The following is a 54,964-nucleotide window of genomic DNA, read 5'->3' on the forward strand; positions in this document are numbered from 1 at the left end:
ATTGCTCGACATTGCTGGCGATTGCTCGCACCGGCACATCCAGGAACCCCGATCAGCCCACATCACGCCAACCCCCGCGTTCGCGGCACACGGGACTCCACTCTCCACGTGTCGGGCCGGGCGAGAACGCGCCACATGTGCAGGTGAACGCGGGGCACGAGCGACGGGGGCAGCCGAACCGGGCGGGGCCTCGACGCGCCCTGACGCGCGTCGGTCCACGGCTGCCCCCGTCGCCTCAGGTGGCCGGGTCAGCCGGTCGGGTGGGGGACGGCCGGGACCCGCAGGGGGCCGTTGATCAGGAAGGACGGGATCCGGTCCGGCTCCCGGCCCTCCTCGACGAGGGCGAGCTCGGGCAGGGCCGTGAACAGCTCCTCCAGGGCCACCCGGGCCTCCATCCGCCCCAGGTGCGCTCCCACGCAGAAGTGCGCGCCATGGCCGAAGGCCAGGTGCTCCTTCGACGCCCGGTCCGGGTCGAAGGCCTCCGGTCGGTCCGGGTTCAGGTCCGGGTCCCGTCCGGGCGCTCCGAAGGCGACCAGGATGGGCTCCCCCTTGCGGATCAGCACCCCTTCGAGATCGATGTCCTCGACCGCGTAGCGCAGCGGGACGTACTTGGCGGGCGGGTCCAGACGCAGCGACTCCTCCACCACCTCCTCGGCCGCCAGCGACCCCGCGACCAGGCGGTCGCGGTACTCGGGGTGGGCGAGCAGCGCGTGCACCGCGTTGGCGATGAGGTTGACGGTCGTCTCGTACCCCGCGCCGATCATGAGGAGGAGCGTACCGATGAGGTCCGCGTGGGGCAGCGGCTCACCGTCGCTCGGGAGGAGCAGGTCGCCGGTGAGGTCCTCGGCGGGGTGGGCGCGTTTGTGCTCCGCGAGCAGCTCCAGGCAGGTCAGCAGCTCCATCTGCTGGGCCAGGACCTCCTCCGGTTCGACGGTGGTGTCGACCACCGCGTCCATCACCGTGCCGAGCCGCTCCCGCAGGTCCTCGGGGACCCCGAAGAGTTCGCAGATCACCCACATGGTGAGCGGGCGGGCCAGGGCCGCCCGGAGGTCCACCTCCCGGCCGGGTGCGGCGGCGGCGATGTCCGCGACGAGCGCGCGGGCCCGTTCGCGGACGGTGTCCTCCATCCGGCGGATGCGACCGGGGGTGAAGGCGGGGGTGACCTTGCGTCGCAGCCTCCGGTGCTCCTCCCCGTAGCGGTTGAGGAAGCTCTCCAGGAAGACCAGGGCGGACAGCGGCCAGTCGTGCCCGACCCGGTCGTGGTCGGGCCAGTGCGCGCGGAAGTCCCGGGAGACCCTCGGGTCGCCCAGCAGTTCGCGGAGGAGTTCGTGTCGGGTGATCGCCCAGGCGACCAGGTTCCCGGGGAGTTCCACACGGACGGCGGGTTCACGCTGGCGCAGGTCCGCGACCTCCTCGTGGAAGGTGGTCCCGTCGGTGCGCAGCCGGTACGGACAGCCGGAGTCGGGGGGTGTGATGACGGCCTCCTGCGGGGAAGGGGCGACCCGGCCGCCGGATGCGGCCGGTCGCCCCTTCGTTCTACGTCGCGGGGGTCGCTCTGGCAATGGTCGCCGGTTCCCAGTCCCGTGCCACCACGCGGACCAGTCCCCGGTCGGTGATCTTCACGCTCGGGGACACCGCCAGGGTGAGGGTGGACAGGCTCATGAACGCGTTGCGGTTGTCCCAGCCCCAGGCGGCGAGCTCGGCGCGGAGCCGCCGGGAGGCCTCGGCCACCTCGTCGGCGGGCCGCTCGGACATGACCCCGCCGATGGGCAGGGGCAGCCCGGCTCCGGCCCGGTCCTCGCGGACCAGCCGCATGCCGCCTCCCCAGGCCACCACGTCGGCGGCTGCGGTGAGCAGGGCCTCCTCGGTCGTGGCGACGACGGTGAGGTTGTGGCTGTCGTGGGCGTAGGTGGTGGCGAAGGCACCCGTCCCGAGGTCCTGGCCGACGACCGGCGCGAAGGTCACCCCGCCCCTGCCGGTGTGGCGCTCGAAGACCGCCACCACGGCGGTCCTCCCCTGCCAGTCCACCACCCCGTCGCGGACCGGGAGCACCACCTCGTCCGCTTCGGTGTAGGTGTCCACGCCGTTGACCCTCATGGCGCGGAAGGCGTGCTCGCCGTCGGGCAGGTCCACCCGCCAGCGCGCGGTCGCGGCCTCGGGGGCACTGATCCGGACGGTCTCGCCGAACGGGTGCTCGGGGGCGGAGCCGGGGCCCTCGACCGGGGCGCCGTCGCGGCCGACCACGTCACCGCCCGCGAGGGTCACGACGGGGGTGAGTTCGGTGAGCGAGCGCAGCAGCACCAGGTCGGCGCGCTTGCCGGGCGTGACGGTCCCCCGGTCGTCCAGGCCGAGCCTGCGGGCGGGCTGGAGGGTGAGGGCGCGGAGCACCGCGAGCGGGGGCAGCCCGCGCTCCAGCGCCACCGCGCCCACCCGGTCCAGGTGGCCGGTGGTCACGATGGCGTCCACCACGATGTCGTCGGTGACCAGGCAGAAGTCGGGCAGGTGCGGCAGGTCGAGGAGCGCCCGGACGACCTCCGGGGTCAGGCACTTCTCCTGGAGCATGAGGAGCATGCCCAGGCTGGCCTTCTCCACGGCGACCTCGGCGGTGTTCTTGCAGTGGTCGGAGTCGATCCCGGCCCACAGGTACTCGCCCAGTTCGGCCCCGGAGAGGTTGGGGCAGTGCCCGTCCAGGCGCACGCCCCGGCGCCGGGCCGCGTCGATGATGGCGTGCATGCGGGGGTCGCCGTCGACCACCGCCCGGTAGTCCATGACCTCACCGAGGGTGGTGACGCCCTCCCACTCCAGCATCTCCGCGATGTCGGTGTCGTCGAGCCGTGCTCCCGCCGTCTCGAACCCGTCCAGCGCGGGGACGCAGGAGGGCACCGCCCAGCGCATGGACTGCGCGGTGTCCCGTCCCTGCTCGATCATCCAGGCCTGCCCGTCGCGTCCGGCGACGTTGACGATCTCGTGGGCGTCAGCGAGCACGGTGGTGGTGCCGCGCGCCAGCGTGACCCGGGCGAACTCGGCCGGTGCCAGCAGCGAGCTCTCGATGTGCATGTGCGCGTCCACGTAGCCGGGCGCGATCACGAGCCCGGTGGCGTCGAGGGTCCGGGCGGCCTCCACCGGGGTCCCCGGGGGCAGCACCGCGCGGACGCGGTCACCGGTCACGGCGACGTCGGCCCGCCACACCTGGCCGGTGTGCACGGAGACGACCTCCCCGCCTCGGATGAGCAGGTCGGCGCTGAGCTGGGCGTGGGACATCGGTGTCGGGTTCCCTTCGAGTGGGCGGGTGCGGGTGCCTGGTTCAAGGGGCGGGCTGCCTGCCGGGTCCGGGGGCGGGGTGTCGGCCCCCTCGGGCGACGGGGCCCGCCGGGTTCAGGCGGTGAGGTGCGCGTGGCGGGCGATGCCCTCGGTGAGGAGGGCGGAGAACGCGTCGGCGTCGACGGTACGTCCCACGCGTACGTGACGCGTGCGGTCGGGTGTGCGCAGGTCCGCGACGAGGGCGCCCCGGGTGAGTTCGCCGGAGCACTCCACGGACGCGGTGCCCTCCTCCCAGCCGACGAGGTCGGGGTGGCTGACGGCGGCCACCGCCAGGGCGTCGTGCACGGGGACGGCGGGGACGCCGAACCGGTCGAGGTAGCGCTGGGCGTAGGCGCGCAGGAGGTCCCCGGCGATCCCGGCGGTGCCGGGCAGGGTGGCCAGGTACTCGGCCTCGGTGAGCGGGTACAGCGCGGCGCGGGTGACGTCCAGGCCCACGATCCGCACCGGGAGGCCGGACTCCAGCACGTAGCGGGCGGCCTCGGGATCGGCGTGGAAGTTGAACTCCGCCGCCGGGGTGACGTTGCCCTGGGCGAAGGCGGCCCCGCCCATGACGACGATCTCCCGGAGCGCGGGTCCGGCCTCGGGGTGGCGGGCGAGCATGGCGGCGACGTTGGACAGCGGGCCGATCGCCACGAGGGTGAGTTCGCCCGGGGACTCCAGGGCCCGTTCGGCCAGCCAGTCCACTGCGTGGCCGGGGGTCAGGGGCCGGGGCGGGGAGTCCGGCACCAGTCCGCCCAGGCCCCCGGCGCCGTGCATGGGTTCGTCCCGGATGCGGGAGGTGCGGGCGATCGGCCCCGCGAGTCCGGAGACCAGCGGGAGGTCGGCGGGCGCCCCGGCCAGGTCCAGCACGTGGGCGGCGTTGCGGTTCACGTCGGTGAGTGAGACGTTGCCCGCGACCGTGGTCACCCCGCGCACGTCCAGGTCCGGTGAGGCCAGGGCGAGCAGCAGGGCGACGGCGTCGTCGACGCCGGGGTCGCAGTCGATCACGACGGGTGTGGGCAACGGTCCTCCTCCGTTGACGGGGTGGCCGCTCACCTGGCCACCTCCTCGGTGAAGCGGTCGAGCCAGGCCGACCGCTCGTTCGCGAGCAGTGCGAGGTCACCCTGGTGGTACCCGTTGGCGACGGGGTCCGTGGCCGCCTCCCGGGAGACCTGCTCCATGAGCGGGGTGGGTTCGGCTCCCAGCGCCACGGGCTTGTCGTAGAGGGCCTCGGCCATGCCCTCCTGGATCTCGGGGCGCAGCAGGAAGTCGGTGAAGGCCAGCGCACCGGCCGGGTTGGGGGCTCCCTCCACCACCTGCACGGTGTTGGCGGTCATCACCCTTCCCTCGTCGGGCACGGCGAAGCCGACGGGCTGGTCGGCCTCCACCGAGCCCATGGCGAAGTTGTCCAGACCGGGTGCCATGGCGATCTCGCCGCGTTCCAAGAGGCTGGTGAGCTCGGTGGAGCCGGTGTAGAACTGGAGCGCGTCGGGGCCGATCTCCGCCAGCGCCTCGAACCCGGCGTCGGCGTCGGAGGGGCCGGACCCGAAGTGCTCCCCGGCGGCGAGGACGAACATCGGGCCCGCCGACACGGAGATGTCGGGGAGCGCGTAGCCGCCCTCGGGCTCCGCCCAGAGGTCGTCCCAGGACTCGGGAGCCTCGTCCACCAGGTCGGTCCGGTACATCAGGCCGAGGAGCTGGAAGGTGTAGGCGGGGCCGTAGCCGTCGGGATCCACGGCCCAGGGCTGGATGGCGTCGAGGTTGGGCACGTCGTCGGCGCTGACGGGGGCGAACAGCCCCATGTCCTTGCCGATCTGCGCGTAGTAGTCGGAGATCAGCACGACGTCGGTGTCGGGTCGCTCGGAGTTGATCCTCAGCTTGGTGAGGCGCCCGGCGTTGTTCCCGGTGTCCAGGACCACCCGGATACCGGTCTCGGCCTCGAAGGGCTCCGCGACGACCTGGGTGAACTCCTCGGTGGCGAACGCGAAGGTGCTCACCACCAGGGTGTCGGGGTCGTCCTCGCGGACGGGCGCGCAGGAGGCCGTGACGGTGGCCAGGGCCAGGACCCCGGCGAGGGCGGCGGTGCGCCGCGCTCCGCGTGCGGGACGGTTCATCCGGTCGTCACCTCGTCGGCGGGCAGGTCCACCAGGTGGCGGTGGGGCAGGGCGATACGGACGGGGTCACCGGGGCGCAGGTCGTCGCCGGGGTGCAGGACCCGCAGGACCGACCCCGGACCCTCGACCCCGTCGATGGCCGTTTCGACCAGGCAGTTGCTGCCCTGGAAGGTGACCGCCGCGACGGTGCCGTCGAGGCCGGTCTCCCCGGCGTCCTCGCGGGCGTCGCCGGAGAGCAGCCGCACGTGTTCGGGCCGGACGGTGACCGGTCCGTGCCCGGGTACCTCCGGGAAGTTGTCGTAGCCCAGGAACTCGGCCACGAAACGGTTGGCGGGACGGGGGAAGACGTCCCGGGGCGACCCCTGCTGCTCCAGGCGCCCGTTGTTGAGGATCACCATCGTGTCGGACAGCTCCAGTGCCTCGTCCTGGTCGTGGGTGACCAGAACGGCGGTCAGACCGGTCTCGCGCTGGACCCGCAGGAGCTCGCGACGCATCTGCACCCGGAGCTGGGCGTCCAGGTTGGACAGCGGCTCGTCCAGGAGCAGCACCGAGGGACGGATGGCCACGGCGCGGGCCAGGGCCACGCGCTGCTGCTGGCCGCCGGAGAGCTCGGCCGGCTTGCGGTCGGCCAGGTGGACGAGGCCGACCAGGTCGAGTGCCTCCTCCGCGCGCCGCTTCGCCTCGGCGGAGGCCACCTTGCGGGTGCGCAGGCCGTAGCCGACGTTGTCGCGCAGGGTCATGTGCGGGAAGAGCGCGTAGGACTGGAAGACCATGCCGATGTTGCGCTTCTCCGGCGGGGTACGGGTGGCGTCCACGCCTTCCAGGAGGATCCGCCCGGAGGTGGGCTGGAGGAACCCGGCGATCATCCGCAGAGTGGTGGTCTTGCCGCAGCCGCTGGGCCCGAGCAGGGTGGTGAACTCCCCCGGGCGCACGGTGAGGTCCAGGTCGGCGACGGCGGTGGTGCCGCCCTTTCCGCCCCGCGCCCCGAAGAGGTGGCTGACGCGGTCGAGTTCGACGACGGGTGTCATCTGGGTGTCTCCTTCTTCCCGGAGGGCGGGCTTCCCGGTCATCGGCCGAAGACCTTCGTGAAACCGACCAGGCGTTCGGTGGTGAACGCGACCACGACGCTGAGCGCCAGGAGCAGCACGCTGACCGCCGCGACCACCGGGTCGAACGAGGACTGGACGTAGTTGAGCATCTCCACCGGCAGGGTGGCCACGCCCGGGCCGGTCAGCAGGAGGGACAGCGGAACGTTGTTGAGGGAGGTGATGAAGGCGAGGATGGTGGCCGAGAGGATGCCCGGCGCCATCACCGGCAGGGTCACCGTGAGGAAGGTGCGGACCGGACCCGCGCCCAGCCCGCGAGCGGCCTCCTCCAGGCGCGCGTCGGCCAGCGCCAGCGAGGCCCCGACCACCCGCACGGTGTACGGGAGCAGCAGGACGGTGTGGCCGATGATCAACGCGCCGAGCGCGGTCACCCGCATGCCGACCATGAGCTGCTGGAACAGGGCCAGGCCCAGGACCAGCTCGGGGACCACGATCGGCGCGAAGAACAGGTTCTCCATGATCCGGCGTCCGCGCGGGTTGCCCCGGTGCAGCGCCAGGGTCGCGGGGACTCCCAGGGCCAGCGCGATCACGGTCGAGACCGCGGCGACGACCATGCTGGTACCGAAGGAGTCGACGAAGGGGCCGTACTCCAGCGCGGCGGAGAACCAGCGCAGGGAGAGGCCCTCCGGCGGGAAGGCGAGGGTGCTTCCGGCCGTGAAGGCGACCCCGACCAGGATCACCACGGGGCCGAGCATCAGCACGAAGGCGGCGGCCGCGAGCAGGGAGAGGAACGGGCGTCTCAGGATCATGAGGTGGTGCTCCCGATCTTGCCGAGCCGACCGGACAGCGCACCGACCACCAGCACCAGGGCGGTCATCACCAGGGCGATGGCACTCGCGGAGGGCCAGTCGAGGCTGACGTTGACGCGGCTGTAGAGCAGGGTGGACAGGAGCCGCTCGCGGGGTCCGCCGAGCAGCTGGGGAGTGGTGAAGGCGGTCACCGCGCCCGCGAAGACCAGGGTGCACCCGACCAGTGCCCCGGGCAGGGCCAGGGGGAAGACCACGTCGCGGAAGGCACGGCCGGGTGAGGCGCCCAGGCCTCGGGCGGCCTCCTCCAGCCGGTGGTCCTGCTGGGAGAGGCTGGAGTAGGCGGACAGGATCATCAGGGGCAGGAACAACTGGACCAGACCGAGCACGATCGCGGTCTCGGTGTAGAGGAGCTGGACCCGGCCCAGGCCCACGGCCTCGCTGACCTTGCTGATCAGGCCGTTGCCGCCGAGGACCACGATCCAGCCGTAGGTCCGTACCACGGTGTTGAGCAGGAGCGGGAAGATCGCCAGGGCGAGGAGCCGACCGGGCCAGGGGCCGGGTGCCCGTGAGATGAGGTAGGCCACCGGGAAGCCCATGAGCAGGCAGAGCGCGGTGGTCAGGACGGCGACTCGGACGGTGCGGGCGATCACCGGGAGCAGGTAGGGGTCGGTGAGCAGGCTCCCGGTCTCGCGCGCGACCGTGGCGGGGTCGCCGTCCGGCGGCCAGGCCAGGGTGGCGACCACGGGATAGCAGAAGGCGAAGAGCATCAGGGCCAGCCCGGGGACGAGCAGGACCGTGACGGGAGGGCGTGGGAGGAGACGGCGGCGCGAAGCGACTCGGGCGGCCTCTGCGGTGGGTGACGGGCGGGACAATTCCACTCCCGGTCGCTGTCGGCGGGTGTTTCGGGGTTTGTTGTGGTGTCTCATCTGCGACGACACCTGCAAGCGCTTCTGCAAGCGCTTGCAACACCGTAACCTTTGTCTGGGCACCGAGCCAAGCCCACGGCCACGATTGTGACCGGGGGCACCGTGACCTGCGAGGAGTCGGAATGGCGAGCTTGGACGACGTGGCCAGGGAGGCGGGCGTCTCCGCGTCCACGGTGTCGCGGGCGATGTCGCGGCCGTCCATGGTCGCCGCGTCCACCCTGGTGCGGGTGCGGGCCGCCGCCGATCGCCTGGGGTTCCGCGCCAACCCGGCCGCCCGGGCGCTCACCACCGGCCGCAGCGGCTTCTTCGCCATGCTCGTCCCCGACCTGGACAACCCCTTCTACTCGACCACCGCCACGGCCGCCCAGGACCTCGCCGCCGAGAGCGGACGCCGGGTGATCATCGCCGTCACCGGCGGGGACCCGACCCGCGAGGCGGAGGCCCTGCACGAGTTGGAGGGCCAGGTGGACGGGTTCGCCGTGCAGTCCCCCGTGAGCTCGGCCGCCGATCTGAAGGAGGCGCACGAACGCAAGCCGATGGTGGCGATCAACCGCCGCGTTCCCGGGCTGACCTCCTTCACGGTCGACACCCCCGGCGGCCTGGGCGCGGTCTACGACCGCCTGGTGGAGCTCGGGCACCGCGAGGTCGCCTACCTCGCGGGGCCGCCGAGTTCGTGGATGGACCGGCACCGGCGCGCGGAACTGGTCGAACACGCGGCCCGGTCCGGCCTCCGGGTGCGGGTGCACGGTCCGGTCCGCCCGGCGTTCGCCGAGGGGGTCGCCGCCGCGCGGGGGATCATCGACTCCGGCTGCACGGCGGTGCTGGTCTACAACAGCCTGCTCCTGCTGGGCGTGATGTTCGAGTTCGGCCGCCTCGGTGTGCGGGTGCCGGAGGACATCAGTGTCGCGGCGGCCGACGACATCGCCCTGGCCGACCTGCCGGGACCGCCGATCACCGCCGTTCGCACCCCCGCCGACGAGCTGGGCCGCGCGGCGGTGAACGCGCTGACCGCGATGGTGGACGGGGGCCGCGACGACCGGCCGAGGGGGCGACGGCTGCCGACGACCGTCCTGCTCACGGACTCGCTGGCACCGCCCCGTTCGACGTGACCGTTCCCCTCTCACCGACCGGACCGAAACCCGGGATCGAACGGAACTCCCTCCCACCCCTTTGCGGAGAATTCCCGACATTCCTCCCCCAGAATGGCCTCACCCCCTGACGAGTTCGGGGAATGCGCTTGCTCTTTCGATTTCCCGTACCGCACTCTGTTGGGTACCCCGAACCGGGATGGCGACCCCGAAGCCACCGCTTCCACCAGCAATGATGCCCTGAAGACCGACAACGGAAAGGGCCGTGAATTCCGCGCCCGACCGGGGCAACCTCGCTACTCCGACGCGAAAGGCATTCCATGGGAACGAGCAGATCCCCCTTCGGACCAGCCGACCGCACCGCCCCCTCCTGAGAACGCCCCGGCTCCCGCGACCTCGCGCCAGGCCGGGAGCCGGGGTCGGGCGGCGGCGATAGGGTTGCTTGCCGTGCGCCCCGTGGGCGCACGGGGGTCGGCGCGCACCGCCGGCACCGCGACCCCGCCGTCTCCCCCGCCCGAGAGGAAGTGTCGTGCCGAGGCCGCTGCTCGCCGACGAGATCGCCCAGTCGCTCCTGGACCGCATCGTCGACGGCGCCCCGCCCTCCGGGGGCAGGCTGCCCTCCGAGAACGAGCTGGGCCAGGAGTTCGACGTCAGCCGCCTGACCGTGCGTGAGGCGATCCGGACGCTCCAGGCCCAGAACGTGGTCGAGGTGGTGCGGGGACGAGGCACGCTGGTGCGTCCCGTGGAGGAGTGGACCGGGCTGGAGGCGGTGCTGCGCGCCACGGTGCGCGGGGGCGACGACCTCACCGCCTCGCTCCAGCTCATCCAGGTGCGTCGGATGATCGAGACCGGTGCGGCCGCGCTGGCCGCCGAGCACCGGGACGAGGCCGACCTCGCCGCACTGGAGGAGGCCCTCCGGGGTATGCGCGACGCCCACGCGCGGGGTGACCTCGCGGGGTTCGTGGAGCACGACATCCGCTTCCACGACGTGATCCTGTCAGCGACCGGGAACGTGTTCGTGGCCGTGCTGTTCGAGCCGTTGTCGCGGGTGATGCGCGAGAAGCGCCGCCAGACCTCGTCCATCCCGGCCATCCAGATCCACGCGATCGAGGAGCACGGCAGGGTACTGGAGGCGATCCGGTCCGGGAACCCCGAGAGCGCCCGGCTCGCGATGGAGAGTCACATGGCGCAGACCTCCCGCGATCTGCGCGAGCACGTCTTCGGCCTGACCGACTGAGGCACTGAGGCACTGAGCGAGACCGGCGCGCACACCGGTCACACCACGGCCCGAACGGCCCCGCACACCGCCACTCACCGCTGACCAGCCCGAGCGATCTCTCCGCGCTCGGGCTCCTTGCCACCCCCACCTGGTAACTCCTGTGACATCACGGTTGACGACCACGCCGTTTAACATAAGATGTCTGATGTCTTACAAGGGAGTTTCCATGGTCGATCCCCACGCAGTCCTCACCTCCGCCGGGGCACCGAGCCCCGTCTCCGCGTCCGCCGTGGCGCGGGAGGCCACCGCCGCCGGTTCCGTCATCGTCGTCCTCGACGACGACCCGACCGGCACGCAGTCGGTGCACGGCCTGCCCGTGCTCACCCGCTGGTCCGTCGACGACCTGCGGTGGGCCTTCGCGCAGGACACGCTCGCCGTCTACGTCCTCACCAACACCCGCAGCCTGGACCCGGCCGAGGCCGGGGCCCGCAACGCCGAGGTGGTACGCAACGCCCGCGCCGCCGCCGGGGACCGACCGCTGGTCTTCGCCAGCCGAGGCGACTCCACCCTGCGCGGCCACTACCCGCTCGAACCCCGGGTCATCGACACCACCCTCCAGGAGCTGGGCGACCCCGGCGTCGACGGGGTCGTCATCGTCCCGGCCTTCCCCGACGCCGGGCGCGTCACGGTCGGCGGTGTCCACTACACGCGCTCCGACACCGGGTTCACCCCCGTCGCGGAGACCGAGTTCGCCCGCGACGCCACGTTCGGCTACCGCAACTCCGACCTCCGGGCCTGGGTCGAGGAGAAGACCGAGGGCGCCGTCCCCGCCAGCGAGGTCACCGTCATCGACCTCGCCCTGCTGCGCGGCGGCGACACCGACGCCGTCACCGCCCGCCTCCTCGAACAGCACGACGCCGCGCCGGTCGTGGTGGACGCCGAGTCGGAGGAGGACCTGCGCGTCCTCGCCCTGGCCCTGATCGCCGCCGAACGCCGGGGCCACAGGTTCGTCTACCGGGTCGGCCCGCCGTTCGTGCGCGCCCGCATCGGTCTGGAGGCCCGCGCGCCCCTGGGCGAGGACGAGATCCGGACCAGCACGGACGCCCCCGGCGGGCTCGTGGTGGTCGGCTCCCACGTCGCGCTCACCACCCGCCAGCTCGGCGTGCTGGTGGACCGGCACCCCGGGGCCCGGGTGATCGAGCTCGCCGTGGACGAGGTCCTCGACCCGGCCGCCCGCGAGGCCGCCGTGGCCCGCACCGTCGACGCGATCGTCGCTGGTCTGGCCGACCACGACGTCATCCTGCACACCTCGCGACTGCTGCGCCTGAGCGACGACCCGGCCACCAGCCTGGCCATCGCCCGGGACGTCTCGGCGGCCCTCGTGCGCTGCGTGTCCGAGACCCTCGCCCGCCGCGCACCGCGCTTCGTGGTCGCCAAGGGCGGGATCACCTCCAGCGACGTCGCCTCGCTCGGACTGGGCATCCACCGCGCCCTGGTGCGCGGCCCGATGCTGCCCGGCCTGGTCTCCCTGTGGGAGCCGGTCGGCGGTCCGGCCACCGGCATTCCCTACGTCGTCTTCGCCGGCAACGTCGGCGCCGACGACTCGCTCTCCGAGGTCGTCGACCGCCTCAGCACCCTGTCCACCCGCCCCGGTGACGGCTCCCCCGTCACCGAAGCCCCGAACACCGGAGTCCGTCCATGACCACCAGCCCCGTCTCGAGCGTCGCCGTCATCGGACTCGGCGCCATGGGTCTCCCGATGGCCACCCGCCTGGCCGGGACGATGACCGTCCACGGCTGTGACATCGCCGCCGCCCGCCGCGACCTGGCCGCCGAGGCCGGGGTGGTGCCCTTCGAGCGCGCCGCCGACGCCGTCGCCGGGGTCGACTCCGTGGTGCTGGTGGTGCGCGACGGTGCCCAGCTGCGCGACGTGCTCTTCGGTGAACACGGCATCGTCGAGGCCCTCACTCCCGGCACCGTGCTGGTCCTGACCAGTACCGTCGGGGTGGACACGGTCACCGCGACCGCCGAGGAACTGGACCCGCGCGGCCTGCTCCTGGTGGACGCCCCGCTCAGTGGGGGCCCGGTCCGCGCCGGGGAGGGCGACCTGCTGATCGTGGTCGGTGCCACCCCCGAGGCGCGGGAGGCCGCCGACCCGGTGCTGCGGCGCCTGGCCTCCACCCTGAGCGTGATCGGTGACCGTCCCGGAGACGGCCAGGCGTTCAAGACCGTCAACCAGCTGCTGTGCGGCGTGCACATCGCGGCCGCCGCCGAGGCGCTGGCCCTCGCCCGGTCGCTGGGGCTGGATCCGGAGACCACGCTGGAGACGCTGGGCGCGGGCGCGGCCGGATCGTTCATGCTGGGCAACCGCGGTCCCCGCATGCTCCAGGCCTACGAGGAGGAGGGCGCCGAGGTGCTCAGCCGACTCGACATCTTCGTCAAGGACATGGGCATCGTGACCTCGGCGAGCCGTTCCGTCGGACTGGCGACACCGTTGGCGGCCACCGCCGAGCAGCTGTACCTGCTGGGGCAGGGACAGGGGCTGGGCTCCGCCGACGACTCCGCCGTGATCCGCGTCGTGGCACCCGAACCCACCGACAAGGAGTAGCGACACATGGGCGCCCTCACCCTTCTGGGCATCGCGGCGGGCGGCATCGCCCTGCTGCTGGTCCTGATCATCCGTTTCAAGGTCCACGCGTTCGTGGCCCTGCTCCTGGTGAGCATCCTCGTCGGCCTGGTCTCGGGCATGCCCCTGGTCACCGTCCCCGCCACCGGCGACACACCCGAACAGCTCGGCATCATCGCCACCATCACCGCCGGTATGGGCGGGACCCTGGGCTCGGTGGCGCTGCTGGTGGCCCTGGGCGCGATGCTCGGTCGCATGATCGAGGTCTCCGGCGGGGCCGAGAGCCTGGCCGGGCGCTTCACCGGCTGGCTGGGGCCCAAGCGGGTCGCGGCCGCCCTCACCGGAGCCGCGCTGATCCTCGCCGTCCCGGTGTTCTTCGACGTCGGCTTCATCATCCTCGTGCCGATCATCTACGGGTTCGCGAAGGCGGCCGGGGTGGACCCGGTCAAGTTCGGCCTGCCGGTCGCCGGGATCATGCTCGCGGTGCACGTCTCCGTACCGCCGCATCCGGGCATCGTCGGCGGCGCCGCGCTGCTTGAGGGCGACATCGGCTGGATCCTGATCCTGGGCCTGATCGTCTGCGCGCCGCTGGCCGTGATCGCGCACTTCGTGTCGAAGTGGCTCAACCGCCGCGAGATCCCCATGCTGGCGGCGACCCGCGCGCAGTTCGAGGCGTTCGGCGGCGGGGACGAGGGCGACGCGGAGCAGGCGGGTTTTGGCGGCTCCGCCACGACGCTCGCCCGCACCGAGACCCCGCCCAGTGTGTGGACCATCCTCGGACTGATCCTCACACCGCTGGCGTTCATCATGGTCGGCACCACCTCGGCCACGGTCCTGCCCGAGGACCACCCGCTGCTGCCCGTGCTCTCGTTCGTGGGCGCTCCGGTCTTCGCGCTGCTGGTGGCCCTGGTCCTCGCGTACTTCCTGCTCGGGGTGCGGCGCGGGTGGTCGACCGCCCACATCGGTGAGGTCATGGAGGCCGCGCTGCCCCCGGTGGCCATCGTCGTCCTGGTGACCGGCGCGGGCGGCGTGTTCGCCAACGTGCTCACCGAGAGCGGCGTGGGCGAGGCGCTGGCCGACACCCTCGCCGGGACCGGCCTGCCGATCCTTCTGCTCGGGTTCGTCCTCTCGCTGGCGCTGCGCGCCTCGCAGGGGTCGGCGACCGTCGCGATCCTCACCTCCTCGGGGCTGCTCGCCGACATGGCGCTGACCGGCGACTACTCCTCGATCCAGGTGGCGCTCATCGCGCTCGCCATCGCCTTCGGGGCGCTCGGCCTGTCGCACGTCAACGACTCCGGTTTCTGGGTGGTGACCCGCTACCTGGGACTGTCGGTCTCCGACGGCCTGCGGACGTGGACCGTGCTCACCACGGTGCTGGGCGTGTCGGGCTTCCTGCTCGTCAGCCTTCTGTGGCTGGTTCTCGGCTGATCCCGACGACACACCCCGGACGGGGCGGACCAGGTCCGCCCCGTCCTTCTACTGTGTTCGCATGCGCATCGATCTGTCCGGCACCACCGCACTGGTCACCGGTTCGACCCAGGGGATCGGCATGGCCGTCGCGGCCGTGCTCGCGGACGCGGGCGCCCGGGTCGCGGTGAACGGACGCCGCCCGGAGCGGGTGGCGGAGGCGATCGACACCCTGCGGGGCCGCGCCCCGGGCCGCGACCTGGTCGCCGCCCCCGGCGACGTCACCACCGATCGGGGCACCGACGACGTGCTCTCCGCCGTGCCCGAGGTGGACGTCCTGGTCAACAGCCTGGGCGTGTTCGGGAGCGCTCCGGCGCTGGAGATCAGCGACGACGAGTGGCGGCGCTACTTCGAGACCAACGTGCTCTCCGCCGTTCGACTGATCCGCGCCACCCTGCCCGGGATGACGGAACGCGGCTGGGGGCGCGTGCTCAACATCGCCAGTGACTCGGCGCTCGCGATCCCCGCGGAGATGATCCACTACGGGACCTCGAAGACCGCCCTGCTCGCGGTCACCCGGGGCTTCGCCAAGCAGGCGGCGGGCACCGGGGTGACCGTCAACTCGGTGATCGCCGGGCCCACCCACACCGGAGGGGTGGAGGAGTTCGTGTACGAGCTGGTCGACCGTGACCTGCCGTGGGAGGAGGCCCAGCGCGAGTTCATGGTCCGGCACCGGCCGATGTCCCTGCTCCAGCGGCTGATCGAGCCCGAGGAGATCGCCAACATGGTGGCCTACCTGAGCTCCCCGTTGGCCTCCGCGACGACCGGCGCCGCCGTCCGGGTGGACGGCGGCTACGTCGACTCGATCGTTCCCTGAGCGGGCCCGTCCGGCGGCCCCGCGCGGCTCACTCCCCGGTGAAGACGGGCGCGGTGCGGTCGAGGGAGGCGGTGACCCCGATCTCGTTGTCCCTGGTGTCGAACAGCCGGGTCTGCTCGATGATCTCCCGTTCCAGGGCGGAGGGCAGCGCGGCGAGCAGGTCCGCGCGCAGGGTGGACTTCATCGAACGCACCGCGAGCGGCGCGGACCGGGCGATGCGGTGTGCCTGGCTCACCGCCTCCTCACGCACGTGCTCCTCGTCCACGAGGACGTCGGCCAGGCCGATGGCGTGGGCCTCGGTGCCGGTGATCCGGCGGGCCGTGTAGAACATGTCGGCGGCCTTCTGCACACCCACGATGCGGGGCAGGCTGACGCTCAGGCCGAACCCCTGGTGGAGTCCCAGCAGACCGAAGTTGGCGTGGAACCGGGAGGAGGCGGCGGCCACCCGGAAGTCGGCGGCGCACGCCAGGCCGAGCCCGCCGCCCACGGCGGCTCCCTGAACGGCGGCGATCACGGGGATCGGCAGCGAGTACAGGCGCGACCCCTGACCGTAGATGGCGCTGAGCGTCCGGACCGGCGAGTCCCCGACCCCGCCGGAGGCGAAGTCCACCCCCGCGCAGAAGTTCCGGCCCTCCGAGCAGAGGACGAGGGCCCGGCAGTCACCGGCCGCCAGCTCCTCGGCGGCGTCCGCGACCGCCGTGAGGACGTCGAGGTCGAAGTGGTTGTTCGGCGGACGGCGGATCTCCAGGACACCGACGTGACCGTCGACGCGTACGGACAGCTCCTCGCTCATGGAGTGCCTTCCAGGTAGTGCGGGCCCCGGGGGCTGCGGGCCCGTTGTTCGGGTGCGACCGGCGACGAGGGTATCGGGCGCGGCCGTGACCGGCCGTCACCGGGCGCGCGTTGTTCACGGTCAGCGGTGCCTCCGGTGGTTAGCGTGACGACATGAGCAACGAGATCGACCCGACCACGCCGCCCAGCGGCACCGGCTGCCAGGAGTGCCTCACCGGGGACGGGTGGTGGGTGCACCTGCGCCGATGCGCGGCCTGCGGGCACGTGGGGTGCTGCGACAGTTCCCCGTCCCAGCACGGCAGCCGCCACTTCGAGGCCACCGGCCACCCGATCGTCCAGAGCTTCGAGCCCGGCGAGGAGTGGTTCTACGACTTCCGCACCCAGCAGATGGGCGAGGGGCCGGAGCTGGCCGCACCGACCTCGCACCCCCTGAACCAGCCGGTTCCCGCCCCGGCCGAGCGGGTGCCGTCCGACTGGCAGCGGCTCCTCAACTAGCCGACACCGCCGCCGGCTGGCCGGGGACCGCTCCGCGCTGGAACACGTGCCCGCGGGCCGGGCGGCACACGCGACGGCGGCGCGGGGACCATGGAGGTGCTGGCCCGGCGCTGACCGGGCGTGCTCGTCCGGGTCCGGTCAGCCGGGCCCGGCGGCCGGTCCGCCCTCGGCGCCCCGGCCCGGGGCCCGGTCGGCTCGGCGGCGTTCGAGGATGGCCAGAGTGCTGGCTCCCCAGCGCAGGTTCTCCTGCTCGTGGGAGCGGCCGCGCTGGAGGGTGAGGTAGGGGCCGACCCGTTCGGCCTCGCGGAGGTAGCGTTCCTCGTCCCGACCGTCGAGCATGCGGGCGGCGATGCGATCGTAGCGTTCGAGTTTGGCGCGGCTCAGCTCCATGCGGTCCTCGACGGCGCTGATCACCGCGTCCACGTCGGTCTCGTCCACGGCCTGGAGCCGGACGAGCAGGTCGTCACGGATGGCGGTGGGTCGGGCGGGCCGTCGGCTGAAGGAGCGCAGCGCCTCGCGTCCGGTCTCGGTGACGGTGAACAGGCGCTTGTCGGGTCTGCGCTCCTGGTGTACGACCCGGGCGCTGAGCAGGCCCTCGCCCTCCAGGCGTTCGAGTTCGCGGTAGAGCTGCTGCGGGGTGGCGGACCAGAAGTTCGCGACCCCGGCGTCGAACCGTTTGGCCAGGTCGTAGCCGGAGGCCTCCCCCTCCAACAACGCCGCCAGAACCGCCTCTCCCAGTGCCATCCAGACAAATTAGCACCCTGACCCCCAAACCGACGTGGAGGCGACGGTCCGGTCGGGCCGCCCCCACCACCGCGCCACCCGGAACGGCGCGGCCAACCCCATCCCGGACATCCGAATCCCCTCTCTTCGCGCGCGTTTCGGACTCCGGAAAGGCGGACCTCCCTCCCTTTTCGCCCGGAAATCGTGCCTGGACCGGATCAGGGGTGGATCGTGCCGGAACCCCTACCTACTGTGAGGGTTCCTCCGGACCTCCGCACGACCGTTGGGAGCCCGACCACGTGACCAGCACGCACAGCATCCCCGACCTCCTCTCCCCCGAGTTCTCCGACGACCCGTACGCCGCCTACTCCCTGCTGCGTGAACACGAGCCCCTGCTGTGGCACGCACCCACCTCCAGCTACGTCCTCTCCCGGTACGCGGACGTGCGACGGGTCTTCCAGGACCGCGAGGGAGCCTTCTCCACGGACAACTACGGCTGGCAGCTGGAGCCGGTGCACGGACGCACCATCCTCCAGCTGGACGGTCGCGACCACGCGACCAGACGGGCGCTGGTCGCCCCCGCCTTCCGCGGCCGGGAGCTCCGGGAACGCTTCCTCCCGGTGATCGAGCGCAACAGCCGGGCCCTCGTCGACGCCTTCCGGGACGAGGGCCGGGTCGACCTGGTCTCCCAGTACGCGACCCGGTTCCCGATCAACGTCATCGTGGACATGCTCGGCCTGGACCAGACCCACCACGACCGCTTCCACGACTGGTACACCGCGATCATCGCCTTCCTCGGCAACCTCACCCAGGACCCCGGTGTCACGGAGGACGGGCTCCGCACGAGGGACGAGTTCGCGGAGTACCTGCTCCCGATCATCGCCGAACGCAGGAGACGGCCCGGTGACGACCTGCTCTCCCGCCTCTGCCACGCCGAGGTCGACGGCACCCGGATGACCGACGAGGAGGTCAAGGCCTTCTGTAGTCTCCTGCTCGCCGCGGGCGGGGAGACCACGGACAAGGCGCTGTCCGGCCTGTTCGCCCACCTGGTCACCCACCCGGGACAGCTGGCGGCGGTCCGCGAGGACCGGTCCCTCGTCCCCCGCGCCTTCGTGGAGTCGCTGCGCCTCTCCCCTCCCGTGCAGATGATCATGCGCCAGGCCAGCCGTGACGTGGAGATCGGCGGCGGGACGGTGCCCGCCGGGGCCACCGTCACCTGTCTGATCGGAGCGGCCAACCGGGACCCCGACCGGTTCGCGGACCCGGACCGCTTCGACCTCTCCCGGCCGGAGCTGTCCGAGGCCACGTCCTTCTCGGCCGCCGCCGAACACCTGGCCTTCGCGCTCGGCCGCCACTTCTGCGTGGGCGCGCTGCTGGCGGAGGCCGAGGTACGGGTGGCCGTCAACGACCTGCTCGACGCCATGCCGGACGTGCGCCTCGCCGAGGGCGCCACCCTGGTGGAGGAGGGGCTGTTCACGCGGGGCCTGCGCGAACTCCCCCTGGAGTTCTCCCCGGTCCCCGGGCGCGTCGACTGACGCCGGGTCCGGGACCGGCGGGGCGGCGCCGTCCGGGACGCGTGGCTATCCCAGGCGGCGCCGCCCGCGACCGACGATGGGGCTGTACCGCGCGGGGAGCTCGTAGAGTCCGCGCATCCACACGGACGGACGCCACCGCAGCTGGTCCGGGGACACCCCCAGCCGCACGTCCGGCAACCGGTCCAGGAGGGTCTCCACGGCGGTGCGGGCGATCACCTCCGCCACCTCGGGCGCGGGGAACGGGCAACCGTGTTCCCCGTGCCCGAACGACATCTGGGCCCGATTGCTGCCGAAGATCCCCAGGTCACCCGTGTTGAGCCGGGGGTCCGCGTTGGCGGCGGCCATGCCGAGCACCAGCAGGTCGCCGCGCCGGATCCGGCGACCGCCCAGATCACAGGCCTGCACCGCCCACCGGCCGATGAAGTTCTGCGTGGGGGTGTTCTTCCACAGCACCTCGTTGAGCGCCTCACCGGAGCTGCTGCGTCCGCCCTGGAGCGTGAGGGAGAAGTGGTCGTCCATCAGCATCAGCCGCAGGGTGTTCCCGATCCAGTTGCCGGTGGGCGCCTGCGCCGCCGACATGATCACCAGCAGGTCGATCACCACCTCGTCGTCGGTGAGCCCCGCCGGGTGCAGCAGGAGCCGTGAGGGGATGTCGTCGCGCGGGTGGGCCCTGCGCTCGCTGACGAGCCGCCGCATCCGCTCCTGGACCCGCTGGTGGGCCTGACCGGCGTCGGCGGTGACGTCCAGGGAGACCAGGATGTCGCGTACCAGGTCGGGGACCTCCTGCCGCGGCAGCCCGTACAGCCGGGCGATCACCCCGGCGGGGATGTGGTGCGCGTACTGGCTGACGAGGTCGGCCTCGCCGTCCCCGGCGAAGTGGTCGATCAGGCCGTCCGAGACCTGTTCGCACAGCGTGCGAAGGTCGGCGCGGTCCGTGGCGTCGAGGGCGTCACCGATCGCTCCGGCGCGCCGCTGGTGTTCGGCTCCCTCCGCGAACATCACCGAGGGGGTCCACATCACGTACGGCATCAACGGCCAGGCGTCGTCGATGTGGTCCCACATGTTCCAGCGGCGGCAGTCACGGGCGAACCACTCGGGCCGGTCGGAGACGTGGTGCAGCTCCCGGTAGCCGAGGACGAACCACGCGGGGATGTCGCCGTCGAGGAGGATGGGGGCGACCGGACCGTAGTGGCGGCGCATCTCCTCGTAGAGGGCCACCGGGTCACAGGCGATGTCGGGTCCGTAGAAGCGCATGGCGTGCTCGTGGTCGGGCGACAGGGGCGCTGGTCCCCGGGTCGGGGGCACGAGCGCCCCCGGGGCTCCCACGTTGTCGTTCACGATGACCTCTCCGGTGCGGACACGGGCGGGCGGTGCCGGAACAGATGGCGGACGAGGGTGACCAGGACGTCGCGGCTGGACTCGCGGCGGCGGGCGTCGCACTCCAGCAGGGGGACGTCGTTGGACAGGTCCAGGGCGTTGCGCACGTCGTGCAGGTTCGGCCCCGGCCCGAACCGGTTGACCGCGACGACGAACGGGGTGTGGTGGTGTTCGAGCCGGTCGATGGCGTACCAGGAGTCCTGCACCCGGTCCGTGTCGACGAGGACGACCGCGCCGAGGCTGCCGGTGAAGATCTGTTCCCAGAGGAACCAGAAGCGTTTCTGCCCGGGGGCGCCGAAGAGGTAGAGGACCCGGGTGTCGTCGATGGTGATCCGCCCGAAGTCGAAGGCGGCCGTCGTGGTGCGCTTGTCACGGACCGCGCTGAGGTCGTCGACCCCGTCGCTGGCCTGCGTCATGACCTCCTCGGTGCTCAGGGGGCGCATCTCGCTGACCGAGCCGACCAGGGTCGTCTTCCCCACGCCGAAGCCGCCGACGATGACGATCTTCAGCGCCTGGCTGGCGGTTCTGGCCAGTGGCGGGCGGGTCGGGGCGGTCGCGTCCGCCGTCATCGGGGGCGGCGGGGTCAGTGGCGTGGTGGTCGTCCGTCCGTGCGGGTCAGAGCCGTTGGAGGGCAAGGAGCACCTGCTTCAGGGTCTCGGGGTCGTGCCTGGGTCCCCCGCGCGAGGGGAGGGACCGTACGGGTACGGGGTGCCGAGCGGCCACGGCGCCGGTGTCGAGCAGGTCGGTGAGGAGCACCTTGACGACGCTCACCGGTGCCCTGAGCTCCGCCGAGAGCTCCACCACGGCGGTGGGCCGGGTGCACAGCCGGAGGATGCTGGCGTGCTCGGACTGCATGTCGGGCGCGGGACCGGACTCGGCCACCACGAGGGTGACGGCGTCCATGGCCGGGTCGTCGGCGCGCCCCGAGGTGACCGTGTAGAAGCGGTCCGGCGCCTCGGGGCCGGAGGGGGCGCCCTGGGCGGGGGCACCGCGGCGCGAGGCGGCGTTCATCGGGACGGGCCCGCCTCGTGGGGCCTGCGTCGGGGACCGGCGGTGAGGTGCGCGCCGATCCGGTCGACGAGCTCGTTCATGTGGCGGGCGACCAGTCCCACCTTCGCCTCGAATCCGGCGATGACGGCCAGATGGGCACCCTGGCCCGCGCCGATGATGAGCAGGAGCCCACCGCCGTACTCCAGCATGGCCTGGCCCGATCCGGTGCCGTCACCGAACTCGGCGGAGGCGCTCAGGGACAGGCTCTGGACACCGGCCGAGATGGCGGCGAGCTGGTCCGCGCGGTCCACGTCCAGTTCCCGGGTGTGGCACATCCTGAGCCCGTCCCTGGACAGCACCAGGACGTGGCGGATGCCCGGTGTCCGGTGTCGCAGGTCCTCCAACAGCCAGTCGAGGCTGGCGTCCATGGTCGTCATGGGATCGCGGGGCGGTCGTCCCGACGCCGTGACGCCGGGTGCCCCTCCCTCCGTTCCTCTTCGTTCGGGGTGTCGTGGTACGGGGCGGGGTCGGTGCTCATCGACCGTCCTCCCAGAGGGTGCCCGGGCCGTTCTCCTGATCGTCGTCATCGTCGTCACGGAAGGCGGCGAGCCTGGTGGGCAGCTCTCTGCGTGTCTCGGGGTCGAAGTCCCGGCGCAGCGTGGGGAAGAGCTGCTCCGGGTTCTCCCGGACCGCCTGGGCCAGGGTGAGGCCACGGAACCGCTGCGGCATGTCGAAGCCGGGCTCGGGCCCGGTGTCCTCCCCGGGTCCGGCGGCGGGCCCGGTTCCCCGGTCGCTCCCGGTGCGGGGGGTGTCGGCGGCGTCCGAGAGGGGGTCGACCCGTGGCACCTCGCGGCGGCCGGTGGTCCGTCGGGCCAACGGCGGGCGGGAGGGGGTCGGCGCGGATCCGGTCCAGGCGCGCGCGGCCGACCCGGTCCCGGACACGGGGGTCTCGGCCGCCGGCGCAGTGGACGCGGTCGTGCCGAGTGCCGGGGTGTCGGCCACGGTGTCCCCGGCCAGGACGTCGGCGGCGCGGTCGCCGGAACCGGGCGTTCCGTTCACGGAAGACCGTTTCCCGGGCTCGGGCCACCGCGCGAGCTCGGCCCGCTCCTCCTCACGCGCGAGTTCCTCCTCCCTCTCCCTCTGGAGCCGGGGAGGCAACGGCACCTCGTACGCGGTGACGAGGTGGGGCGGGATGAGCACGACCACTCCGGTGCCTCCCCGTGCCGAGGGCCGGAAGCTCACCTGGAGGCCGTACTTGTCCGCCAGGGCTCCCACCACGGCCAGCCCCATGCGCAGGCCGGGGAGGGTGGCCAGGGTGCGGGGTCGGTCGACGTAGTCCTCGGCCGCCCGGCGCTCGCGCTGGCGCAGTCCCCGGCCGCTGTCCTCGACGGTGACGGTGACCCCGCTGTCCTCCTCCTGCGCGTAGACGTTGACGTCGGTGCCGTTCGCGGAGAAGTTGGCGGCGTTGTCCATGAGCTCCGCGAGCACCTGGATGACCCCCTCCGCCGCGTAGCCGACCACCGCCGACCTGTGGGTGTAGTGCAGGCGGACCCGGCGGTAGGCGGTGATGCGGCCCTGGGCTCCGCGCAGGATGCTCTCCATACCGATGGGACGGTTCCATCGGCGCCCGGAGCGGCCTCGTGCGAGGGTCACGAACGCGTCCGCGAGGCGGCCGGTACGGGAGACGTTGTGGTCGACCAGCAGGAGGTCGTTGAAGACGTCCGAGCGGTCGCCGTAACGGAACTGCAGGTCGCGGAGCTGGGCGAGCAGGGTGGTGAGGTGGGCCTGGATCCGCCCGCCGATGTTGGCAGCCGAGATCAGCGCTGTGGCGCTCCGGCGCTCGGAGACCACGAGCTCCTCGACCAGGCGGGTGCGCAGGTGGGCCACGGCCGGGTGGACCTCGCGGAGCTCCCCGGCGAGGACTTCCTCCGCGATGGTGCGGTCCTCGCGGACGCGGTGCACGATGAACGGCAGGGTGGTGTCAGCGAGGTCGGTGACCTCGTTCTCGATCTCCGTGCGCGCCGCGCGTGCCTCGGTGGCGCTGCGCTCGGCCTCGGCGAGCCGGGTGGTGACGGCGTGGGCGAGACGGTCGACGGTGGGGTGGGTGGGCCGGGGGTGGTCGGCGAGCACGCGTGGGAGGGGCCTGCCCTCACGGGCGGCGTGGGCGAGGGCGGGCAGGAGGGCGTCCACGACCCGCGCCGTCTCCTCCTCCAGGGTGCGCGCACCCGAGCTGACCCTGGCGCCGTGGGCGAGGGCGACGCGCGCCACGGCCGCGTGGTAGACGGCGGTGGCCACGGCGGCGCACAGCAGCAGTGCGGCCAGACCGCCGACGAGGGCGATGACCGGTCGGGCCGGTTCGGGGCTCTCGATCACCGTCCAGGACCATGCGGGGGCGGTCAGGGCGGAGGCAGCCAGGAGGGCGACGAGTGCCTGTTGGCCGGGGCGCGGGAGAGGGCGTTTCCGGTCGGACAGGTGTACTGCCATGAATGGTTTCCTCGCGGCTTTCCGTGCGGGTGGCGGATTCGTTGCCGTCGCACCCGCCCGTGTCACGTGCAGTGGATTTCACCCCGGCGAAACCGGGGCGGCGGACGGATGTCACGTTAGTCCACCCCCGATCGGGCGCGCGGAGTTTTCCACAAGCGGGCCCCTCTGACAGGCCGAAGACCCAGAAAGGACCAATCGGGCTATTCCACCTTGATGAACCTTCCCGCATTGCCGTGTTTGCCAAGAAAGGTGGGCTTCGTGACTATGGTCGATTACCGCACACGAATCGGACCCGGGTCGAGATCGACGATCACGACCGCTCGGGGTCAGGCGGCCGCCGTGGCGGTGGCCCCGGCCGAGGTGGGTTGGCGGCGGCCGATGCTCTTGGCCAGCAGTACGGCAGCGGTGGAGACCGCGATCCCGATGAGGATGGCGACCAGGTACAGCAGCGGCCCTCCGACCAGGGGCAGGACGAAGACGCCCCCGTGCGGTGCCATGAGGGTGCTGCCGAAACCGATCGCCAAGGCGCCCGCGGTGGCCGATCCCAGGACGATGGAGGGGATGACCCGCAGGGGATCGACGGCGGCGAAAGGGATCACGCCCTCGGTGATGAAGGAGGCTCCGAGCAGCCAGGCCGGACGTGCGCTGGAGTGTTCGGCCGGGCTGAACAGGTCCCGTCTGATCTTGGTGGCAAGCGCCAGGGCGATGGGCGGGGTCATTCCCGCGGCCATGGCGGCGGCCATGATCGCGAACGCGGTGTCGCTGCCCGTGGTGAGCCCGCCGACGGCGAAGGTGTAGGCGACCTTGTTGACGGGACCGCCCATGTCCACGGCCATCATCGCGCCGACGATCCCGCCCAGCAGGATCGCGTTGGCCCCGCTCAGGCCGTTGAGCCAGTCGGTGATCGCCCGCATGGCCACGGCGATGGGTTCGCCCACGACCACGAACATCAGGGTTCCGACCACGACCACGCCGACGAGCGGCAGCACCAGGACCGGCATCACCCCGGCCACGGCGCGGGGCACGGGCACCCGACGCAGCGCGGCGACGACGGCCCCGGCAAGCAGGCCCGCGAGCAGACCGCCCAGGAAACCGGCCTCCACTTCCACGGCCACGGCCCCGCCCACGAACCCGGGGGCCAGTGCGGCCCGGTCGGCCATGGCGTACGCGATGAAACCGGCCAGGACGGGCACGAGGAAGTCCATCGACAGCGCGCCCGCCTGGTTCGCCAGAGCGGCCCAGCTGGTGAGGCTGAGGGCGTCGAAGTGTTCGGTGACCGGCGGGGCGTCGGTGATGTCGTATCCGCCCAGGGCGAAGCTGAGCGCCATGAGCAGCCCGCCGGCGGCCACGAACGGGATGATGTAGCTGACGCCGGTCATCAGCCACTGTTTGAGGTTGCTTACGAAGCTGCCACCGCCGGTGACCTTGGTTTCGGGCCGGGGCACGCCGTCGTCCGGAGCGGTCGGCGCGGTTGTCCCGGGGTCGGCCCCAGCCGCCCCGGCCGCGGTTCCGGCCTTCGCTGAAGCGGACGCGCCGACCCTGCCGGGGGCGGGTTCGGCCCGCTGCTGTTCGGCGGCCTCGACGGCCTGCCGGACGAGCCCGGCCGCGTCCTTGACCGCCTGTTTGACCGTGGTCTCGACTCTGGGTTTGCCATCGAAGCGTTCGCGCCCCCGGACCCCGACGTCGGCGGCGAAGATCACGGCGTCGGCCGCCGCGATCTGTTCGTCGGCCAGAGCCGAGGTCCCCGCGGACCCCTGGGTCTCGACAGAGACGTCGTGCCCGGCGTCCCGCCCGGCCTGTTCGAGTGCCTCGGCCGCCATGTAGGTGTGCGCGATGCCGGTGGGGCAGGAGGTGACGGCGACGATCTTCACGAAGCCACCTCCGCACCCACGTACGCCGCCACGGCGGCCGGGTCGGTGGCGTTCAGGAGGGTCTTCGTGAACTCCGCGCGCATGAGTCGGCGTGCCAGGGCGGCCAGCACGGTCAGGTGGTCGGCGGCACCGCCCTCCGGAGCCGCGATGAGGAAGATCAGGCGAGCGGGTCCGTCGTCGGCTCCGAAATCCACTCCCTGAGCGCTGCGGCCGATGGCGAGGGTGGGCACCGTGACGGCCTCCGATCGGCAGTGCGGGATCCCGATACCGCCGGGCAGGCCGGTGGACATCTGTGCCTCGCGGTCCTCCACGTCGGCGAGGAACCGCTCGAGGTCGGTCACCCTGCCGGCCACGCGCAGGCGTTCGGCCAGGGAGCGCACCGCGGCACGCCGGTCGGTCGGAGCCAGGTCGAGGTCGACCAGTTCGGTGGTGACGAGTTCGGTCATGGTGTCGCTCCTGGGGGGTGAGTGAGCTGTCGACTGCGGTGACGCGCACGGGGGTGGGGGTGCGCGAATCGCGGGGCCACCGTTGGGAGTGCTCCCCCCGGTGGCGGGCCAGCCTGTCGTACGGTCACGTCCGGGGTTGGGCGTGACGGTGGCGATCACGCGATCACCACTTCGGTCTCCGCGTCGACGAGGGCTCCGCGGGCCTCTTCATCCAGGCCCTCGTCGGTCACCACCACGTCCATCTCGTTCAGGTGTGCGAATCGGCTGAACTGGTCGTCGCCGTACTTGCTGTGGTCGGCGAGCAGGACCCGGCGCCGGCAGGCGCGGACCATGGCGGCCTTGACCGTGGCTTCGGCGGGGTCGGGGGTGGTGCAGCCGCGTTCGGTGGAGAACCCGTTGGCGCCGAAGAATCCCACGTCGACGGTGAGTCCGTCGAGGACGTCCTGCGACCAGGGGCCCACGGAGGCCAGTGTGGTGGCGCGGACGCGCCCGCCAAGGAAGTGGAGCTGGCAGCCGCGTCGGCCCACGATCTGGTGGGCGGCGGGCAGGGAGTTGGTGACAACGGTGAGTTCCGCGCCTTCGGGCAGGAGGCCGGCCAGGCGAGCGGTGGTGGTGCCTCCGTCGATGAGGACGGTGCCCCGTTGGGGGAGTTGGGCGACCGCGGCGCGGGCGATGCGCTCCTTCTCGCTCTCGTTGGTGCGGTCGCGCAGGGGGACGCTGGGTTCGAAGTCCAGGCGTTCGACGGAGACGGCGCCGCCGTAGACCCGGCGCACCAGCCCTTGGCGTTCGAGGACCCCGAGGTCGCGCCGAATGGTCTCCGGTGCCACGGTCAGTTCCTCCGACGCCGACGAGACGTCGATGCGCCCGTCTCGGCGTGCCTTCTGCGCCAACAGTTGTCGACGCTCGGCCCCGTACATGCCCGATTCCCTCCGTTATCTGATTTGGTATTGACTGATTCTGCGTGTTGTTGCCATATTGTCAAGGGTCTGCGAATACCCGGCAAGACGCGGAGGCATTATGGCGACCGGCTCGAACCCCCACCCGGACTTCGTGTGATCGCACGGCGAGCACCACGGATGCCGCCGCGGCCCCTGGGTGTTCCGCGCCGTTGATGCGGCGAAGATGATGCGGCGACGGGTTCGAGGATCTCCTCGGAGCCCCTGGTCCACACGAACGGCCGAGAATGGTCGTCCCACGTGTCGATGGGTTCTTGGTGGGACCAAGGGGGCGTGACGGGTCCCGGCCGCTCAGAGGGCCAGGAGGAGGACCAGGGCGACGGTCAGGCCCACGGTGAACACGGCTCCGATCCAACGAGCGCGCCCCCCGCCCTCGGCCGCGCTCCACGGCAGGGTCCGCCAGCGCGCCGCGCCCGCTCCCAGGGCGGTCGCGGCCAGGGCCGCGTTGACCCACCACAGGGCCGCAGGGAGGTGCAGCCACCCCACCGCGAACAGGATGTACGCGGTCAACAGGACCACGCCCGCGGACCGCCGGACCACGCCGCCGCGATCGGGGAAGGCCCGCGCACCCTCTCCAGTGCGCGCGGACCGCACCATCTCCCAGGTCAGTGAGGCGGCGAACAGGGTCAGCACCGCCCACACGACGAGGGCGACCAGGGTGTCGTTCACTCCCCCTCCAAGAGCAGGTCGAGGGCGACGGAGTCCACGCCCACGGGGCCGTCCGCCAGCACGACCACGGCACGCCCGCCCTCACGGTCCAGAGCGACCATGGCCGCGAATCCACCGGTCATGCCGTTGTGCCAGGTGACCTCGGTGCCGTCGTGGTCGGTGACGAACCAGCCCAGGCCGACCCCGTCTCCCCGCCCGTCGTCCCAGCGGGGCTCCAGGGCCTCGACACCCGGCGCCCCTCCCCCCACCAGGGCCCGCGCGAGGAGCCCCATGTCGCCGCCGGTGGAGTGCACGCCACCCATGGGGGCCCAGGCGGCGTTGGCCGAGGGGGCGAAGGGGCGACTGTTGGTGCCGTACCCGACGGCCGCCTCGGCGGGCACGTCCTCCGGGGTGGCGGGAACCACCGTGCGCTCCATACCGAGTGGGGCGAGGAGGCGCTGGTGGAGGACGGTCTCGTAGTCGGTTCCGGCGGAGACCGCGAGGGCCTGGCCGAGCAGCGCGGCGCCGAGGTTGGAGTAGGCGAACCGGCCCCGGTCCGTGAGGTCGGCTTCGGCGGCGCTCCCCACGAGGTCCCGGACGTCACCCGTGTAGGGGTCGCGGTTGCGGAGGTTGTCCAGGAGCATGGTGACCGAGGTCAGCACCCCCGGAGGGTTCCTGGGGAGCCCGGACCGGTGCGAGGAGAGCTCGCTCAGGGTGACCGTCGCGGCGGGCGCGCCCTCCAGGTCCAGCAGGGTTCCGAGTTCGGTGTCCGGGTCCACCTCGCCGCGCTCGATCGCGTCGGCCAGCAGCAGCCCGGTCAGGGCCTTGGAGACGGACCCGATCTCGTAGAGGGTCGTCCCGTCCGCGCCGAAGTAGGCCTCCCTGACACGGTCGCCGTCGACCTCCACGACGGCCGCGGTCGCACGGGGGCCGTCCTCCAGCAGGGGTCGGGCGCGTTGCGCCAGCTCGGCGTCGCCGGTGACCTCCGAGGAGAGGGACGGGGCAACGGGCCGCACGGCGAACCCGACGGACAGGACGACGGCGGCCACGACCGCCACGGTCGCTCCGGTCCGTGTACCGCTCCGCACCTGTCCCCCTCGTCCTCGTTCCGTGTCTCAGCCGCGCGAGGCGGTGAGGACCACCATCAGCGGGACCAGCCGCTCCGGCGGTATGGCATAGTGGCCGCGCCTGCGCGTGGCCAGCCAGCCCGCGGCGACCAGCAGGTTGACGTGGTGGTAGATCTGGCCGCTGGTGCCGAACTCCTCCCGCTCCTTGAGCCCGGCGACGGTGGTGACCCCGGAGTGGACCGCGTGCAGGATGCTGAGCCGGACGGGGTGGCCGAGGGCGTCCAGGTTCCCGGCCAGGGCGGACCAGTCGAGGTTCTCGATGGCCTCGACGGAGCTCCCGTACTGCCACTGGACCGGCTCCGACGCGCCCTCGACGGGGACGACGCCCGCGAAGACGACCGCCCCTTCGTCGGCGGTGCGTTCCTTGAGGGCCTCCAGGACGAAGAAGCGCTCGGCGTAGTTCGTCTCGGTGGTCGCGGTGTACGAGCGGTCGGCCCGCTCCAGCTCGGCGACCCGAGCCTCCAGGGCGGCGAGACGCTCCTCCGTACCGGCGCGGGAGGCAGGGGAGGCGGGGTCCGGGGTTGGTTCTGGCACGCGCCCACGCTACACGATTCTACGTTGTTACGTAAATACTGACCTCGATCGCCGCCACTCCGACCCAGGCGCCCCGGCTTTGCCCGGTCCTGTCCGGCAGCACCTGGGCGCGGGCCTTCTCCATCGTCCTGGCGGCCCTGAACGCCGTCGCCCAGCTCGCGTTCCTGATCGCGATGCCGCTGTGGTCGGTGGTGGTCATCGCCATCGACATCCTGGTGATCTACGGGCTGACCGCCGGATGGCCGATCGCGGTCGGCGACGAGGAGTCCGAGCGTTCCCGGGACGCCAGCTACCGGGCCGGGTACCGCGCCGCCCACGAACGGCCGCACGCCGCGCCCCGGCCGACCTCGTCCCCGGAACAGGGTCGTCAGCAGTCGACCGGGTGATCCACGGCCCCTTCCACCGCTCCCGCCCCAGGGGTTCGGGGCGGGGGCACGGCCGTGTCAGCGGGCCGCGGCACGTACGGCGTCCGCGATCCGGTCCCGGGTCGCCGTGAAGTCCGGGTGCGTACCCGGTTCCCCGGCCCTGGGCAGGTCCGACACCTCGTCGAGCACGATCCGCCCCGGCCGCGCGCTCAGCACCACGATCCGCGTGCCCAGGCGGACCGCCTCCCCGACGTCGTGGGTGATGGACAGCAGCGTCTTGCCGGTGAGGAGCCACAGGGAGCGCACCTCCTCCTGCATGCGCTCACGGGTCAGGGCGTCCAGTGCGCCGAACGGCTCGTCCATGAGCACGATCCCCGGGTCGGGGGCCAGGGCCCGGGCGATGGCCACCCGCTGGCGCATGCCCCCGGACAGCTCGTAGGTGCGCAGGTGCGCGGCGTCGGCCAGCCCCACCAGGGCGAGCTGGTGTTCCGCGAGGGCCCGCCGCTCCGCCCTGGCCAGACCCGCCATGCGGAGCCCGAACTCGACGTTCCCCCGCACGGTCATCCACGGGAACAGCGTGGGCCGCTGGAAGACCACGCCCCGGTCCGGTCCGGGGCCCCGGACCGGACGGCCGTTGACGGAGACCGTGCCCCGGGTGGGGCGGTGGAACCCGGCGACCAGCCGCAGCAGGGTGCTCTTTCCGGAGCCGGAGGGGCCCACCACCACGAGGTGCTCCCCCGCGTCCAGGCTCAGGTCGATGCCGTCCAACGCGGGCACGGTGGCTCCCCGCCGTCCGTCCCTGCGGTAGTCGTGTCCCACCCCGGTCAGTTCCAGGGCGGGTTCAGGGGCGTGCGGCATGTTCGGCTCCAGCGGGGGCGAGCGCGTTCTCGAAGGCCGTGGTGTCGGGCGCGGCGTCGATCTCGCCCTGCTCCGCCAGGAACTCGGCGGTGAGCCTCAGGTGCTCGGCCAGGGCACCGGGGGCGTCGGCGGTCCCCAGGTAGTCGCCGGAGGCCTGTTCCTCCGCGCTCAGGAAGACCAGTTGGTCGACCTGCTCGGCCGCCTCCTCCGGTTCCAGGTTGAGCTCGGCCGCGATGGCCGCCAGGGCCTCCTCCCGGTCCTCCCTGAGGAGGGAGACCGCGCGGTCCTGCTGCTCGACCCACGTGGCCAGGGCGTCGGGGTGGTCCTCGGCGAATCCGGTGGAGACCACCGCCAGGTCGGCGGTGACGTTGCCCCGTTCCGCCAGTTCGCCGCTGGTCACCAGGGGGCTGGCGCCCTGTTCGTAGAGCTGGCCGAGGACCGGGTACCAGACGAAGGCCGCGTCGAGGTCCCCGCGCTGCCAGGCCGCCTGGATGTCCGGGGGTTCGAGGTCGAGGAGTTGGACGTCGTCGGTGCCCAGTCCGGCCTCGTCCAGGGCGGCGATCAGGTGGTAGTGCGTGGTGCTGGCGAAGGGCACCGCGACGGTGCGTCCCGCCAGGTCGGCGACCTCGTCGATGCCCTCGGTCACGGCCAGGGCCTCGTTGTCACCGATGACGTCGTGGATCCACGGCACCTGGTAGTCGATACCGAGCGGCTGGGACAGGCCCCGGGTGACGGGGGCGCTGCCCGCCAGGGCGATGTCGAGCTCCCCGGCCAGGAAGGCGGTGTTGACGTCGCCGCCGGAGTCGAACCGGTTCCAGACGATCTCGGTGTCGGGCAGGGCCTCCTCCAGCCAGGCGTGGTGCTTGACCACGAGGTCGCCGTTGGGGATCGACTGGTAGCCGATGCGCAGCTGACCGGGGACCCCGTCGGCCGGGTCCTCGGGGGTACCGGAGCAGCCGGAGAGGATCAGGGCCAGGGCCGCTCCGGCCGAGGCGGCGCGCACGGTGTGTCTCGGGGTCATGGGTGCTCCGTCGGGGGTGCGGGGGACGTTCGGGGACCGGTGGCTCGTGGCGGTCTCATTCCCTGCCCCGCCACGGCGCGACGGTGCGGTCCAGGGTCTGGAGGAGCCAGTCGAGGAGGAGGCCGGACAGGCCGATGACGATCAGACCGAGGATGACGACGTCGGTCTGGTTGTAGCGCTGGGCCTCGCGGATCATCCCGCCGATCCCGGGGACGCCGTTGACGGTCTCGGCGGCCACCACCGAGGTGTAGGCGACGCCCACGGCGATGCGGACTCCGGTCATGATCTCCGGCAACGAGTGCGGCAGGACGATCCAGACGGGAAGGTGCCAGGGGCGCGCGCCCAGCGACCGTGCGGCGTTCAGGTGGTCCGGTGCCACGCCGCGCACGGCGTCGGCGGTGGCCACGGCGACCGGGGGCAGCGAGGCGATGACGAGGAGCCAGATCTTGGGCTCCTCCCCGATACCGAACCAGATGACGAGCAGGCTGAGGTAGGCCAGCGGCGGCAGGGTGCGGACGAACGTGACGAAGGGGCCGAGCACGGCGCGGGCCACCGGGACCAGCCCGATGACCAGCCCGAGCAGCACTCCGCCGACCGTCCCGAGGACGCTGCCCACGAGGATGCGGCGCAGGCTGACCCCCAGGTGTTCCTGGAGGGTGTGACCGCTGTAGCCCTGGGTGCTGGTGGCCACGGCCTGGTCCCAGACCGCTCCCGGCCCGGGCAGGATGACCGGCGGCCAGACCTCGGCCCGGGCGACGGCCCACCACACCAGCAGGAATCCGCCCACGGAGAGCGCCCGGAGCCCGAACGACCGCACCGCCGGTGCGATCCCGCCGCTCTCCGGCGCTGGGGCCTCGGCTGACGGGCGGTCCGGCGCGAGGACGCTCATCCGGGGAGCCCCGGGAGCCCCCGCAACGCGCGGGGACGGGTGGCGCGAGGTACGCGGGCCGGAGAGGAGGGCCGGTGGGGGCACATGTGTGGCGTCTTTCGAGGAGGGATCGACGAACAAACCAAACTATACAGGTAGGAAATTAGAAGTTTGGATCCGGGGAGTCTCCGCCCGCCGGAAGGTCCTGTGGACCACCGGGTTCTCCCGCCCCCGGAACCTAGGATGGAGGGCATGCGCACCCCCCACCCCCGCGTTCACGTGTCCGCCGCCGTGATGACCCACCCCTCCCGCGCCGAGTCCGCGAGAGGGGTCGCCCGGCGCACCGGTCTGCCCCTCACCGGTCTGGCCCCGGATCCCGAGCCGGACGGCCCGCCCACCGCGCTCCGCAGCGCCCGGGTCGCCTTCGGGGCCGCCGCGCGGCACGACGACACCACCCACCACCTGGTCCTCCAGGACGACGTCCGACTGGCCGAGGGCTTCGCGGGAACCGTGGAACACACCCTGGCCGCCCACCCGGAGGCCGCCGTCTCGTTCTTCGTCGAGTGGGGGTCGCGCACGGCGGCCCTGGCCCGATGGGCGGTGTTCACCGGGGCCGGGGTGGTTCCGGTGGTCAACCCCTACGTGCCCACCGTGGCGTTGGCGCTGCCCTCCGCGCTCTCCGTGGCGCTGGCCCGGTTCCTGGCCGACGAGGGTGGGGACGGGGAACCCGACGACCGGGCGGTGCTCCGCTTCGTCCGACGTACCGGGACCCGTGCGCTGGTGGCGGTGCCCACCCCGGTGGAACACGAGGAGCTGCCCAGCCTGGTCGGGAACTCGGAGCAGGGGGCACGCCGTTCGGTGTGCTTCGCCGCCGAGCCCGTGGCCGATGCCGTGACCTCGGTCCTGGAGCCGCCGCGCCTGCTCCCCCACCTGAACTGGACCAACGGGGAGACCTCTCTCATCGATCTCCAGCACGACGTGCCCGAGTCCCACGTGCCGCTGGCCCGCGCGCTGGCCGCCTGGGGAGTCGACGAGGAACGGACGGAGGCGGCCCTGGCGGCCGGTGCGGGGCGGGGCCCGGTGCGGCGGCTGGTACCGGAGCCCCACCTGGGCGCGGTCTGGCGCACGGCGGTGGCCAACGGCGCGGTGCTGGAGGGCCGGTGGCCCGGGGTGGTCGGCGGGCTGCGCGACAGACGGACCCAGGCGACGGTGGAGGGCGCGCTGGCCACGCTGGTACCGGGTGCCCTGCGCGCCCTGGTCGACGTCGCTGCCCTGGAGGAGCACCGGTCGGCCGTGGTCGATCTGACCCTGGACGCCCTGGAGTTCGGCGCCGAGCACTGCCCCGCGCCGAAGGAGGCCCTGTGACCGTACGGCTTCCCGCGCGGTGACGCCCCCGCCCCCGTCGCGCCGCGTCCCCGCCGGAGGTGTGGCCCGGCGGGGGCGCGCGGAACCCTAACGCTCCTTGGGGTGCAGCTGGCTGGTGACCGCGAGCCGGTTGTAGAGGTTGATCATGGCGATGGCGGACATCAGCGCGGCGAGCTCGGTCTCGTCGAAGAACTCGGCGGCGGACTCGTAGGCCTCGTCGGAGACCCCGGTGCCGCCGAGTTCGGTCATCTCGTCGGTGAGGGCGAGGGCCGCACGCTCGCGCTCGGTGAACCGCTCACCGGCCTCGTACCAGGTGGAAACGAGGAAGAGCCGCTGCTGGGACTCGCCCTCCTTGAGCGCCTTCTGGGTATGAAGGTCCACGCAGAACGCACAGCCGTTGAGGACGGAGGCCCGGAGTTTGATCAGTTCGAGCAGCTTGACGTCCAGATGGTCCGCGATGACCAGGTCGATCTCGTCGAGCTTCTTGTAGACCTCCGGCAGCTTCTTCGCCCACACCACGCGCTTTTCGGCCATGAGAACCGTCCCCTCGTCATCGGACACGCTGTCAAGCCAGATGCTACGACCTCGCCGCCGTCGACGCCCAACCCCCGGAGGAGTCCTCCCCACGCATGTCAGCACGCACCGACCGGACCCGTGTTCCGGAGCCCCCCTCCACTCCGGCGGACCCTCCCCAGCGCGCGGGGCCGATCGCCCGGCGGATCGCGGGCAAGGCTCTCCCGCTCTACCTCTCCATGCTGTCCACCCTCATCGGGAGCGCGGTCACCGCGGCGGTCCTGGGCAACACCGGGACCGTGGAGCTGGCCGCGTACGCGCTGGTGATCGCCGTGTTCAACCCGATGATCATGGTCGTGCACGGCACCCTGCGGGGCTCCATGCCCTTCTTCACCGAGAACGAGGACGACCCCCGGGCCCTGGCCCCGGTGCTCCGGGACAGCCTGTGGCTCAGCCTGTTCCTGGGGATCGTGGGCGGACTGCTGATCCTCGCCGTCCCCGTGGGCGCGCGGCTGGTCGGGGTGGCCGAACCCACCGTGGCCGTGCTGGGCCTCTACCCGCTGCTCATGGCCGGATACGTGGTGCTGGCGGCGGTCAAGAACGCGACCACCGTGCTGCTGGTCGGGTTGGGGCACACCAGGGCGGTGCTGGCGCTCTCCCTGGTCTCCGTGGCCTTCTCGCTGGTGGCGACCCCGACCCTGGTCCTCGGACCGGGGCCCCTCCCGGCCCTGGGGCTGTTCGGCGCGGGGGCCTCCATGCTCGCGATGAACGTGGTCACCGTGGGCCTGAACTTCGCGGTGGTCAGGCGCGGGACGATCCTGCGGGGGCACCCGATCGGGTTCGGCGCGCCCCGGTGGGCGGGGATCAGCCGGATGGCGAGGGTCGGACTCCCCACGGGTTCCACCCTGCTGATCAAATCCGGGTCACTGAGTGTCCTGGCCGTGGTGGTCGCCCGGATCGGCCCCGAGGAGGCCGCCGTCCACCAGGTCGCCGTGGTGCTCGTGGGAATGGCCTTCATCTCCTTCGTCGGCGTGGGCCAGGCCACCGTCCCGTTCACCGTGCGGGCGGCCGGGGCCCGCGACCGGGCCCTGGTGGTGCGCACGGTCCTGGCGAGCTACCTGGTGTCGCTCCCGGTGATGCTGGTCAGCGGGGCACTGCTCTGGTGGGCGGCGGGGCCGCTGGTCTGGCTGTTCACCGACGATCCCGGGGTACACGCCGGGGTGGTCGCACTCGTTCCGCTGCTGTGTCTGGTGGGTGCCTTCGACGCCCTCCAGTCGGCGCCCAACTCGGGACTGCTGGGGCTCAAGGACACCCGGCCCGCCATGTACGCGTTCGCCCTCGGTTACGGCACGCTGGTGCTGGCCTCGGTGCCGCTCGTGGAGCACGGTGGTCTGACCGCCCTGTGGGGCGCCAACGCGGGCGCCACGGCGTTCCTGGTGGCGGCGCAGTGGTTCTCGTTCCTACGGATGTCGCGCCGCGTGGCGCCGGATCCGGAGGCCCCCGCCTGACGCTCAGGCGGTACCGGTCCACGCGGTGAGGGCCGCGCGGACCTGCTCGGCGCAGGGCCGTTCGGCGCTCCAGGCGACGTGGCCGTCGGGGCGGACGAGGAGTGCGTCCGCCCCCTCGGGCAGGTCTCCGACGACCCGCAGGGCGCGCACCCGGTCGGCCCAGGGCCTCGCGGCCTCGGCCGAGGCTCCCACCCTGGTGGTGTCCAACAGGGTGAACCGGGTCGGGTCCACCAGCTCGTACAGCCGCGTGGTCTCCCCCTCGTGCACCAGCGGGAGGTCGTCCACACGCCGCCCCACCGAGGCGGAGTCCATCACCTGCTCCGGCCGGCGGTAGCGCACGCTGAGACCGGAGACCAGTCGGCGCATCGCAGCGGACACCCGGCCGACCCGGACCAGGCGGGGGACCACGTGGGGACGGATCGCGCGGACCAGCCCGGGGGCCACCGCCATACGCTGGATGAAGTCGGTGACGCGCAGGGTCTGGCGGCCCACCGGATGGCGTTCGTCCTCGTAGGTGTCGAGCAGCCAGTCGGGCGCCCACCCCCGCTCCTGCGCGACCAGCTTCCAGGCCAGGTTGGCGGCGTCCTGGATACCGGTGTTCATCCCCATGGCACCCATCGGGGAGTGCACGTGCGCCGCGTCCCCGGCGAGCAGGACCCGTCCGACCCGGTAGTGGTCCGCCTGACGGCGTTCGCTGAGGAAGCGCGTGGACCAGCTCATCTCCGCGACGCTGACCTCTCCGTCGGTGATCCGCCCCAGGGAGTCGTTGAGCTCCTCCCTGCTGACGGGCTGGTCCAGTGGCACGTCCTCAAGGCTCCGGTCCCAGACGATGGCCCGGTACCAGCCGTCCCCGTAGGGCGGCAGCAGCGCGAGCCCGTCCGGGCCGACGTAGGGATTGATCGCTGGGGGCAGTTCCCGTTCCGGGCGGACGTCGGCCAGCAGGATGTGCGTGTCGTAGCTGCGTCCGCTGAACCCCACCCCGAGCAGCGAGCGGACGGCGCTGTGCGCCCCGTCCGTGCCCACCACGTAGGCGGCGCGCTCGGTGTGCGAGCCGGTCCGGGAGCGGACGGTGAGCGTGACCCCGTCCTCGTCCTGGTCGAGACCGACGACCTCGGCGCCCCTCCTGATCCGGACCCCGAGGCGTTCGGCGCGGCGTTGGAGGAGCGCCTCGGTGCGCGCCTGGGCGACGGTGAGCACGTACCTGAACCGGCTCTCCGGGTGGCGCAGGTCCAGCGCCACCTCCCGACCGCCCATGGTGACGCGGACACGCGAGACCTCGAAGCCCTGGTCGACGATCTCGTCCGCGATCCCGCGCATGTCGAAGAGTTCGAGGGTGCGGGCGTGCAGGGCGAAGGCGCGGGTCAGGTTGGACTCCTCGGCGCGCTTCTCCAGGAGGGTGACGTCCGTCCCGGCCTCCGCGAGGTCCCCCGCGAGTATGAGGCCGGTGGGTCCGGCTCCGACGACGATGACGCTCATGCCGCTTCTCCTTACGGCGATTCAACGGTACTCTCAATACCGGAACTCTTAGTACCGATACTACGAGTACCCCAACCACTGTCAAGAGCTCGGGAGAGGGAATGCGCAAGGGACGAGGTGGCCGTCGCCCCGACCCCGCCGTGGACGAGGCCATCCGGAGGGCCACGGCGGAACTGCTCCCGGAGCGCGGCTTCGACCTGACCTTCGACGAGGTCGCCCGGCACGCCGGGGTGGGGCGCACCAGCGTGTTCCGCCGCTACGCCACCAAGCAGGAACTGATCCTGGCCGCCGCCGAGCAGATCACCATCGACCGGATCGAGGTCCCCGACACGGGTACGCTCCTCGGCGACCTGACGCTCGCCGTGCGCGCCGTCCACGGCGTGTTCGCGGAGCCCGCCACGCAGGCCCTGGCCCGGCACGCCCTCGTGGCCGCGCTCCGGGAACAGGCGGGGGCGGTCATCATCCGCACCCTGCTCGACCGGCGTCTGGAGCTGGTCACCGCGCTCCTGGAGCGTGCGGTGGAGCGGGGCGAGCTCTCCGGGACCGGCCGAGCCCGCCTGGTGACCGACCTGCTCTCCGGGATGCTCATGGCCCGCCTCGCCGCCGGGCAGCCGCTCCCCGAGGAGCAGGAGTGCGACGCGCTCGCCGCCGCCATGGCCACCGCCGCCGCGGCCTGACCCCCGGCCGGACGGGCCCCTGACCGAACGGGCCCGGAGGACCGTGCCTCAGTCCTCCGGGTCGCGGGCGTCGTGCGTGAGCAGGGCCAGCTGGATCCGACCCGACAGGTCCAGCTTGGTCAACGCGCTGGACACGTGCGCCTTGACCGTGCCCATGGACATGTGGAGCCGATCAGCGATCTCCGTGTTGGACAGCCCCTCGGTCACCGCCTCGGCCACGTCCCGCTCCCGTGCGGTGAGCAGGGCCAACCGGGCACGGGCGCGGTCGCGGCGGGTGGGCACCTCAGTACGCTCCACGGGGTCGGCCCCGGCCACGCGGTCCATCAGCGCGCGGGCCACGCTCGGCGACAGCACCGGTTCGCCCAGGGCGGCACGGCGCACCGCCTCGACGATCCGCGCCGGGTCGGTGTGCTTGAGCAGGTACCCGGCGGCTCCCGCGCGCAGGGCCCGCACCACGGTGGTGTCGGCGTCGAAGGTGGTGAGCACGAGTACCTGCGGCCCCGGAGCCGGGCCCGCTCCCCGGACCGGCCCCGATCTCAGCCGCGCGGTGGCGGCGATGCCGTCGACCTCCGGCATACGCACGTCCATGAGGACCACGTCCGGGCGGTGCTCGGCCACGGCGGCCGCCACCTGGGAGCCGTCGTCGGCCTCGCCCACGACCTCGATGTCTCCGCCTCCGGAGAGCATCAGGCGCAGACCGGCGCGTACCAGGGCGTCGTCGTCCACGAGCAGGACCCGGACCGGAGTGTTCACGTCCTCCACTATCGCACCTCTCGGCCGTGTTCCCCGGCGGCACCGGCGGGCTGGTCGACCGGCCAGGGCAGCACGGCGGTCAGCTGGAACCGCCCCCGGGAGGGGCCGTGCCTCAGACGCCCTCCGTCCAGGTGCACGCGCTCGGCCAGACCCGCCAGCCCCGCCCCTGCTCCGGGGATCTCGCTGGCGGCCCTGCCGATCGGCAGCACGTTGCTGACCACGATCACGAGTTCACGGCCGGGGGAACCGGTCACCGTGACCGCCACCTTCGCGCCCGGCGCGTGCTTCCGGGTGTTGGTCAGCCCCTCCTGAACCACCCTGTAGGCGGTGCGCCGCACCTGTTGGCGCGGCTCGGCCCCTTCGGGCAGGTCCGAGGTGTAGGAGACCTTCTCCCCCGCGTCGACCGCCTCCGTCACCAGCCGTGTCACGTCCGCGAGCCGGGGTTGGCGGGTCTCCTCGTCCTCCCCGGAGAGATCACCCGAACGCAGCACCGTGAGGATCTCGCTGAGTTCGTCCAGCACGCGGTGCGCGTTGTCGCGGATCACCCGGACCGCCGTCCCCACCTCCGACGCCCTGAGCGGCGCGGCCTCGCCGGACTCCGCCCGCTCGGTCCGGTAGGCCAGCGCCCCGGCGTGCACGGACAGCAGGGACATGCGGTGGGCGACCACGTCGTGCATCTCGCGCGCGATCCTGCGGCGCTCGTCCACCCGAGCGGCGGCCAGCCGTTCCTCCCGCAGTTCGCGTTCGCGCCGCACGTCCTCCCGCAGCCGCTCGACCAGTCGCCTGCGGGAGCGGATGGCCGCTCCCCACGCCAGGTAGGCGCTCATCAGCACGAGGATGCCGATCGCGGTGAGGACGGAGTCGCCGGTGGATCCGGGCACCAGCACGGCCCAGGGCAGACCGAGGACCACGGCCAGGAAGGCCCCCAGCGCCGCCTGCGGCAGGGGCCGGTAGACGGCCAGGCCGATGATGGAGACGGTCAGCGCGCCGATCACCGAGGTGGAGAACGAGGCGAGCAGGACGACGACCAGGGCCACGGCCAGCGGGTGGGATCGACGCCACCAGAGCGCGGCGCAGGCGGGCGGGAGGCAGGCCAGGTCGAGCCAGAGGACCCAGGCGGGCACGCGGTCGGTCGGATGCAGGTCCGTGGCGTAGGAGGCGTAGCCCAGGAGCCCGAAGACGACCGCGAACACCACGAGGAGGACGTCCACCACGAGGTCGCGGCGGTCTCGGCGACGCGTCTCCATGTGTCCCTCCCCCCGTCACGTCCGGCCTGGATTCCAGCCTAGAGCGCCCCGGCCGTCCGGCGCCTCGATCACCAGGCCAGGTGACGGCTGGCCGTCCTGGTCACCCGGCCAGCCGTCGTGTCCGGTCGGCCGATGCGGTCCGGGCGGTGCTCCCGGAGTATGGGGACCATGACTAGCCCTGACACACCAGCACTCGAGCTGGACGGACTCACCAAGGACTTCAACGGGACGCGCGCCGCCGACCGCGTGAGCCTGGCTGTGCCGCGCGGCGCCACGATGGGTCTGGTCGGTCCCAACGGCGCGGGGAAGACCACCTCGCTGTCGATGGCGGTGGGGCTGCTCCGCCCGGACTCCGGCACCGCCCGGGTCCTCGGCGTGGACGTGTGGCGGGACCCGATCGAGGCCAAGAGCCGTCTGGGTGTGCTCCCCGACGGCCTCTCCCTGCCGGAGCGGCTCACCGGGGGCGAACTCCTCGACTACTGGGGACGGCTGCGCGGTCTGGACCGCGACGTCACCCGGACCCGTGCCGGGGAACTCCTCCAGGTCCTCGAACTGGACGGCGCGGAGCGCGACGGCGTGCTGGTCGCGGAGTACTCCACCGGGATGCGCAAGAAGATCGGTCTGGCCACGGCGCTGCTGCACGCCCCGGAGGTGCTGGTCCTGGACGAGCCGTACGAGGCGGTGGACCCGGTGTCGGCCCGGGTGCTGACCGCGATCCTGCGCCGGTTCACCGACGGCGGCGGCACCGTGGTGATCTCCAGCCACGTGATGGCCCTGGTGGAGCAGCTCACCGACCGGGTGGCGATCATCGCCGAGGGACGGGTGCTGGCGGACGGCGCACTCGTCGAGGTCCGGGGGGCGGACGCCACTCTGGAGGACACCTTCGTCCGTCTGGTCGGCGCGCGCGAGGTCGGAGAGGGGGACCTGGCGTGGTTGAACTCCTGATCCGCCTCAAGTTCACTCTGGGGCGGCACGGCTCCGTCGGCACACGGTTCTTCTCCTTGGTGATGATCGCCCTGGGGGTCGGGCTGACCTGGTACCTGGCGGTCGCGGCCTCCTCCGACCAGGTCCGGTCGGGCCTGCTCATGCTGGCCCTGGCGGTCTGGGCGAGCGGCTGGGTGCTCGGCCCCACCATCACCAACGGGGTGGGGGTGCTGCGGGCGCAGTACTTCACCCTGCTTCCGCTGGACCGGGACCGGGTGGGTGCCGGGCTGCTGGTGACGGCGTTCGTCGGTCTGGGCCCCCTGCTCACCCTCGTGGCCACGGCGACGGTCGCGTGGCACGCGTGGGCCTCGGATCCGGCCACGCTGTTCCTGGGGCTGCTCGGCATGATGGCGCTGCTGGTGTTCATGGTGTCGCTGTCACGCCTGGTGTTCCGCGCGTTGGGCGTGGCCATGCACAGCCGGATCGGGATGGAGATCGCCTCCCTGCAGTGGGGCCTGATCGTGGCCGGGCTCTTCTTCGGGTGGATGGCGGTCCAACCGGCGTTCTCGGCCGTGTCGAGCCTGTCCCGGGAGGGGCTCCAGGGCACGGTCCTGACCGTGGTGTCCGCGGTGCCCACCTCCTGGCCGGTGCTGGCGGTGGACGCGGCCGCGGCGGGTTCGTGGGGCGCCGCCTTCGGCTGGCTGGGGGCGCTCGGCGCGCTCACCCTGGTGACGGTTCTGGTCACCGTGCGGCTGTTGGCTCCGAGCGTGGCCCCCCGCGGTGTGCGGAGACGGTCGCGGCCACTGGGTTCACGGGTGCTGCTCGGCGGTCGTTCCCTCCTGCCGGACACCCCCCTGGGCGCGGTGGTCGGCAAGGAGCTGCGCCAGTGGTGGCGGGACCCGTGGCGCGGCCTGGAACTGCGTGCCGCCCTGTGGACGGGCCTGATCATCGGCGTGATCGGACTGATCGGCCAGCTCCCGGAGGTCGCGCCCTTCGCCGGGGTGATGGCCCTGCTGGTCATCGGCATGGGCGGCGCCAACATGTACGGGCACGACGGCACCGCCCTGTGGCTGACCGTGGTCGGCCAGGGGCGCGACACGCTCCGCGCCGACGTGCGGGGCAGACAGATCGCGTTCGCCCTGCTCGCGGGCCCGTCCACGGTCGTGCTGAGCGTGCTGGCCGTGGTCGCCTCCGGGGCCGGTTGGGCGGTCCCGTACGTGGTGTCGAGCCTGGTGGTGTTCCTGGGGGTGGCCGCCGGACTGTCGATCCTGTTGTCGGTGGTGGCCGTCACCCCGGGTGTGGACCCGCACCTGCGCGTGGACGCCAACGACGCGGGCGACAACCAGCTCCAGGTGTGGATCACCCTGTTCGCCATGCCGGTGTTGTCGTCCCCCACGATCGGGGCCCTCGTGTGGGCCGGTGTCCAGGGCGTGCCCTGGCTGGCCGTTCCGGTGGCCCTGGCCAACGGGTCCCTGGCCGCCTGGCTGCTGGGCCGAACCGCCCACCTCCGTCTGGAGAAGCGGCTGCCGGAGACCTTCACCCGCATCCGGTACGGCAAGGACGTGGCGGCCCAGGCCGTGCCCCGTTCCGGCGGGGGGCTGTTGGACCAGCTGGAGCGCGGGGCGCTGTCCACCAACGTGGACACCAAACCCACCGGCTCCTGACCGTTCCCCCTCCGTCCCAAGGGCGGGGAGCGACGGGCGACGGAGACCTCCGGTGGACCCGAGCGCTCACGGGACACACACGGAAGAGCGGCGCCGGTGGCGGCCTCGGGCCACCACCGGCGTACCCCCGTCGAGACTCCCTCCGCGCCGCGGGCCCCACCCCGGTTTCCGCGCCCGACGCCGGGCCCGAGCGACCGACGCGTCGCTCCTGGAGCTTGACCTGGTGCGCGCTCCAGGTCCTAGCGTGAGCCGCATGACCACGAAACAGAGCAGGATCGGCTCCGGCTTCGGTATGCGCAGCACCGCGACGGACGTCCTCGACGGCGTCGACCTCACCGGGCGGGTCGCCCTGGTGACCGGCGGCTACTCGGGCATCGGCCTGGAGACCACACGGGCCCTCGCGGCGGCGGGCGCCCGCGTGGTGGTCCCGGCCCGCAGGCCCGCACGGGCCGAGCAGGCGCTGTCCGGGATCCCGGGATCCGAGACGGCCGCGCTGGACCTGGCCGACCTCGACAGTGTGCGCGGCTTCGCCGACTCCTTCCCGTACGACCGCGTCGACCTGGTGATCACCAGCGCCGGGATCATGGCCTGCCCGCACACCGAGGTGGGCCCCGGTTGGGAGGCCCAGTTCGCCGTCAACCACCTGGGCCACTTCGCCCTGGTCAACCACCTGTGGCCCCGGCTCGACGACGGCGCCCGGGTGGTCGCGGTCTCCTCTGGCGCACACCACGCCTCCGGTATCCGCTGGCAGGACCCGTGGTTCGCGGAGGGCTACGACCGCTGGCTGGCCTACGGGCAGTCCAAGACCGCCAACGTCCTCTTCGCCGCGCACCTGGACCGGCTCGGTCGCGAGCACGGGGTGCGGTCCTTCTCCCTGCATCCGGGGGCGATCCTCACCCCGCTCCAGCGGCACCTCACCACACAGGAGAGGGTCGACCAGGGGTGGATCAACGAGCAGGGCGACGTCATCGACCCCACCTTCAAGTCCCCCGAGCAGGGCGCCGCCACCCAGGTGTGGGCGGCCACCTCCCCCCGGCTCGCGGGCCTGGGCGGGCTGTACTGCGAGAACTGCGACATCGCGGAGCTCCCGGAGTCGGCCGATCCCACTCAGGGTGAGGGCGGGGTGGCCGCACACGCCCGGGACCCGGAGCAGGCCGAGCGGCTGTGGGCGTGGTCGGCCGAGCTCACCGGCGTGAACGCCTTCGCCCGAGCCTGAGCCCACCCGAGCCGGTGCGTTCCGGCTCGCGTCCGGCTCCCGGATCAGTACTCTCCGAAGCCCGCACCCGTCCGAACCGCCCGGGGCGCTCCGTGCGACGGGGCGCCCCGCACGCCGTGTCGGCCACCCGGCGCCTGTGCCAGAGTTGGGACCGCGAGGACCAGCAGGAGGTACAGATGGCTCGGAAGGCCGACCCCGCAAGGAGACGCGAGGTCCTGGACGCCGTGATCGAACAGCTCGCGGACACCGGGATCAGCGGGTTCACGCTGCGCGGACTCGCCCAGGGTCTGGGGCAGAGCACCCGCGTGCTCACCCACCACTTCGCCGACCGCGAGGACCTGCTCTCAGCGGTCCTGGCCCGGCTGGACGAACGCCAGCACCAGTCGCTGCTGGCCACCAAGGGGTGGGAGGACGCGGCCGTCCCGGTCTCCGACATCGTCCGCGCCTCCTGGCGGCGCAACCTCGGCCCGGAACTCCCCATGACCCGGCTGATCAGGGAGATCGAGGGGCTGGCCTCGGCAGGGCGCCTGCCCGCGTCCAGCGCCGGGTTCCTGCGCGGACGGGCGGAGTTCGTGGCCTCCTGCCTGACCCTGCGCGGTTCGTCGCCGGACCGTGCCCTCAGCCTCGCCACCCTGCTCAACGCCTCATTCGCCGGACTGGAGGCCGACTACCTCACCACCGGCGACCTGGGCCGCGCCGAGGCCGGACTGGACCTGCTGTGCGAGTGGATCGACTCCACCGCGACACCCCGTTGATCCCAGGGCCGGCCCGCGGCTGACCGGGGCTCACGCTCCGGGCCGGGCTCGGACCCTCTCGTAGACCGGGACCAGACCGTCGAGGAAGGCGGTCAACGCCAGTTCGAAGCTGTCCTCGTCGATCTCGGCGGCGACCTCGGCCAGCCGGTGGGCCTGGGACAGGTTCGGGTAGCGGTCCTGGTAGACCCACACGTCGTCGTCGAATCCGCCCGCGAAGGAGTGTGTCGCCGCGCCCACCACCAGGTACTTGGTGGAGGCGCCGATCATCGTCGCGTAGCGGGGCGGCCAGCCCGCGCCCACGAGCCCGCCGTGGACGGCGTCGGCCCTGCGCAGCGCCTCCTCACGGCGGCCCGGCCCGGCGGCGATCACCGGGAGCAGGTTGGGGTGCTGGGCGAGCGCCGCGCGGTAGGAACGGGCCCACACGGCCAGGCCCTCGCGCCAGTCGCCGCCACCGAAGGCGGACACGTCGATGTGTGTGGTGGCCTCCTCCGCGACCTCGCTGAGGAGTTCCTCCTTGGTCCGGTAGTGGCTGTACAGCGAGGCGGCCTGGACGGCGAGCTCCTGGGCGAGCTTGCGCATGGACAGCTGCTCCAGTCCGTCCCGGTCGATGAGCGTGAGCGCGGCCGTCCGGATGGCCGGTTTGCTCAGGATCGGTGTCTTGGGTCTGGCCACGGCGGGGCTCCCCTTCCGCGCTGTTCTCCTCCGCGCCGGGCCGTCCGGCGTCAGCGCTGATCATCGCACGGCGACGCCCCGCCTCCCGTCGGACGCGACGGTCCCGGCCACGTCCCGACCCCTTGCGTGCGTTGACGGGCACGGCGTACCCTCACATAACCGAACACCGTTAGGTTATCTGGGAGCAGCCGTGATCGATTTCTCACTGAGCGAAGAACAGCGCGCCATCCAGAGCTGGGTGCGGACCTTCGTCGAGCGGGAGCTGATGCCGCTGGAGAACGACGTGCTGCGCCGAGAACGCGAGGGCCACCCGCCCGGCCTGAACCACGAGGAGCGAACCCGGCTGCGCGCGCTCGCCCGCGGGTCCGACTTCTGGGGCGTCTCCACCCCCGAGGAGTACGGCGGCATGGGCCTCGACGCCGTCACCGAGGCCCTCATCGAGATTGAACTCGGCCGGACCTTCCTCACCTTCAAGTTCGGCGGCGAGGCCGACAACATCCTCTTCCACGCCAACGAGGAGCAGAAGCGCACGTACCTGGTCCCGACGATCGAGGGCGAGCGCCGTTCCTGCTTCGCCATCACCGAACCCGGAGCGGGGTCCGACGCCAAGGCCATCCGCACACGGGCGGTCCGTGACGGCGACGAGTGGGTGATCAACGGCGAGAAGACCTTCATCACCGGCGGCGAGGAGGCCGACTTCGCCCTGGTCTTCGCCGTCACCGACCCCGAGAGGGGCGCCGACGGCGGTGTGACCTGCTTCCTCGTCGACCGTGACATGGGCTGGACCTCCGAGCCCATCGACACCATGGGCGAGCGCCGCCCCGCCTCCCTGGTCTTCCAGGACGTGCGCGTCCCCCACGAGAACGTCCTCGGGGAGGAGGGCCGGGGCTTCGCCCTCGCCATGAAGTGGATCGGACGCGGCCGCTACCTGCTGCCCGCCCGCGCGCTGGGCGGCTGCGAGCGCCTGCTCGACATGGGCATCGAGTACGCCAGGACGCGGGAGACCTTCGGCGCTCCCATCGCCGACCGGCAGGCCATCCAGTGGATGATCGCCGACTCCCAGACCGAGATCGAGGCGCTGCGGCTGCTGGTGCTCCACGCGGCCTGGCAGGTCGCTCAGGGGCTGGACTCACGGCACGCGCAGTCGATCGCGAAGCTGTTCGGCGGTGTGAAGGCCAACGAGATCGTCGACCGCGTCATGCAGATCCACGGCGGCATGGGCTACACCCGGGAGCTGCCCGTCGAGCGCTTCTACCGCGACCTGCGGCTCCTGCGCATCTTCGAGGGCACCGACGAGATCCAGCGCCGCACCATCGCCCGGGACCTGCTCAAGGGCCATGTGAAGGTGGGCGCGACGCTCAGGTAGCGGTGGGGACGCGAAGGGGTCCGTACCGCGTGTGGGAGCGCGGCGCGGACCCCGAAGCGTGCGCCCGCCGCCCGGCTGGTCGTACCCCGGCCCGGGCGGCGGGACGAACGGTCCTACTTGCCCTTGACGTCGACCAGGTCGACGACGAACACCAGGGTCTCCCCCGGCTTGATGAGGGCGCCGGCGCCGCGGTCCCCGTAGGCCAGGTGCGGCGGGATGACCAGCTGACGGCGGCCGCCCACGCGCATGCCCAGGACGCCCTGGTCCCAGCCGGGGATGACCTGGCGGGCGCCCAGCTTGAAGGTGAGGGGCTCGCCGCGGTTCCAGCTGGCGTCGAACTCCTCGCCGGTGGAGTGCGAGACGCCGACGTACTGCAGGCTGACGGTGTTGCCGTGCCCGGCCTGGTCGCCCTCGCCGACGGTGAGGTCGGTGACCTGGAGGTCCGCGGGCGGCGGGCCCTCGATGAAGTCGATCTCGGGACGCTCAAGCGCCATGGTGGGGTCCCCCTCGGTTGAAGACGTGAACAGAGGGGCCCAGGCTATCGGTGGTGACCGATGGCCCGGACAGAGTGCGCCAAAGGGGGCGGAGGTCGGGGTCCACGATCCGGGAATCCGGAGATTCGAGGCCGGTCCCGAGGATGTCATGAACGCCAGCATGCTTGGCCCTCGTCCCGCGCGCCAGGGGATTTCGGGCCCCGCACTCGGGAGGACCCGAGGTCACACCCGTGTGCGCCCGTGGTCCCCGACGGTGGCGGCGACGACGTGTCCGTGCCCCTCCACCTTGATCGGGCCGCTGTCGGCCTGGACGAACACGGACTCCCCCCGGCCGAGGGTGACCCCCTCACCGACCTCGGCGACCAGGTCCACGGTCCCGTGCAGCGCCAGGACCACCGTGGGTCCGTCGCCCGGCAGGTGAGCGGTGATCCGCCCCGGGCCGATCTCGTGGAGCGCGAACTCCGGAGCGGCCGGGCGGAACTCCCGACGGCCGTCCAGGAAGCCCGGCTGGGCGTACGGGATGGGCAGGACCGAGAAGTCCACCACGTCGAGGAGCTCGGGGGCGTCCACGTGCTTGGCGGTCAGACCGGCCCGGAGCACGTTGTCGGAGCTGGCCATCACCTCCACCGCGGTTCCCTGGAGGTAGGCGTGCATGTTGCCCGCCGGGAGGAAGAGCGCCTGCCCGGGCCAGAGCGTGACCCTGTTGAGCAGCAGCGCGGCGACCGCGCCCGGATCACCGGGATAGCGGGTGGCCAGGTCGGTGACGATCTCCGCGTGGGGGCCGCGTCCGCCGCCCGACCACTCCCGGACGAACTCCTCGATCATCCGGCACCGGTCCGGCGCAGGGAGGGTCAACAGACGGGTGAGGGCGGCACGGAGCGCCGACTGGGTATCGGCGTGGGACAGGTCCTCCCGGAGCTCGGTGGCCAGGTCGTTGTCGAGCCCGATGAGGTCGGCCACGGTGGCGGCGGGTTCACGGAACCCGCACAGGGCCTCGAACGGCTCCAGCGCGAGGAGGAGCTCCGGCTTGTGGTGGGGGTCGCGGTAGTTGCGGTGGGGGGCGTCGAGCGGGATCCCCGCGCGCTCCTCGGCCTCGAAGCCGGAACGGGCCCGTTCGGCGTCGGGGTGGACCTGGAGCGAGAGCGGGGCCTCGGCCGCGAGGAACTTCAGGAGGTAGGGCAGGCGGGCGCCGAAGCGTTCGGCGGTCCGGTGGCCGAGAACGCGGTGCGGGTCCTCGGAGATGAGCTCGGGGAGGGGTCTGTCCCCGTCGTCGCAGTGCGCGGTGCTGGGGGCGCCGTGGTGCGCGCCCAGCCAGAGCTCGGCCTGGGGGGTGCCGTCGGGGTCGGTGCCCAGCAGACGAGGAATGGCAGCGCGTGCTCCCCAGGCGTACGGTCGTACCCTGTTGGTGAGCCTGTGCATCAGCTCCCCGCTTTCCCGTCGGCGTGTTCTCACCCCGTGGACGCTCCGGTGAGGTGTGAACAGTCTTGCCAAGAGAAGCCTCCCGGTCGACACGGCACGCCCCACATCTCGCGGTAGTGCACACTTCACCTCGCCAGTTGGGCAGGCACCCGTGGAACCCGGCGCCCGGTGACGGCAACGAAGTTACTGGGAAGTAAACCACGTTCGAGGACACGTGAACAGCACCACACTGTCACCTTCCAGAGACAACTGACGGTGCCCTCCAGGGTGACTCATGATGCCATCCGCATGACGATGAGGCCCGCTTCCCACGGGCCCGACACCCAGCGGGTCCCCGGAACTCCGGTGATCCTCGCCGCTCCCACCGGCGTCGGCCCCGCGAGCCCGACGGCCGGTCGGGAACCCGGAAAACCGGATGCCGCGCGAGGGCCCCGACCAGTAGGGTGCCCCGACCCCGGGAACACCAAGCACCAAGGAGCCAGCCCCATGCGACTGCGTCGAGGCGGCACGGACGACACCGACGAACTCCTGCGGCTCTTCGACGAGGCCGTCGTCTGGCTCACGGAGCGCGGCTCCGCCGACCAGTGGGGCACCCGCCCCTGGTCGGAGATCCCCGAGAGGGTCGAGAGGGTCCGCGGGCTCGCCTCGGACGGCCTCTGGATCGCCGAGATCAACGGGGCCACGGCAGGGGCCCTGGTCATCAGCGAGACCGCCCTCGACTACACGCCACCCGTCGACGAACGGGAGGTCTACGTGCGCCTGCTCCTGACCGACCGGCGGTTCGCCGGTCGCGACGTCGGCGGCCAGCTCCTCGACCACGCCCGGAGCCAGGCCCGCGAACGCGGGATCTCCCTGGTCCGGGTGGACTGCTGGTCGGGCGGCGACGGCTCACTCATCCGCTACTACGAGCGACAGGGGTTCACCCCTACCGTGCGCGCGCCCGTCGGGGACAAGGAGGTCCAGGTCTTCGAGGACCGCCTGGGACCCCACGGGCCAACGGCGGGGCTCAACGGTCCCTGAGCACCCGGTCCGAGGCCTCGACCAGGCGGTCGATCACCTGCTGGGTCAGCTCCGGGTCGGGGCTCCCCAGCCCGGCGATCGAGGACATGTACATGCCGTCCCCGGCGAGGCGGATGGTCTCGGCCAGCACCGGGTCCGTGAGTTCGGCGTGCAGGAGCTCACCCCAGCGGGTGAACAGCTCCTTCACGAGGACGCCCGCCTCCGGGGGGATGTCCTCCTTGCTGCGCAGGGCCGCGATGACCGCCCAGTACAGCTCGCCCTCCACCGTGGTCTGCGGCAGCGACGTGCGCAGGAAGTAGCGGACCACGCCCTCGTCGCTCTCGACCGCCTCGCGGAACTCCTCCTCCGCCAGCGCGCGGACGCGCTCCATGAGGCCGACCATCATGGCCGACTTGGAGGGGAAGTGGTAGAGCAGCCCGCCCTTGGACACTTCGGCGGCGCGTGCGACCGCCTCCAGGGTCACCGAGGAATAACCTTCGGCGATCAGGATGTCCTGTAAGGCGTCGAGGATGCGATCCCGCGTGTTCGATGTACTCACGATTGACACTGTACCGGCTGGACGGTACTGTACCGGCTGGACGGTTGAAGAGTCCCGGATCGTGCCCGCACCACCGTGCCGCACCCCGGTCGACCAGACTTCCCGTCCGCACAGCCCGGTCGGCACCGACTCCCCACCGGGCCCGCGCCCTCACTCCGAGAGGCGCGCAACCCACAAGCGATGACGAGGGAAAGATGAGTTCCGCCAAGGCCGGAAACGGCGCCACCCACACGCACGGGGGCAACACGTCCCCACCCGCGCTCGCGGGCCCGCGCGAGTGGGCCGCACTCGCCGTCCTGGTCCTGCCCGTGGTGCTGATCTCGGTCGACATGACCGTGCTCGGCTTCGCGGTCCCGGCCCTGAGCGAGGCGCTGCGCCCCAGCTCCGGACAGCTGCTGTGGATCATCGACATCTACGGCTTCATCCTGGCCGGACTGCTGATCACCATGGGTTCGCTCGGTGACCGGATCGGGCGACGACGCCTGCTCATGATCGGTTCCGCGGCCTTCGGCGCCGCGTCCCTGCTGGCCGCCTTCGCGCCCAACGCCGAGACGCTGATCATCGCCCGCGCCCTGCTGGGCGTCGCGGGTGCCTCGCTGATGCCCTCGACGCTCTCCCTGCTGCGCAACATCTTCCTGGACCCGCGCCAGCGCCTGCTCGCCATCGCGATCTGGGCGTCCGGGTTCTCCGGCGGCGCCGCGCTCGGCCCGATCCTGGGCGGCTGGCTCCTGGAGCACTTCTTCTGGGGTTCGGTCTTCCTGATCAACCTGCCCGTGATGGCGCTGATCCTGATCCTGGTGCCGCTGCTGGTCCGTGAGTCCCGCAACCCGGACTCCGGCCGGATCGACCTGCTGAGCGTCGTGCTGTCGCTGGGCGCCATGCTGCCCATCGTGTTCGGCATCAAGAAGATCGCGACCGGCGGCCTCGACGTGCTGCCGATCCTCTCGCTGGCGTTCGGTCTGACCCTGGGCTACCTGTTCGTGCGCCGACAGCGCACGCTCAAGGACCCGCTGATCGACGTGTACCTGTTCCGTTCGCGCGTGTTCAGCGTGGCGGTGGTCACCAACCTGATGATCGTGTTCTCCCTGGTCGGGTCGTTGTTCTTCCTCACGCAGTACCTCCAGCTGGTGCTCGGCATCTCACCGATGCGCGCCGGGATCGTGCTGGTGCCGGGGCTGCTGCTGTCGATCATCGCCGGTCTGGTCGCGGCTCGGGTGGCGCGCCACCTGAGCCTGTCCACCGTGATCGGGGTGTCCCTGCTGGTGACGGCGGCCGGGTTCGGCGCGCTGGTGCTCACCCCGGCCGACGACGTGACCCGTGGTGTGGCGCTCGTGGTCACGGCCTTCGTGCTGATCTCGCTGGGCACCGGCTTCGCGGAGACGCTCACCAACGGCGCGATCATGTCGGCCGCCCCGCCCAAGCGCGCGGGCGCCGCGTCCGCGATCTCCGAGACCGCCTACGAGATGGGTGGCGCCCTGGGCGTCGCGGTGCTGGGCAGTGTGCTGACCGCGTTCTACCGTGGCCACCTCACCGAGGTGGACGGGGTGCCCGAATCCGCGACCGAGGCCGCCCGGGAGACCCTGGGCGGTGCCGCCAACACCGCCTCCGACCTGGGCGGGGCGGCCGGTGACGCGCTGATGGACTCGGCCCGGCTGGCGTTCACCGACGGCATGCACCTGACCTCGGCCATCGCCGTGGTGATCGTGCTCGCCGCCGCGGCCCAGGCCTGGTTCCTGCTGCGCGGCCACGGCAACCCGGCGGTCGACGCCCCGGACCACGGGACGGACCGGCGGGAGGCCTCCGAGGCCCCCGTCACCGCCGGGTCCGACCATGCCGTCGAGGTCGTCGAGGCCAACGAGTCCGCGAGGTAACGACCGTCACGAGTTCGGCCCCCGAGGGACGTCCCTCGGGGGCCGACCCGTGCCCCGGTTCGCGGACACGGTCGGCCCAGAGGGTCAGGGCAGGCGCAGGAGCTCGACCTCGCCGCCCGCCCACCCCGGCGGAACCACGGCGTAGGCGTCGGCCAGGGCGGCCCCGCGCAGACTGCCCGGACGGTCGTGACCCACCGGCTCCGCGTACCCCTCCCCCACACGCACCGCGACCAGGCGTGTGTCGTCGGGTCGGGACCGCACGTCCGCGCCCAGAGTCGTCCTCGCCAGACCAGCCGTCGGGTCGGGGCGGCCGGACATCGCGCACAACAGCGGGACCAACAGGGTGAGCGACGCCACGAGTGCCGCGTTCGGGTTCCCGGGCAGGCCCACGAACACGGTGCCGTCCCGGTGGGCGAGTAGCTGCGGGTGCCCGGGGCGGCAGGCCACCCCGTCCACGACCACCTCCGCGTCCAGTTCCCGGAGCACCCCGCGCAGGTGGTCGGCGGGTCCCTTCGAGGAGGAACCGCAGACCACCACCACGTCGGTCCCGGCCGTGGTCAACGCCTCACCCAGGTCCCCGAAACCGTCCCCCAGCATCCGCACGCGATCCAGGTGGGCCCCGGCCCAGGCGACGACCCCGGGCAGCAGGGGGCCGATCGCGTCACGCACCACACCGTCCCCCGGCAGGCCGTTCGTGGCGAGCTCGTCCCCGGTGACCAGCACGGAGACTGTGGGCAGACGCACACCGAGACCGTCGTGGCCCAGGCTCGCCGCCAACCCCAGCACCGCCGGGGTCACCTCGGTGCCCGCTTCCAGCACCCGCTCCCCCGGCGCCGTCTCCTCGCCCGACCACCGCACGTGCCGTCCGGGGAGAGCCTCCCCGCGCACCCAGCCGTCCTCCACTTCGGCGTGCTCGTAGGGCAGGACCGACTCGGTGCCCTTCGGCGCGCGGGCGCCCGTCGCGATCTCCACCGCCTCGCCCCGCCCCAGGGAGAGCCCCGCCACGGGAGCGCCGGCCAACTGCGCGCCCACCAGGCGCCACGGTCCCTCACCCGCCACCGCGAAGCCGTCCATCGCCGACGCGTCGAAGGCGGGCAGGCCCACCAGCGCCCGCAGGTCGTCAGCGAGCACACCGCCCAGGGCCCGGCCCAGAGGGAGGTCTCGCGCGGGCGTGCCCGACCGCGCCCCGAGCTCGCGCGCACGCTCACGCGCCCTCGCCCAGGGGACGGCACCTCCGTGCCCTCCACACGCCGCGCCGTCCGCCACGGGGATGTCCATGCCGCTCCGTCCACTCCGCTGCCCGATGTGCCCCGGATCCGCCCGGAACTCCTGACGCGGACGCTACCCGCCCCGCGCACCCACCCAGGGGAGCGCCGCACGACCCGGCCGAGCTCTGATTTGCCGTCTGTCGAATCTCCGGTAAAGTCTGTACCAGCAGCAAGGCGAGGCCAACGGAAACGGGGGCCGAGCCGGGCAGCACGCGGACGTGGCTCAGCTGGTAGAGCATCACCTTGCCAAGGTGAGGGTCGCGGGTTCGAATCCCGTCGTCCGCTCGGAGGAGACGCGGGGCGAGAGATCGCCTCACGTGTACTCGGTGGAGTGGCCGAGAGGCGAGGCAGCGGCCTGCAAAGCCGTCTACACGGGTTCAAATCCCGTCTCCACCTCCCAGTCTCACTGGGGCGATTAGCTCAGTTGGCTAGAGCACTACCTCGACACGGTAGGGGTCACAGGTTCGAGTCCTGTATCGCCCACATCACGCGAAAGCGGGTTCCCACGGGAACCCGCTTTCGTCGTTCCCACGGTGGTGTGGCCGCTCCCAGCAGGTAGAGCGCCCCACATCGCGTCCGCCGATCATCGGTCACCCCCAGCACACGCTGGACCATCGCCGGTGTGACCTTCTCCTGAACGCACCTCATCCCCGGCCCGGCGTGGCCAAGGCCGCCCGCTCAGGCCCGCTGCTCTCGTGCTCTTGACGCGCGGGCCCAGACTTGGGCGACCGTGTTCGGATCCGACGAGGGCAGCGAAGGAGGGCCGTGGCCCCTCGGAAGCGCGCACTCGGAATACTTCGACCGCGGCACCTCCTCCTTGGCATACATGGGCGAAGTCATCGCCGGACAGCGCTAGGACCTATCGAGACACGAAACTACGGAAACAGACGGCCTGCCTGGCTCTGGCCGTCGTCACGATGACCGCCTGCAACCCCGACACCGACCAGGGGACGGGGATGGAAGAAACGATCACCGAGGACGAAGCGGCTGCCAAGGTCGACCAACACATCGCCAACGCGGTAGCCGCCCTCCCAGAGACCGTCGAGCTCGAACCCCTGGGCCCGGTCGCCTTCGCTTCCTGCGACGATCCCACCGACGGTGGCCCTCGAGGCCGTGTCACCGTCAGTCTGGATCAGTGGCTGAACGGGCTGCCGGTGGAGGAGAACGAACAGAACGCCGAACTGCTGTACCAGTACTGGACCGCCAACGGCTATCGCGTGCTCCGTGACGAACGCCCCGACAAACTGTCGATCGCGGTCGAGAACGAGGAGGACGGCTTCCTCATGTCCCTCCGCGCCAGTATTCAGGGAGACCTCTCCCTCGGCGCGTCCTCCCCCTGTGTGTGGCCGGAGGGCACACCGGGAGCCTGACGGTGCGAGAACTGCCGGTCCGGTTCTCCCGAAGGGGATGGTCTTGCGACGCTGGTTCCAGACCGGCACCAGCCACCTCCCTTCATCGTGCCGCAGTTCGTCATCCCGGGCTCCGCAGGTCGAGAACTCGGCTGGCACGGGCACGTCCCCGGCGGCCGGTCGGCGCTGAGCGAGCTCTTCCTTCCCGCCGCGTACGCCACCCAGCAAGCTCCCCAGCGGCGTCCCGGTGGGACCGATCCCCTGAGCCGCCCCCACCGGTGAGCGCGACGTAGACAGTTCGTCCCGGCCAGGAGTCAGGGCTACGCGCGTACGCCTCCGTGCGTGCGGCGACTCCGCGCGCCAGTGAC

Annotated in this window: 52 protein-coding genes, 3 tRNA genes and 1 pseudogene; 24 read left to right on the forward strand and 32 right to left on the reverse strand. The window is 72.3% G+C overall.

Annotation, left to right across the window (positions count from 1 at the left end; all coding sequences use genetic code 11):
* Positions 1-248: 248 nt before the first annotated feature.
* From ACFW3L_RS00255 to ACFW3L_RS00285, 7 genes are all read right to left on the reverse strand, one after another.
* The gene (locus ACFW3L_RS00255; protein WP_378734636.1) at positions 249-1,562 is read right to left on the reverse strand and encodes a cytochrome P450; all 1,314 of its coding nucleotides are present in this window, start codon (positions 1,560-1,562) and stop codon (positions 249-251) included.
* Positions 1,537-3,261, reverse strand: a complete 1,725-nt coding sequence (locus tag ACFW3L_RS00260) for an adenine deaminase C-terminal domain-containing protein (protein WP_378734638.1) — start codon at positions 3,259-3,261, stop codon at positions 1,537-1,539. The genes ACFW3L_RS00255 and ACFW3L_RS00260 overlap by 26 nt, the downstream gene beginning before the upstream one ends.
* Positions 3,262-3,375: 114 nt before the next feature.
* Positions 3,376-4,323, reverse strand: a complete 948-nt coding sequence (locus tag ACFW3L_RS00265) for a nucleoside hydrolase (RefSeq protein ID WP_378734640.1) — start codon at positions 4,321-4,323, stop codon at positions 3,376-3,378.
* Between the two features lie 29 nt (positions 4,324-4,352).
* Positions 4,353-5,414: an ABC transporter substrate-binding protein gene (locus tag ACFW3L_RS00270; protein ID WP_378734643.1), complete on the reverse strand. Its 1,062-nt coding sequence runs from the start codon at positions 5,412-5,414 to the stop codon at positions 4,353-4,355.
* Positions 5,411-6,442 carry an ABC transporter ATP-binding protein gene (locus ACFW3L_RS00275; RefSeq protein ID WP_378734645.1) on the reverse strand — a complete coding sequence of 344 codons (1,032 nt, stop codon included), beginning with the start codon at positions 6,440-6,442 and terminating at the stop codon, positions 5,411-5,413. The genes ACFW3L_RS00270 and ACFW3L_RS00275 overlap by 4 nt, the downstream gene beginning before the upstream one ends.
* Before the next feature lie 38 nt (positions 6,443-6,480).
* Positions 6,481-7,269, reverse strand: coding sequence for an ABC transporter permease (locus ACFW3L_RS00280; protein ID WP_378734647.1), 789 nt, complete (start codon positions 7,267-7,269; stop codon positions 6,481-6,483).
* Positions 7,266-8,141: an ABC transporter permease gene (locus ACFW3L_RS00285; protein WP_378734649.1), complete on the reverse strand. Its 876-nt coding sequence runs from the start codon at positions 8,139-8,141 to the stop codon at positions 7,266-7,268. The genes ACFW3L_RS00280 and ACFW3L_RS00285 overlap by 4 nt, the downstream gene beginning before the upstream one ends.
* Before the next feature lie 176 nt (positions 8,142-8,317).
* On the opposite strand from ACFW3L_RS00285, the gene ACFW3L_RS00290 reads away from it, so the two are divergent.
* From ACFW3L_RS00290 to ACFW3L_RS00315, 6 genes are all read left to right on the forward strand, one after another.
* Entirely contained in the window at positions 8,318-9,304 is a 987-nt protein-coding gene (locus ACFW3L_RS00290) for a LacI family DNA-binding transcriptional regulator (RefSeq protein WP_378734651.1), read from the forward strand.
* Positions 9,305-9,812: 508 nt separating this feature from the next.
* Positions 9,813-10,520 (forward strand): FadR/GntR family transcriptional regulator, encoded by a 708-nt coding sequence (locus tag ACFW3L_RS00295; protein WP_378734653.1) that lies wholly within the window; start codon positions 9,813-9,815, stop codon positions 10,518-10,520.
* 208 nt (positions 10,521-10,728) lie between these two features.
* Positions 10,729-12,204, forward strand: a complete 1,476-nt coding sequence (locus tag ACFW3L_RS00300; RefSeq protein ID WP_378734655.1) for a four-carbon acid sugar kinase family protein — start codon at positions 10,729-10,731, stop codon at positions 12,202-12,204.
* Complete coding sequence (locus ACFW3L_RS00305) at positions 12,201-13,109, forward strand: NAD(P)-dependent oxidoreductase (protein WP_378734657.1); 909 nt, start codon at positions 12,201-12,203, stop codon at positions 13,107-13,109. Before ACFW3L_RS00300 ends, ACFW3L_RS00305 begins: the two co-directional genes overlap by 4 nt.
* Positions 13,110-13,115: 6 nt before the next feature.
* Complete coding sequence (locus ACFW3L_RS00310) at positions 13,116-14,555, forward strand: GntP family transporter (RefSeq protein ID WP_378734659.1); 1,440 nt, start codon at positions 13,116-13,118, stop codon at positions 14,553-14,555.
* Positions 14,556-14,616: 61 nt separating this feature from the next.
* The gene (locus ACFW3L_RS00315) at positions 14,617-15,411 is read left to right on the forward strand and encodes an SDR family NAD(P)-dependent oxidoreductase (protein ID WP_378734661.1); all 795 of its coding nucleotides are present in this window, start codon (positions 14,617-14,619) and stop codon (positions 15,409-15,411) included.
* Between the two features lie 28 nt (positions 15,412-15,439).
* Here ACFW3L_RS00315 and ACFW3L_RS00320 read toward each other — a convergent pair whose 3' ends face one another.
* Entirely contained in the window at positions 15,440-16,204 is a 765-nt protein-coding gene (locus tag ACFW3L_RS00320; protein ID WP_378734663.1) for an enoyl-CoA hydratase/isomerase family protein, read from the reverse strand.
* Between the two features lie 152 nt (positions 16,205-16,356).
* Here ACFW3L_RS00320 and ACFW3L_RS00325 point away from each other — a divergent pair, with 152 nt between their 5' ends.
* Positions 16,357-16,698 carry a UBP-type zinc finger domain-containing protein gene (locus tag ACFW3L_RS00325; RefSeq protein WP_378734665.1) on the forward strand — a complete coding sequence of 114 codons (342 nt, stop codon included), beginning with the start codon at positions 16,357-16,359 and terminating at the stop codon, positions 16,696-16,698.
* 138 nt (positions 16,699-16,836) lie between these two features.
* Here the strand turns inward: ACFW3L_RS00325 and ACFW3L_RS00330 are convergent, their stop codons facing one another.
* Positions 16,837-17,442: a PadR family transcriptional regulator gene (locus ACFW3L_RS00330; RefSeq protein ID WP_378734667.1), complete on the reverse strand. Its 606-nt coding sequence runs from the start codon at positions 17,440-17,442 to the stop codon at positions 16,837-16,839.
* A 278-nt stretch (positions 17,443-17,720) separates the two neighbouring features.
* On the opposite strand from ACFW3L_RS00330, the gene ACFW3L_RS00335 reads away from it, so the two are divergent.
* Complete coding sequence (locus ACFW3L_RS00335; protein ID WP_378734669.1) at positions 17,721-18,956, forward strand: cytochrome P450; 1,236 nt, start codon at positions 17,721-17,723, stop codon at positions 18,954-18,956.
* Positions 18,957-19,001: 45 nt separating this feature from the next.
* Here the strand turns inward: ACFW3L_RS00335 and ACFW3L_RS00340 are convergent, their stop codons facing one another.
* The 11 genes from ACFW3L_RS00340 to ACFW3L_RS00390 all read right to left on the reverse strand — a co-directional run bounded on the left by ACFW3L_RS00340 (position 19,002) and on the right by ACFW3L_RS00390 (position 29,389).
* Positions 19,002-20,294 (reverse strand): cytochrome P450, encoded by a 1,293-nt coding sequence (locus ACFW3L_RS00340; RefSeq protein WP_378734671.1) that lies wholly within the window; start codon positions 20,292-20,294, stop codon positions 19,002-19,004.
* A complete protein-coding gene (locus tag ACFW3L_RS00345; protein ID WP_378735348.1) occupies positions 20,291-20,902 on the reverse strand; it encodes an ATP/GTP-binding protein in 612 nt (203 codons plus the stop codon). Before ACFW3L_RS00345 ends, ACFW3L_RS00340 begins: the two co-directional genes overlap by 4 nt.
* A 46-nt stretch (positions 20,903-20,948) precedes the next feature.
* Complete coding sequence (locus ACFW3L_RS00350; RefSeq protein WP_378734674.1) at positions 20,949-21,344, reverse strand: DUF742 domain-containing protein; 396 nt, start codon at positions 21,342-21,344, stop codon at positions 20,949-20,951.
* Complete coding sequence (locus ACFW3L_RS00355) at positions 21,341-21,760, reverse strand: roadblock/LC7 domain-containing protein (RefSeq protein ID WP_378734676.1); 420 nt, start codon at positions 21,758-21,760, stop codon at positions 21,341-21,343. Before ACFW3L_RS00355 ends, ACFW3L_RS00350 begins: the two co-directional genes overlap by 4 nt.
* A gap of 97 nt (positions 21,761-21,857) precedes the next feature.
* Positions 21,858-23,807, reverse strand: coding sequence for a sensor histidine kinase (locus ACFW3L_RS00360; RefSeq protein WP_378734678.1), 1,950 nt, complete (start codon positions 23,805-23,807; stop codon positions 21,858-21,860).
* A 326-nt stretch (positions 23,808-24,133) separates the two neighbouring features.
* Positions 24,134-25,678, reverse strand: coding sequence for a PTS fructose transporter subunit IIC (locus ACFW3L_RS00365; RefSeq protein ID WP_378734680.1), 1,545 nt, complete (start codon positions 25,676-25,678; stop codon positions 24,134-24,136).
* Entirely contained in the window at positions 25,675-26,124 is a 450-nt protein-coding gene (locus ACFW3L_RS00370; protein ID WP_378734682.1) for a PTS sugar transporter subunit IIA, read from the reverse strand. Before ACFW3L_RS00370 ends, ACFW3L_RS00365 begins: the two co-directional genes overlap by 4 nt.
* A 155-nt stretch (positions 26,125-26,279) precedes the next feature.
* The gene (locus tag ACFW3L_RS00375) at positions 26,280-27,041 is read right to left on the reverse strand and encodes a DeoR/GlpR family DNA-binding transcription regulator (protein WP_378734684.1); all 762 of its coding nucleotides are present in this window, start codon (positions 27,039-27,041) and stop codon (positions 26,280-26,282) included.
* Positions 27,042-27,371: 330 nt separating this feature from the next.
* Positions 27,372-27,749, reverse strand: coding sequence for a hypothetical protein (locus ACFW3L_RS00380; protein ID WP_378734686.1), 378 nt, complete (start codon positions 27,747-27,749; stop codon positions 27,372-27,374).
* The gene (locus tag ACFW3L_RS00385) at positions 27,746-28,816 is read right to left on the reverse strand and encodes a serine hydrolase domain-containing protein (RefSeq protein ID WP_378734688.1); all 1,071 of its coding nucleotides are present in this window, start codon (positions 28,814-28,816) and stop codon (positions 27,746-27,748) included. The genes ACFW3L_RS00380 and ACFW3L_RS00385 overlap by 4 nt, the downstream gene beginning before the upstream one ends.
* 27 nt (positions 28,817-28,843) lie before the next feature.
* Positions 28,844-29,389 carry an ArsR/SmtB family transcription factor gene (locus ACFW3L_RS00390; RefSeq protein WP_378734690.1) on the reverse strand — a complete coding sequence of 182 codons (546 nt, stop codon included), beginning with the start codon at positions 29,387-29,389 and terminating at the stop codon, positions 28,844-28,846.
* Between the two features lie 86 nt (positions 29,390-29,475).
* Here ACFW3L_RS00390 and ACFW3L_RS00395 point away from each other — a divergent pair.
* A pseudogene (locus ACFW3L_RS00395) lies at positions 29,476-29,775 on the forward strand (hypothetical protein); the annotation flags it as partial.
* A 57-nt stretch (positions 29,776-29,832) separates the two neighbouring features.
* On the opposite strand, the gene ACFW3L_RS00400 reads toward ACFW3L_RS00395, so the two are convergent.
* The 3 genes from ACFW3L_RS00400 to ACFW3L_RS00410 are packed head-to-tail and all read right to left on the reverse strand — an operon-like array spanning position 29,833 to position 32,522.
* On the reverse strand, positions 29,833-30,612 hold the full coding sequence (locus ACFW3L_RS00400; RefSeq protein WP_378734692.1) for an ABC transporter ATP-binding protein: 780 nt from the start codon (positions 30,610-30,612) through the stop codon (positions 29,833-29,835).
* Positions 30,596-31,633 (reverse strand): ABC transporter substrate-binding protein, encoded by a 1,038-nt coding sequence (locus ACFW3L_RS00405; protein ID WP_378734694.1) that lies wholly within the window; start codon positions 31,631-31,633, stop codon positions 30,596-30,598. Before ACFW3L_RS00405 ends, ACFW3L_RS00400 begins: the two co-directional genes overlap by 17 nt.
* A gap of 55 nt (positions 31,634-31,688) precedes the next feature.
* Positions 31,689-32,522: an ABC transporter permease gene (locus tag ACFW3L_RS00410; RefSeq protein WP_378734697.1), complete on the reverse strand. Its 834-nt coding sequence runs from the start codon at positions 32,520-32,522 to the stop codon at positions 31,689-31,691.
* A gap of 222 nt (positions 32,523-32,744) precedes the next feature.
* Between ACFW3L_RS00410 and ACFW3L_RS00415 the strand changes: the two genes are divergently transcribed.
* Positions 32,745-33,866: a hypothetical protein gene (locus ACFW3L_RS00415; protein ID WP_378734699.1), complete on the forward strand. Its 1,122-nt coding sequence runs from the start codon at positions 32,745-32,747 to the stop codon at positions 33,864-33,866.
* Positions 33,867-33,953: 87 nt separating this feature from the next.
* Here ACFW3L_RS00415 and ACFW3L_RS00420 read toward each other — a convergent pair whose 3' ends face one another.
* Entirely contained in the window at positions 33,954-34,400 is a 447-nt protein-coding gene (locus tag ACFW3L_RS00420; RefSeq protein WP_378734701.1) for a carboxymuconolactone decarboxylase family protein, read from the reverse strand.
* Between the two features lie 95 nt (positions 34,401-34,495).
* Here ACFW3L_RS00420 and ACFW3L_RS00425 point away from each other — a divergent pair, with 95 nt between their 5' ends.
* Positions 34,496-35,887, forward strand: coding sequence for an MATE family efflux transporter (locus tag ACFW3L_RS00425; protein WP_378734703.1), 1,392 nt, complete (start codon positions 34,496-34,498; stop codon positions 35,885-35,887).
* Positions 35,888-35,890: 3 nt separating this feature from the next.
* On the opposite strand, the gene ACFW3L_RS00430 is transcribed toward ACFW3L_RS00425, so the two are convergent.
* Positions 35,891-37,363: an FAD-dependent monooxygenase gene (locus ACFW3L_RS00430; protein WP_378734705.1), complete on the reverse strand. Its 1,473-nt coding sequence runs from the start codon at positions 37,361-37,363 to the stop codon at positions 35,891-35,893.
* A gap of 101 nt (positions 37,364-37,464) precedes the next feature.
* Here ACFW3L_RS00430 and ACFW3L_RS00435 point away from each other — a divergent pair, with 101 nt between their 5' ends.
* Positions 37,465-38,040, forward strand: coding sequence for a TetR/AcrR family transcriptional regulator (locus ACFW3L_RS00435; protein ID WP_378734707.1), 576 nt, complete (start codon positions 37,465-37,467; stop codon positions 38,038-38,040).
* Positions 38,041-38,088: 48 nt separating this feature from the next.
* Here the strand turns inward: ACFW3L_RS00435 and ACFW3L_RS00440 are convergent, their stop codons facing one another.
* Together ACFW3L_RS00440 and ACFW3L_RS00445 are read right to left on the reverse strand one after the other, a co-directional pair.
* Positions 38,089-38,802: a response regulator gene (locus tag ACFW3L_RS00440; protein ID WP_378734710.1), complete on the reverse strand. Its 714-nt coding sequence runs from the start codon at positions 38,800-38,802 to the stop codon at positions 38,089-38,091.
* Complete coding sequence (locus ACFW3L_RS00445) at positions 38,802-40,040, reverse strand: sensor histidine kinase (RefSeq protein WP_378734712.1); 1,239 nt, start codon at positions 40,038-40,040, stop codon at positions 38,802-38,804. The genes ACFW3L_RS00440 and ACFW3L_RS00445 overlap by 1 nt, the downstream gene beginning before the upstream one ends.
* A gap of 168 nt (positions 40,041-40,208) precedes the next feature.
* Between ACFW3L_RS00445 and ACFW3L_RS00450 the strand changes: the two genes are divergently transcribed.
* The 4 genes from ACFW3L_RS00450 (at position 40,209) to ACFW3L_RS00465 (ending at position 44,599) form a co-directional block, all read left to right on the forward strand.
* Positions 40,209-40,985: an ABC transporter ATP-binding protein gene (locus ACFW3L_RS00450; RefSeq protein ID WP_378734714.1), complete on the forward strand. Its 777-nt coding sequence runs from the start codon at positions 40,209-40,211 to the stop codon at positions 40,983-40,985.
* Positions 40,970-42,628 carry a hypothetical protein gene (locus tag ACFW3L_RS00455; RefSeq protein WP_378734716.1) on the forward strand — a complete coding sequence of 553 codons (1,659 nt, stop codon included), beginning with the start codon at positions 40,970-40,972 and terminating at the stop codon, positions 42,626-42,628. The genes ACFW3L_RS00450 and ACFW3L_RS00455 overlap by 16 nt, the downstream gene beginning before the upstream one ends.
* A 253-nt stretch (positions 42,629-42,881) precedes the next feature.
* Positions 42,882-43,844: an SDR family NAD(P)-dependent oxidoreductase gene (locus tag ACFW3L_RS00460; protein WP_378734718.1), complete on the forward strand. Its 963-nt coding sequence runs from the start codon at positions 42,882-42,884 to the stop codon at positions 43,842-43,844.
* Between the two features lie 176 nt (positions 43,845-44,020).
* A complete protein-coding gene (locus tag ACFW3L_RS00465) occupies positions 44,021-44,599 on the forward strand; it encodes a TetR/AcrR family transcriptional regulator (protein WP_378734720.1) in 579 nt (192 codons plus the stop codon).
* 30 nt (positions 44,600-44,629) lie between these two features.
* Here ACFW3L_RS00465 and ACFW3L_RS00470 read toward each other — a convergent pair whose 3' ends face one another.
* Positions 44,630-45,271, reverse strand: coding sequence for a TetR/AcrR family transcriptional regulator (locus ACFW3L_RS00470; RefSeq protein ID WP_378734722.1), 642 nt, complete (start codon positions 45,269-45,271; stop codon positions 44,630-44,632).
* Between the two features lie 190 nt (positions 45,272-45,461).
* On the opposite strand from ACFW3L_RS00470, the gene ACFW3L_RS00475 reads away from it, so the two are divergent.
* Entirely contained in the window at positions 45,462-46,637 is a 1,176-nt protein-coding gene (locus tag ACFW3L_RS00475; RefSeq protein WP_378734724.1) for an acyl-CoA dehydrogenase family protein, read from the forward strand.
* A gap of 113 nt (positions 46,638-46,750) precedes the next feature.
* Here ACFW3L_RS00475 and ACFW3L_RS00480 read toward each other — a convergent pair whose 3' ends face one another.
* Both ACFW3L_RS00480 and manA read right to left on the reverse strand, forming a co-directional pair.
* A complete protein-coding gene (locus tag ACFW3L_RS00480; protein ID WP_378734726.1) occupies positions 46,751-47,131 on the reverse strand; it encodes an FKBP-type peptidyl-prolyl cis-trans isomerase in 381 nt (126 codons plus the stop codon).
* Between the two features lie 222 nt (positions 47,132-47,353).
* Entirely contained in the window at positions 47,354-48,550 is a 1,197-nt protein-coding gene (manA, locus tag ACFW3L_RS00485; protein WP_378734728.1) for a mannose-6-phosphate isomerase, class I, read from the reverse strand.
* A gap of 486 nt (positions 48,551-49,036) precedes the next feature.
* Here manA and ACFW3L_RS00490 point away from each other — a divergent pair, with 486 nt between their 5' ends.
* Positions 49,037-49,570 (forward strand): GNAT family N-acetyltransferase, encoded by a 534-nt coding sequence (locus tag ACFW3L_RS00490; RefSeq protein ID WP_378734730.1) that lies wholly within the window; start codon positions 49,037-49,039, stop codon positions 49,568-49,570.
* Here the strand turns inward: ACFW3L_RS00490 and ACFW3L_RS00495 are convergent.
* Complete coding sequence (locus tag ACFW3L_RS00495) at positions 49,557-50,108, reverse strand: TetR/AcrR family transcriptional regulator (protein ID WP_378734732.1); 552 nt, start codon at positions 50,106-50,108, stop codon at positions 49,557-49,559. The genes ACFW3L_RS00490 and ACFW3L_RS00495 overlap by 14 nt on opposite strands.
* Positions 50,109-50,302: 194 nt before the next feature.
* On the opposite strand from ACFW3L_RS00495, the gene ACFW3L_RS00500 reads away from it, so the two are divergent.
* Positions 50,303-51,979 (forward strand): MFS transporter, encoded by a 1,677-nt coding sequence (locus tag ACFW3L_RS00500; protein ID WP_378734734.1) that lies wholly within the window; start codon positions 50,303-50,305, stop codon positions 51,977-51,979.
* An 84-nt stretch (positions 51,980-52,063) separates the two neighbouring features.
* On the opposite strand, the gene ACFW3L_RS00505 is transcribed toward ACFW3L_RS00500, so the two are convergent.
* Positions 52,064-53,257, reverse strand: coding sequence for a molybdopterin molybdotransferase MoeA (locus tag ACFW3L_RS00505; RefSeq protein WP_378734736.1), 1,194 nt, complete (start codon positions 53,255-53,257; stop codon positions 52,064-52,066).
* Positions 53,258-53,459: 202 nt separating this feature from the next.
* On the opposite strand from ACFW3L_RS00505, the gene ACFW3L_RS00510 reads away from it, so the two are divergent.
* From ACFW3L_RS00510 to ACFW3L_RS00530, 5 genes are all read left to right on the forward strand, one after another.
* Positions 53,460-53,532, forward strand: a tRNA-Gly gene (locus ACFW3L_RS00510).
* Positions 53,533-53,572: 40 nt separating this feature from the next.
* Positions 53,573-53,643: transfer RNA gene (locus ACFW3L_RS00515), tRNA-Cys, on the forward strand.
* 13 nt (positions 53,644-53,656) lie between these two features.
* A tRNA-Val gene (locus ACFW3L_RS00520) sits at positions 53,657-53,730 on the forward strand.
* A gap of 473 nt (positions 53,731-54,203) precedes the next feature.
* On the forward strand, positions 54,204-54,617 hold the full coding sequence (locus tag ACFW3L_RS00525; protein WP_378734738.1) for a hypothetical protein: 414 nt from the start codon (positions 54,204-54,206) through the stop codon (positions 54,615-54,617).
* Positions 54,618-54,704: 87 nt separating this feature from the next.
* Complete coding sequence (locus tag ACFW3L_RS00530; protein WP_378734740.1) at positions 54,705-54,878, forward strand: hypothetical protein; 174 nt, start codon at positions 54,705-54,707, stop codon at positions 54,876-54,878.
* Positions 54,879-54,964 lie beyond the last annotated feature (86 nt).

Origin of the sequence: Nocardiopsis sp. NPDC058789 (genome assembly GCF_042745575.1) — a bacterium.
In the GTDB taxonomy this organism is placed as follows: domain Bacteria; phylum Actinomycetota; class Actinomycetes; order Streptosporangiales; family Streptosporangiaceae; genus Nocardiopsis; species Nocardiopsis eucommiae.

Excerpts from the sequence above, each read along its gene's own strand:
- ACFW3L_RS00325 (WP_378734665.1), top strand. The coding sequence starts at position 16,357 with ATGAGCAACGAGATCGACCCGACCACGCCGCCCAGCGGCACCGGCTGC.
- ACFW3L_RS00270 (WP_378734643.1), bottom strand. The coding sequence starts at position 5,414 with ATGAACCGTCCCGCACGCGGAGCGCGGCGCACCGCCGCCCTCGCCGGG.
- ACFW3L_RS00465 (WP_378734720.1), top strand. The coding sequence starts at position 44,021 with ATGGCTCGGAAGGCCGACCCCGCAAGGAGACGCGAGGTCCTGGACGCC.
- ACFW3L_RS00435 (WP_378734707.1), top strand. The coding sequence starts at position 37,465 with ATGCGCAAGGGACGAGGTGGCCGTCGCCCCGACCCCGCCGTGGACGAG.
- ACFW3L_RS00300 (WP_378734655.1), top strand. The coding sequence starts at position 10,729 with ATGGTCGATCCCCACGCAGTCCTCACCTCCGCCGGGGCACCGAGCCCC.
- ACFW3L_RS00330 (WP_378734667.1), bottom strand. The coding sequence starts at position 17,442 with ATGGCACTGGGAGAGGCGGTTCTGGCGGCGTTGTTGGAGGGGGAGGCC.
- ACFW3L_RS00400 (WP_378734692.1), bottom strand. The coding sequence starts at position 30,612 with ATGCCGCACGCCCCTGAACCCGCCCTGGAACTGACCGGGGTGGGACAC.
- ACFW3L_RS00500 (WP_378734734.1), top strand. The coding sequence starts at position 50,303 with ATGAGTTCCGCCAAGGCCGGAAACGGCGCCACCCACACGCACGGGGGC.
- ACFW3L_RS00275 (WP_378734645.1), bottom strand. The coding sequence starts at position 6,442 with ATGACACCCGTCGTCGAACTCGACCGCGTCAGCCACCTCTTCGGGGCG.
- ACFW3L_RS00460 (WP_378734718.1), top strand. The coding sequence starts at position 42,882 with ATGACCACGAAACAGAGCAGGATCGGCTCCGGCTTCGGTATGCGCAGC.
- ACFW3L_RS00490 (WP_378734730.1), top strand. The coding sequence starts at position 49,037 with ATGCGACTGCGTCGAGGCGGCACGGACGACACCGACGAACTCCTGCGG.
- ACFW3L_RS00370 (WP_378734682.1), bottom strand. The coding sequence starts at position 26,124 with ATGACCGAACTCGTCACCACCGAACTGGTCGACCTCGACCTGGCTCCG.
- ACFW3L_RS00350 (WP_378734674.1), bottom strand. The coding sequence starts at position 21,344 with ATGAACGCCGCCTCGCGCCGCGGTGCCCCCGCCCAGGGCGCCCCCTCC.
- ACFW3L_RS00505 (WP_378734736.1), bottom strand. The coding sequence starts at position 53,257 with ATGGACATCCCCGTGGCGGACGGCGCGGCGTGTGGAGGGCACGGAGGT.
- ACFW3L_RS00290 (WP_378734651.1), top strand. The coding sequence starts at position 8,318 with ATGGCGAGCTTGGACGACGTGGCCAGGGAGGCGGGCGTCTCCGCGTCC.
- ACFW3L_RS00415 (WP_378734699.1), top strand. The coding sequence starts at position 32,745 with ATGGAGGGCATGCGCACCCCCCACCCCCGCGTTCACGTGTCCGCCGCC.
- ACFW3L_RS00425 (WP_378734703.1), top strand. The coding sequence starts at position 34,496 with ATGTCAGCACGCACCGACCGGACCCGTGTTCCGGAGCCCCCCTCCACT.
- ACFW3L_RS00315 (WP_378734661.1), top strand. The coding sequence starts at position 14,617 with ATGCGCATCGATCTGTCCGGCACCACCGCACTGGTCACCGGTTCGACC.
- ACFW3L_RS00430 (WP_378734705.1), bottom strand. The coding sequence starts at position 37,363 with ATGAGCGTCATCGTCGTCGGAGCCGGACCCACCGGCCTCATACTCGCG.
- ACFW3L_RS00405 (WP_378734694.1), bottom strand. The coding sequence starts at position 31,633 with ATGACCCCGAGACACACCGTGCGCGCCGCCTCGGCCGGAGCGGCCCTG.
- ACFW3L_RS00445 (WP_378734712.1), bottom strand. The coding sequence starts at position 40,040 with ATGGAGACGCGTCGCCGAGACCGCCGCGACCTCGTGGTGGACGTCCTC.
- ACFW3L_RS00355 (WP_378734676.1), bottom strand. The coding sequence starts at position 21,760 with ATGACGACCATGGACGCCAGCCTCGACTGGCTGTTGGAGGACCTGCGA.
- ACFW3L_RS00305 (WP_378734657.1), top strand. The coding sequence starts at position 12,201 with ATGACCACCAGCCCCGTCTCGAGCGTCGCCGTCATCGGACTCGGCGCC.
- ACFW3L_RS00450 (WP_378734714.1), top strand. The coding sequence starts at position 40,209 with ATGACTAGCCCTGACACACCAGCACTCGAGCTGGACGGACTCACCAAG.
- ACFW3L_RS00420 (WP_378734701.1), bottom strand. The coding sequence starts at position 34,400 with ATGGCCGAAAAGCGCGTGGTGTGGGCGAAGAAGCTGCCGGAGGTCTAC.
- ACFW3L_RS00480 (WP_378734726.1), bottom strand. The coding sequence starts at position 47,131 with ATGGCGCTTGAGCGTCCCGAGATCGACTTCATCGAGGGCCCGCCGCCC.
- ACFW3L_RS00525 (WP_378734738.1), top strand. The coding sequence starts at position 54,204 with ATGGAAGAAACGATCACCGAGGACGAAGCGGCTGCCAAGGTCGACCAA.
- manA (WP_378734728.1), bottom strand. The coding sequence starts at position 48,550 with ATGCACAGGCTCACCAACAGGGTACGACCGTACGCCTGGGGAGCACGC.
- ACFW3L_RS00375 (WP_378734684.1), bottom strand. The coding sequence starts at position 27,041 with ATGTACGGGGCCGAGCGTCGACAACTGTTGGCGCAGAAGGCACGCCGA.
- ACFW3L_RS00360 (WP_378734678.1), bottom strand. The coding sequence starts at position 23,807 with ATGGCAGTACACCTGTCCGACCGGAAACGCCCTCTCCCGCGCCCCGGC.
- ACFW3L_RS00260 (WP_378734638.1), bottom strand. The coding sequence starts at position 3,261 with ATGTCCCACGCCCAGCTCAGCGCCGACCTGCTCATCCGAGGCGGGGAG.
- ACFW3L_RS00410 (WP_378734697.1), bottom strand. The coding sequence starts at position 32,522 with ATGAGCGTCCTCGCGCCGGACCGCCCGTCAGCCGAGGCCCCAGCGCCG.
- ACFW3L_RS00280 (WP_378734647.1), bottom strand. The coding sequence starts at position 7,269 with ATGATCCTGAGACGCCCGTTCCTCTCCCTGCTCGCGGCCGCCGCCTTC.
- ACFW3L_RS00310 (WP_378734659.1), top strand. The coding sequence starts at position 13,116 with ATGGGCGCCCTCACCCTTCTGGGCATCGCGGCGGGCGGCATCGCCCTG.
- ACFW3L_RS00345 (WP_378735348.1), bottom strand. The coding sequence starts at position 20,902 with ATGACGGCGGACGCGACCGCCCCGACCCGCCCGCCACTGGCCAGAACC.
- ACFW3L_RS00320 (WP_378734663.1), bottom strand. The coding sequence starts at position 16,204 with ATGAGCGAGGAGCTGTCCGTACGCGTCGACGGTCACGTCGGTGTCCTG.